Source organism: Bradyrhizobium sp. CFUWI, assembly GCF_056429085.1.
The window spans coordinates 576,717-632,978 of the sequence record NZ_JBWJZE010000002.1; the positions used below are offsets into that span (position 1 = coordinate 576,717).

Consider the following 56,262-nt stretch of genomic DNA (forward strand, 5'->3'; position numbering starts at 1 on the left):
CTTCTTCGGCGCTTCGCCCCAGCTCTTGCCCTTGCCGTGCGACAGCAGCCAGTTCAGCCGGGCGCCGATGAGCATGACGACGTCGGAGTCCTTCAGCACGGTCGAGCGGGCCGCGCCTGCGCATTGCGGATGGGTGTCGGGAAGCAGGCCTTTGGCCATGCTCATCGGCAGGAAAGGAACGCCGCTCTTCTCGACGAAAGCCTTGATCTCCTCGTCGGCCTGGGCGTAGGCCGCGCCCTTGCCGAGGATGATGAGCGGACGCTTTGCGCTCTTGAGCACGTCGAGCGCGCGCTTAACCGAAGCGGGCGAGGGGATCTGCGCGGGCGCCGCGTCGATCACCTTGACCAGCGACTTCTGGCCGGCCTCGGCGTTCATGACCTGGCCGAACAGTTTTGCCGGCAGGTCGAGATAGACGCCGCCCGGACGGCCCGAGACCGCGGCGCGGATGGCGCGGGCGAAACCGATGCCGATGTCCTGGGCGTGCAGCACGCGATAGGCCGCCTTGCACAGCGGCTTTGCGATCGCGAGCTGGTCCATCTCCTCGTAGTCGCCCTGCTGGAGGTCGACGATCTCGCGCTCGGAGGAGCCTGAGACCAGGATCATCGGGTAGCAGTTGGTGGTGGCGTGCGCGAGCGCAGTGAGACCGTTGAGGAAGCCGGGCGCCGAGACCGTGAGACAGACGCCGGGCTTCTTGGTGAGATAGCCGGCGATGCCCGCGGCGTAGCCGGCGTTCTGCTCGTGGCGGAAGGAGATCACGCGAATACCGGCGGCTTGCGCCATGCGGCCCAAATCCGTGATCGGGATGCCCGGCACATTGTAGATTGTGTTGATGCCGTTCAGCTTGAGCGCGTCGATGACGAGATGGAAGCCATCCGTCAGCTCCTGCTCGGTGCCCGGTGCCTCGGACTTGGTCGCGGTGTTCAGCATGGGCCTTGTCTCCCTGGTCTCAAGTAGTGGGGCGAGTTGTTCGCCCTTCTGGTGAATGGTCTAAGTGAAAAGTTCCTGGCCGTGCGCTTCGACGTAAGCGGCGAGGCCGAGAGTGTGATCGCGGGCGCGCTTCTCGGCGAGCTCGGTGTCGCGCGCTTCCAGCGCTTCGATGATGCCGAGATGTTCGGGCAGCGAGGTCGCGGTACGATCCTTGCGTCCGATGGTCAGCTGGCGATAGCCGCGCACGTGCAGCAAGAGGTCGTTGGTGAGATCGACCAGCACGGGGGACTCCGACAGCGAGATCAGCGCCTGGTGGAAGGCGATGTTGGCCCGGGAATATTCCTCGACATGATCTTCGGGCAGACGGTCCTTGCCGAAATCCTTGAAGTAGTCGCGCAGCGCCGTGATGTCCTTCTTGCGCGCGGTGGTGGTGATGAGGCGTGCCGCCATGCTCTCCAGCGCCGCCCAGGCGCGGATCATGTCGACGATCTCGCTCTTGGTCCGGCGCACCACCATGATGCCGCGGCGCGGCACCGTCTTCACGAAACCGTCCTGCTCGAGCATGGCGATGGCTTCGCGGATCGGCGTGCGGCTGACGCCCAGGCGTTCGGACAGCGCGCGCTCGTCGAGCATCACCGGCTCGGGCGTCGAATAGATGTCCATCTTGAGGATGGCTTCCTTCAAGGCGTCATACGCCTTGTTCTTGAAGCTGCTCTCCGGGGCAATACGAACGATTGCGATGTCTGCCTCGGCCATGTTCGGCAACGCCTTGGTTGGTTTCCGCAGTGACACGACGAATCTCCTCCAGTGGGGAGTCGTCTTTTACAGGAATATTCACGGGAAAGTTTTTGGCATACCACATGCCAGAATGTCAAGGCGGCGATTTTTTGCGGCGTTCTAAGCCATGCTACAGCTTGACAAGTTGGCTTCTGGCATACCAAATGCCATAGCCAGCCATTTTTGATCCATGGCGGCGGAGTAATCTCAGGCTTTATGCCGCTCCGGCCCGCGACATGGAACAGAGCGCGGCGAATGGCAAGCATCACGGGCAGCCGCAAACACGCGCGCGCTTTGAAAAGAACGAACTGAGGTCAAGGGAGAAGCCACATGTCCAATTCCAAAGATGCCGTCCGCAAGGTGCTTGACCAGGTCAAGGCGGACAACCGCACCAGCCTGACGGCCCCGGAAGGTAAGCTGGTCTGCGACGCCTACGGCATTCCGGTGCCGAAGGAGGGCGTGGCGAAGTCGGCGGGCGAAGCCGGCAAGATGGCCTCTTCGATGGGCTTTCCGGTCGTGATGAAGATCGTCTCGCCGGACATTCTCCACAAGACCGAAGCCGGCGGCGTTATCGTCGGCCTCAAGACGGCGGATGAGGCCGAGAAGGCCTACGAGACCATCCTGTCCAACGCCAAGAAGTACAAGGCCGATGCCAAGATCGAGGGCGTCCAGGTGCAGCAGATGCTGGCCGGCGGCACCGAGGTGATCGTCGGCTCGATCACCGACGGCTCGTTCGGCAAGCTGGTGGCCTTCGGCCTCGGCGGCGTGCTGGTCGAGGTGCTCAAGGACATCACCTTCCGCCTCGCGCCGGCGACCAAGGAAGACGCGCTGTCGATGCTCGACGGCATCCAGGCGCATGAGATCCTGAAGGGCGTGCGCGGCGGGGAGCCCGTGAACCGCTCGGCGCTCGCCGAAATCATCGTCAAGGTCTCGCAGCTCGTCACCGATTTCCCTGAAATCGTCGAGCTCGACCTCAATCCGGTGTTCGCGACGCCGAAGGGCGCGACCGCCGCCGACGTCCGCATCGTCGTCGACTTCGCCTATGTGCCGAAGCCGAAGCCCCGCCCGACCGAGGAGATCGTCGCGGCGATGAACCGTATCATGCAGCCCAAGGCGGTCGCCGTGGTCGGCGCCTCCGCCGAGGACGGCAAGATCGGCAACTCCGTGATGAAGAACCTCATCAACGGCGGCTACAAGGGCGACATCTACCCGATCCATCCCAACGCCGCCGAGATCCTGGGCTACAAGGCGTATAAGAGCGTCAAGGACGTGCCTGGCGTGATCGACGTGGCGGTGTTCGCGATCCCCGCCAAGTTCGTGGCGGCGGCGCTGACCGAATGCGGCGAGAAGAAAATCCCCGGCGCGGTTCTGATTCCGTCGGGCTTTGCCGAAGCCGGCGCGCCGGAGCTGCAGGCGGAGATCGTCGAGGTCGGCAAGAAGTACGACATCCGCTTGATGGGGCCGAACATCTACGGCTTCTACTATACGCCGGCCAATCTCTGCGCGACCTTCTGCACGGCCTACGACGTCAAGGGACATGCCGCGCTGTCGTCGCAGTCGGGCGGCATTGGCATGGCCATCATCGGCTTCTCGCGTTCGGCGAAAATGGGCGTTTCGGCCATCGTCGGCCTCGGCAACAAGTCCGATATCGACGAGGACGATCTGCTCGCCTTCTTCGAGCAGGATCCGAACACGAACCTGATCGCGCAGCACTGCGAAGACCTCAAGGACGGCCGCGCCTTTGCGGAGGCCGCAAAGCGCGTCTCCAAGAAGAAGCCGGTCGTCGTGCTCAAGGCCGGCCGCACCTCGGCGGGCGCGAAGGCGGCGTCCTCGCACACCGGCGCGCTCGCCGGTAATGACCGCATCTACGAGGACGTTTTCAAGCAGTCCGGCGTGATCCGGGCCCGCTCGCTGCGCCAGCTGCTCGAATTCGCCCGCGGCGTACCGGTGCTGCCGACGCCGAAGGGCGAGAACGTCCTGATCATCACCGGTGCCGGCGGCTCGGGCGTGCTGCTGTCGGATTCCTGCGTCGACAACGGCCTGTCGTTGATGTCGATGCCGCCGGATCTCGACGCGGCCTTCCGCAAGTTCATCCCGCCGTTCGGCGCGGCCGGAAATCCTGTGGATATCACCGGCGGCGAGCCGCCGATCACCTACGTCAACACCGTGAAGCTCGGCCTGTCGGACGAGCGCATCCACGCGCTGATCCTCGGCTACTGGCACACCATCGTCACCCCGCCGATGGTGTTCGCCCGCAACATGGTCGAGGTGAAGAAGGAGATGGAGGCCAAGGGCTTCGTGAAGCCGATGGTCGCCTCGCTCGCCGGCGACGTCGAGGTCGAGGAAGCCGCCGAATATCTCTACCAGAACGGCATCCCGGCCTATGCCTATTCGACCGAACTGCCGGTCGAGGTGTTGGGAGCCAAGTACAGATGGGCGCGCGGGGCAGGGCTGCTCTGAGCCTAACTCTCCTGTCATCCCGGGGCGATGCGGAGCATCGAACTATGGTGCGCAATTGCGCACCTGAGGATCTCGAGATTCCGGGTCTGGTACGCCAGGCCCGCGCTGCGCGCAGTCCCGGCGGACCATCCCGGAATGACGGATGCACAAGCGGCAGGTCGCGATGAACAAGAACGTGATCCGGCGCAAATCGATCGAGCCCAAATCGGCTGCGGAGGCCGACCACGAGACCCGCGACGGCGGCGTGCAGTCCGTCGACCGCGCGCTCTCCATCCTGGAAACGCTGGCCGAGGACGACGAGGGCTACCGCCTCAGCGATCTGGCGATCCGCACGGGATTGTCGACCTCGACCGTGCATCGCCTGCTCGCGACGCTGGAGAGCCGTCGCTTCGTGCAGTTCGACCGCGCCGAATCCAAATGGCACGTCGGCTCGCGCGCCTTCACGGTCGGCGCGAGCTTTGCGCGGCGGCGCAACTTCTCGACGCAGGCGATTCCATATTTGCGCAAGCTGCGCGATCTGACCCGCGAGACGGCCAATCTCGCCGTCGTCGACGACGAATTCATCATCGTTCTGACCCGCATGGAGAGCCGCGAGATCATGCGCTCGCTGACCCAAGTCGGCGGCCGTGTCCCCATGGTGACGTCAGGCGTCGGCAAGGCGGTGCTCGCGACCTATTCGGATGAGGACGTCGGCGCCGTCATCCGCCATCACGGCATGCCGCGCCTGACCGGGAAGTCGATCGTGCGGCCGAGCGATCTGTTCAAGGAACTCGAAAAGATCCGCCGGCAGGGTTTTGCGCTCGACGATGAGGAGGCCTGCATAGGCCTGCGCTGCATTGCCGCGGTGGTATACAACGACTGCGCCGAGCCGCTCGCGGCGATTTCCGTCTCCGGCATGACCAGCCGCCTGACCGACGACAGATTGCCGGACGTCGGCCAAATCGTGCGCGACGTCGCCGGCGAGCTGACTGTCGCGCTGGGTGGGGTGATGCCGACGCCCCGCTAACACGAAGGAATCTGGGCGCTGTCGCTGGACAGCATCGGCCGTTTTGGTTGATATGCGACGAAACGACACAATGCGGCAAACGTCCGCATGAGCCTGGAGAGCGTCCTCATGTTCCAATTTTCCGCGCGCCTTGCCGGCGCAGCCATCGCGCTGACCCTTGCGACAGCGACGCCATCCCTTGCCCAGCAGCTCGAGCTCAAGCTGATGGCGCCGGCGGCCCCGGGCGGCGGCTGGGACCAGACCGCGCGCTCGATGCAGCAGGCTCTGGTGGCCTCTGGTGTGGCGCGCAGCGTGCAGGTCACCAACGTTCCCGGGGCCGGCGGCAGCGTCGGCATCGCCCAGTTCGTCAATGGCGCCAAGGGCGACGGCAACCAGATGATGGTCAACGGCTTCGTCATGGTGGGTGCCCTCGCCATGAACAAGTCGCCGGTGACGCTGGAACAGGTGACGCCGATCGCGCGCCTCACCGAAGAAATTCAGGTGATCGTGGTGCCCGCGAACTCGCCGATCAAGACGGCGCAGGATCTCGCCGCCGCGGTGAAGGCCGACATCGCCAAGGTGACCTTTGCCGGCGGCTCGGCCGGCGGCGTCGACCATGTGATGGCGGCGTTGTTTGCCGGTGCCGTCGGCGCGGACGCGAAGAAGATCAACTACATCCCGTTCTCCGGCGGCGGCGAGTCGCTCGCCGCGATCCTCGGCGGCAAGGTCACCGCGGGTATTTCGGGCCTCAGCGAATATGAAGGACAGATCAAGTCCGGCAAGCTGCGCGCGATCGGCGTGACCTCGGAGAAGCGCATCGCCGGCAGCGATATCCCGACCTTCAAGGAGCAGGGCATCGACCTCGTGATCGCCAATTGGCGTTCGGTCGTCGCGCCTCCCGGCATCACGCCGGAGCAGCGCAAGACCCTGACCGATGCGGTCGAGAAGATGGTGAAGTCGGATGCCTGGAAGGAAATCCTCAAGCAGAAGGGCTGGGAGGATGCCTATCTCGGGGGCGATGCCTTCGCCGACTTCCTGAAGAAGGAAACCGTGCGCGTCACCGACGTGCTGAAGTCGGTCGGCCTGGTTAAGTCATGACCTCGGGTGATCCCGCCCAGCCGCCGCGGCGCGTCGATCGCGCCGGCGTCGTCATCGCTGCGCTGCTCGCAGGTCTCGCCGCCGTACTGGTGTTTGACGCGCGCGGCCTGTCATCCACCGCGATGTACGGCATGGGGCCGGAGGCGATGCCGGTCGTGGTCGCCAGCGGCCTTGGGCTGCTCGCGATCGGCAATTTGATCGACGCGCTGCGCGGGAATCTGCCCGCGCGCGAAAGCGCCGACCCCGTTCCGGTGTTTCTGATCCTGGTCGGCCTGGCCTTGCTGATCGCGATCATCGGCCTTGGCGGCGGCTTCATCCTGGCAACCTCGGCGCTGTTCGTGACGACGTCGGCGGCGTTCGGGCGCCGCGCCATCCTCGTCGACAGCATCATCGCGCTGGTGATGTCGACCCTCATCTATCTCGCGTTCGACCGGCTGTTGACGCTGAGCCTTCCGACCGGCCCGCTGGAGCGACTGCTGTGATGGACACTTTTGCGGCGCTGGCCCACGGCATGGCGGTTGCGGTCCAGCCGATGAACCTGCTCTATGCGCTGATCGGCGTGTTCCTCGGCACCGCCGTCGGCGTGCTGCCCGGCATCGGCCCGGCGCTGACGGTCGCGCTGCTGCTGCCTGTCACCTACAAGCTCGACCCCGGCGGCTCGCTGATCATGTTCGCCGGCATCTATTACGGCGGCATGTATGGCGGCTCGACCACCGCGATCCTGATCAACACGCCCGGCGAGAGCGCCTCGATGGCGACCGCGCTCGAAGGCAACAAGATGGCCAAGGCCGGCCGCGGCGGGCCGGCGCTTGCGACCTCTGCGATTGGCTCTTTTGTGGCCGGAACCATCGCCACCATCGGTCTTGCCTTCCTCGCGCCCTGGCTGGTCGATTTCGCCGTCCGCTTCGGCCCCGAGGACTATTTCGCGCTGATGTGCGTCGCCTTCGTCACGGTGTCGGCAACCTTCGGCGATTCCCCGATCCGCGGCCTGACCAGTCTGTTCATCGGCCTGACGCTCGGCCTCGTCGGCATCGACAAGCTGACGGGCCAGGCGCGGCTCGCGTTCGGCGTCCCTGAGCTGCTCGACGGCGTCGAGGTGACGACGCTTGCGGTCGGCCTGTTCGCGCTCGGCGAGGCGCTCTACGTCGCTTCGCGCCGCCACCACAGCGAGGAGAAGCTCGAGCCGGTGCGCGGCTCGCTCTGGATGACGAAGGAAGACTGGAAGCGCTCATGGAAGCCGTGGTTGCGCGGCACCATGTTCGGCTTCCCGATCGGCGCGCTGCCCGCGGGCGGCGCGGAGATCCCGACCTTTCTGTCCTATTCGACCGAGAAACGATTGACGAAGCACCCCGAAGAATTCGGCAAGGGGGCGATCGAAGGCGTCGCGGGGCCGGAAGCCGCCAACAACGCCTCCGCCGCCGGAACGCTGGTGCCGCTGCTCACGCTCGGGCTGCCGACCTCGGCAACGGCCGCGATGATGCTGGCGGGCTTCCAGCAATATGGCCTCAACCCGGGACCGCTGCTGTTTGCCGAACGGCCGGACCTGGTATGGGGCCTGATCGCCAGCCTGTTCATCGCCAATTGCATGCTGCTGGTGCTCAATTTGCCGCTGGTCGGCCTGTGGGTGCGGCTGCTCGCGATCCCGCAGCCCTGGCTCTATGCCGGCATCCTCGTGTTCGCGACCATGGGCACCATCGCCGCAAAGCCGTCGGTGGTGGAATTGTCGATGCTGGCCGCCTTCGGTGTGCTCGGCTTTCTGATGCGCCGGTTCGATTTTCCGATCGCGCCGGTCGTGGTCGGCCTGATCCTCGGCCCGATCGCCGAAAGCCAGCTGCGCCGCGCGCTCGCGATCAGTCTCGGCGATCCCATGACGCTGCTGCAGAGCCCGATCTCGGCGACGCTGCTCGGCATCGCACTGCTTGCGCTATTGGCTCCGTTTGTGCTGAAGGGGCTGGGGCGGTTCAAGGCGAACGAGGACTAAAGCGCGATGCGATTAGGATGAATCGTCATCGCGCTTTAGGTTGTTGTTTAAGCATGATCTTTTCGGAAAACCGCTGCGCACTTTTCCGGATCATGCTTTAGCCGTCCCGACGCACTTGTCGTCTTGTGTCGCGTCCATTCGTGGGGAACTGTCATGCCTTCCGAGCTCCGCTCGCCGCGTCTGGCGGTTCTGATCGACGCCGACAATGCCTCCGCCAAGATCGCGGACGGACTATTCGAGGAGATTGCCAAGATCGGCGAGGCCAGCGTTCGCCGTATCTATGGCGATTTCTCCAACGCACGGTCCAGGGGCTGGGCCGATATCCTGTCGAAGCACGCCATCATCCCACAGCAGCAGTTCGCCTATACGACGGGAAAGAACGCCTCCGACATCACGCTGGTCATCGACGCCATGGACCTGCTCCACAGCGGCCGGTTCGACGGCTTTTGCCTGGTGTCGTCGGATAGCGACTTTACCCGCCTGGCCGCTCGCATCCGGGAGCAGGGCATCGACGTCTTCGGGTTCGGCGAGCAGAAGACGCCGGAAAGCTTCAGGCAGGCCTGTCGGAGGTTCGTTTATACGGAGAACCTCCTTGCCGGACCGGCGAATACGCAGGACGCCACTTCAAGGTCGGCATCGCTTCAGCCACCCGAAGCGGCCACGCCGATCATCAAGAAGGTGATCACCCAGATGGAGAGCGAGGACGGCTGGGTTACGTTAGGCGAGGTCGGTCGGCAGCTTGCCAATCTCGCGTCCGATTTCGATCCGAGGACGTTCGGCTTCCGCAAGCTGAGCGATCTCGTGCGAAAGACAAATTCCTTCGAGATCGACGAGTCGAAGGGCCGGTCGATGCGAATTCGGGTCAAGGCCACCGCAGCCGCCGCACCGCCGAGAAGGCGGAACCCGCGCAGGTCTTCGAGAGCGGGGACGGCAGGAGGTTCGGCGCCTAAAGCGTAAGCACGGGTGCCGTTTTATTTGAATTGCCGAACCGGCCTGCGGGCGCAACCATTGCTGGGCTGTTTCCGTCACGCGAGAGCCCCATGACAAAACTCACCCGCTTTGCCGTCGCGCCGCTGCACGGCATGACGCGCCGCCTTGCCGACGTCGCTTCCGCGCGCCTTGCGCCCGATCTCGTCATCACTGGCGCTCGGGTGCTTTCGACCTATTCGGAGCGCATCCACGCGAACCGCGAGGTCTGGATCACCGGCGGCCGCATCGCCGCCGTGAAGCCGGCCGGAACAGCGAAGAAGACTTGGAACGGTGTGCCGCTCTACGACGCCGCCGGCGGCATCGTCGCGCCGGGCCTGGTCGATCCGCACATCCACATCGAATCCTCGATGGTGACGGCCTGCGCCTATGCCGAGGCCGCGCTGCTCAACGGCACCACCACGATCTTCTGCGACAGCCACGAGATCGGCAACGTCATGGATGTCGCTGGCGTCGAGGCGATGCTGGAGGACGCACGGGAGGCGCCGCTCTCGATTTTCTTGACGGTGCCTTCGACCGTCCCTGCGACATCGGCTGAGCTCGAGACGGCTGGCGGCGATCTCACGCCCGACAAGATCGCGGGTCTGTTCGATCGCTGGCCCGAAGCCGTGGCACTCGGCGAGAAGATGGACTTTGTGCCGGTGACGATGGGCGACGAGCGCAGCCACGCCATCCTCGCGGCCGCGTTGAAGCGGGGACGGCCGGTGTCCGGCCACGTCTACGGCCGCGAGTTCGTCGCGGCCTATGCGGCGTCCGGCGTCACCGACACCCACGAAGCGATCGATCGCGACATCGCCGACGATCTGCTCGACGCCGGCGTCTGGGTGTTCCTGCGCGGCGGACCGCCGACGACGCCCTGGCATTCGCTGCCGCAGGCGATCCGCACCATCACCGAGCTTGGGGCCTCGCACAAGCGCACGGCGGTGTGCACCGATGACCGCGATGCCGACGATCTCCTGCTGTTCGGCCTCGACTGGGTGGTGCGCGAAGCCGTGAAGGCGGGGATGTCGCCGGAGCAGGCCTGGTCGATGGGTTCGCTGCATGGCGCGACGCGCTTCGGCATGGATGGCGATATCGGCGGGCTCGGTGGCGGCCGCCGCGCCGATCTCGTGCTGATGGATGATCAACTCAAGCCGCAATGCACCTGGTATGGCGGCGAGCTCGTGGTCGAGCATGGCAGGATCACGCCACGTCTCGATCAGGTACTGTCACAGCGCTATCAATATCCGAAGGCGGCCTATGCGACTGTGAAGCTGCCGGAGAAGGTCAAGCTGACGCCGGAGCTTCCAGCAAAAGCGTGTACGGTCAACGCGATCAAGACCGCGCTGCCTGGCATCACGCTGATCCACGAGAAGGTTAAGATCGAGCCCGCAAAGGACTGGCCGTCGCTGTTCGCGCGCTACGGCCTGTGCTTCGTCACAGTGGTCGAGCGCCATGGCAAATCGGCCGGCAATGTCGCCTACGGCCTCTTGAAGGATTTCGGCCTCAAGCGCGGCGCGGTCGCCTCCAGCGTCGGGCACGATAGCCACAACATCATCGTCGCCGGCACCAACGAGCCCGACATGCAGGTCGCCATCGCCGCCATCAAGGCGCGGCAGGGCGGCGTTTGCGTCGTTGCCGACGGCGAGGTGAGGGCGCTGGTCCCGCTGCCGATCGCGGGCCTGCTGTCCGACAAGCGAGTCACAGAGGTGGCCGACGAGGTCAAGGCCTTGAAGAAGGAATGGGCGGAGGCCGGCTGCACCATTCCCTACATGGGCTTCAATTTGATTCCCTTATCGGTCATTCCGGAAATTCGCATCACCGACAAGGGTCTCGTGCTGGTGCCGCAGATGGAGCTGGCGCCGCTGTTCGAGTGAGCCGCTTTCACGCGTTCCTGCATCTAACCGATTGACGTTGCCGCAATTTCTCTGCGGCTGCCGCATCGTGGAAAATAAAATCGATCTCGTTGAGATCGCACCTTGTGCAACCGATGATCTCGCTCGCTGACTTAAACCAAGCGAGGTCCGATATGGCGAAGATGCGAGCCGTCGATGCAGCCGTCCGTATTCTGGAGAGAGAGGGCATCTCGACCGCCTTCGGGGTTCCCGGGGCCGCGATCAATCCCCTGTACTCGGCGCTGAAAAAGCGCGGCTCGATCCACCATATCCTAGCACGACACGTCGAGGGCGCTTCGCACATGGCGGAGGGCTATACCCGCGCCAAGTCCGGCAATATCGGCGTCTGCATCGGAACCTCGGGGCCGGCGGGCACCGACATGATCACCGGGCTTTATTCCGCGATCGCCGATTCCGTCCCGATCCTCTGCATCACCGGACAGGCGCCGCGGGCGCGGCTCTACAAGGAGGATTTCCAGGCCGTCGACATCGAGTCGATCGCAAAGCCCGTCACGAAATGGGCGGTGACCGTGCGCGAGCCGGCGCTGGTGCCGCGCGTGTTCAGCCAGGCGTTTCATGTGATGCGCTCAGGGAGGCCGGGGCCGGTCCTGATCGACATGCCGCTCGACGTGCAGCTCGCCGAGATCGAGTTCGACGACGAGACCTATGAGCCGCTGCCGGTCTACAAGCCCACCGCCACGCGCAAGCAGGTCGAGAAGGCGCTGGAGATGCTCAACGCCGCCGAGCGGCCGCTGATCGTCGCAGGCGGCGGCATCATCAACGCCGATGCTTCGGACCTGCTGGTGGAGTTCGCCGAGATCGCCAATGTGCCCGTGGTGCCGACCCTGATGGGATGGGGGGCGATCCCCGACGATCACGTGCTGATGGCCGGCATGGTCGGGCTTCAGACCAGCCACCGCTACGGCAACGCCACCATGCTGGAATCCGACTTCGTGCTCGGCATCGGCAATCGCTGGGCCAATCGCCACACCGGCTCGGTCGAGACCTACACCAAGGGCCGCACCTTCGTGCATGTCGATATCGAGCCGACCCAGATCGGGCGGGTGTTCAATCCCGATCTCGGCATCGTCTCGGACGCGAAGGCCGCGCTCGAGCTGTTCGTCACCGTCGCCAGGGAGTGGCGGCGGGCAGGCAGGCTCCGCGAGCGCCAGGCGTGGCCCGCTTCCTGCCGCGATCGCAAGAGAACGATGCTGCGCAAGAGTCATTTCGACAATGTCCCGATCAAGCCGCAGCGCGTCTATGAGGAGATGACCAAGGCCTTCGGTCGCGACACCTGCTACGTCACCGTGATCGGCCTGTCGCAGATCGCCGGCGCGCAATTCCTCGGCGTCTACAAGCCGCGCAACTGGATCAATGCGGGACAGGCGGGGCCGCTCGGCTGGACCTTGCCCGCCGCGCTCGGCGTGCGCGCGGCCTGTCCGGAGCGCGACATCGTCGCGCTGTCCGGCGATTACGACTTCCAGTTCCTGATCGAGGAGCTCGCGGTCGGCGCGCAGTTCAATCTGCCCTACATCCACGTCGTCGTGAACAATTCCTATCTCGGCCTGATCCGCCAGGCCCAGCGCGGGTTCGAGATGGACTATCACGTCCAGCTCTCCTTCGAGAACATCAACGCGCCCGAGATCGGCGTCTACGGCGTCGACCATGTCGCGGTCGCCGAAGGCCTCGGCTGCAAGGCGATCCGCGTCACCGATCCGAAGGACGCACAGGCTGCGTTCGCGACGGCGCGCGAATTGATGGCGAAGCACCGCGTGCCCGTGGTGGTCGAGTTCATCCTCGAACGCGTGACCAACATCGCGATGGGCACGGAGATCGACAACATCGTCGAGTTCGAGGAGGTGCTGGACCTGCCGCTCGATGAAGTCGGGACCAAACGGCCCGGCGTGCTGCAGCCGGCGGAATAGGGGAGAGTATCATGCCGAAATTCGCCGCCAACCTCACCATGCTGTTCAATGAGATGCCATTCCTCGATCGCTTCGCAGCGGCGAAGGCGGCGGGATTCTCCGGGGTCGAATATCTCTTTCCCTATGATTTCGACAAGGCGCAGCTGCGCGAGCAGCTCGATGCCCATGGCCTGACGCAGGTGCTGCATAATCTGCCGGCCGGAAACTGGGCAGGCGGCGAGCGCGGCATCGCGATCCTGCCGGATCGCACCGCCGAATTCCGTGACGGCGTGTTCCGCGCCATCGACTATGCCAAGGCGCTCGATTGCGATCAGCTCAATTGTCTCGTGGGTATTGCGCCTGCCGATGCCGATCCGCGCGAGCTGAACGAGACGCTGGTCGGAAATTTGCGCTTTGCCGCCTCGACGCTGGCACGCGAGAACATCAAGCTGCTGGTCGAGCCGATCAACACGCTCGACATTCCCGGCTTCTTCCTCAACGGCACCGAGCAGGCGGTGCAGCTGATCTCCGAAGCGCGGTCGAACAACCTCTTCATCCAGTACGACATCTACCACATGCAGATCATGGAGGGCGATCTCGCCCGCACCATGCAGGAATATCTGCCTGAGATCGCCCACATCCAGCTTGCCGACAATCCTGGCCGGCACGAGCCGGGCACCGGAGAGATCAACTATCCCTTCCTGTTCCGCCATCTCGACGCGATCGGCTATCGCGGCTGGATCGGCTGCGAATACAAGCCGCGCACCACGACGCTGGAAGGGCTTTCGTGGCACGCCGCGCAGACGTTTGAGACCTGAATGCAGCCATGACGACGGTGCGCTCCCTCTCCCGCGTGCGGGAGAGGGCGGGGGAGAGGGTGTCACCGCGACGGGAATTTCTGAGGTGCGCCGAGAAAATCCCCCAGCGGAGAAAGCCCTCACCCGGCGCTTCGCGCCGACCTCTCCCGCACGCGGGAGAGGTGCACCGAACCCGCGGATCGATTTCGCTGTAATGATAGAGGATTTGTTATGATCGACATCGGCTTCATCGGACTTGGCACCATGGGACGGCCGATGGCCGGCCACCTCCTGGCCGCAGGCCATCGCGTTCTCTTGCATGACGTCGCGCCCGTTGCGCCGGAGCTGATCGCGGCCGGCGGCATTCCCTGCAAGTCCGGCAAAGAGGTCGCGGAGGAGGCGGATGCGGTCATCATCATGGTGCCTGATACTCCGCATGTCGAGGCCGTGCTGTTCGGCAAGGACGGGGTCGCGAGCGGTGTTTCCAAGGGCAAGATGGTCGTCGACATGAGCTCGATCTCGCCGCTGGCGACGAAGGAGTTCGCGAAGAGGATCGAGGCGCTGGGTGCGGACTATCTCGACGCGCCGGTGTCGGGCGGCGAGGTCGGGGCCAAGGCAGCGAGCCTCACCATCATGGTCGGCGGCCCGGAGCGGGCCTTCGGCACCATGAAGCCGGTCTTCGACAAGATGGGCAAGAACGTCACCCGCGTCGGCGCCAATGGCGACGGGCAGACGACCAAGGTCGCCAACCAGATCATCGTCGCACTGACGATCGAGGCGGTGAGCGAGGCGCTGTTGTTTGCGTCGAAGGCCGGCGCCGATCCGGCGCTGGTGCGGCAGGCGCTGATGGGCGGCTTTGCCTCCTCACGCATTCTCGAGGTACACGGCGAACGGATGGTGAAGCGCAATTTCGATCCCGGCTTCCGCATCGAGCTGCACCAGAAGGATCTCAATCTCGCGCTCGAAGGTGCGCGCTCGCTTGGGCTGTCGCTGCCGAGCACGGCGGTGGCGCAGCAATTGTTCTCGGCCTGCACCGCCCATGGCGGCAAGGGCTGGGATCATTCGGCGATGGTGCGGGCGCTGGAACTGATGGCGGGCCACGAGATCACTGCCGCCTGATCTGTTACGCCGTAACAGATCTCCAGGGCGTGTGTTTCGCCGCGGGGAACCGGAACAACGGTCCGGCCCCGCGGTTGAAGGCGCATGGCAATCACTGGAGGCTAAAGAACATGAAGACCCGTCTTGCGATTACGTTGGCTGCCGCTTCGTTGCTGGCGTCGAGCGCGGCCTTTGCCCAGTCGACGACCGAACAGGGCGCCAGGGACGGCGCGCGTGCAGGTGGCGACATCGGCGGACCAATCGGCGCAATGGTTGGCGGCACCGTCGGTGCAGCTGTCGGCGCCGGTCTCGAAATTCCGAATGCGGTGCTGGGCGGAATCCCGCGCAGCGATTCCGTGGTGATCCAGGGGCGCGTCGTGGTCGGGGAGCCGCTGCCGCCGAGCGTGGTGCTCCGCCCCGTGCCGAACTACACCGAGTATCGCTATGCGGTCGTGAATGACCGCCGCGTGATCGTCGAGCCGCGCACGCGCCGCGTCGTCAAGATCATCGACTGACCGGCGGCAATCCTTATGCGTTGAGAGGATGGGCCCTGCGGAGTGTCACTCCGCGGGGCCTTCGCTTGTCGCGACAGGCCCGGCGCGAAAGCGCGTGAGCAGCCAATCGATCGCGGCCGCAAGCGCGAAGCCGATGCAGGCGGTGAGCGCGTCGACCAGAAAATCCTCCAGCCGGGCGTGGCGCCCGGGTGCCCAAAATTGCATCAGCTCGAGCGCGCCGATCAGGACCACAGCGGCCGCCGCGATCAGCAGGCGCCGGCGCGGATAGGCGAAGCCGAAGGCCAGCCCCACCAGCATGAATGCGAGCGCATGTTCGCCGTCTTGGCCGAGGTCGGAATGAGGCCGCAGTCCGGGGGGACCGAGTGTGGCGAGAGTCACGGCCGCCGCGAGCAGCCAGGCAAATGAACGAACCAAAATGGACATCTGCTCCGCTTAGCACACATTGCCGGGGGCCTGTACAGTCCCTCCATCAGATCGCCGTATAGTTAATGACGAAACCTCAAAGTGGCTCGCGCACGCCGAGCCCGTGCATGAAGCGCTCCCGTATCTGCACGGGGTCACGCCTCGTGGTGCCGACCCCGGGCTTGTCGTCGATCCGGACGGCGATCAGGTGCGGCTCGGCTGCGGACAGGGCCGCGTCGACCAGTCGTTCGAAATCCTCCTCGTCCGCGGCCCAGGCGCTGTTGGAAAGGCCGCAGCCGGTGGCGATGGCCACGATGTCGGCGACGCTTGCCGCAGGTGTCGGCTGGGCGCCCGTAATTTGGTAGATGCCATTGTCCATCACGATCATGATGAGGTTCTTCGGCCTCAGGCTCGCAATCGTCGAGAGCGCGCCGAGCTGCATCAACAGCGAGCCGTCGCCTTCGAGCGCGAAGACGCGCCGATCCGGTTGCGCCAGCGCCACGCCCAGCGCGATCGGGAAGGCGAGCCCCATGCTGCCCAGCATGTAGAAATTCTGCGGGCGGTGCCCGGCGGCCCAGAGGTCGAAATTGGTGTTGCCGATGCCGCCGATCACGGCTTCCTCGTGCTTGAGCTTTGCGATCAGCCGCGAGGTCACGTCGAAGCGGTTCATGACCTTGGTGTTGCGCGTATTCATGACGGCGCTCACTTGTCGAAAACCTTGCCGCCGGTGAGCAGCGGGTTGAGGATCAGCGCCACCGGCGCCTGCGTGGTGACGGCCTGCTTGATCGAGCGGTCGGCGATGAATTCGAGCTCGTCGAGCCGGGTGATGGTGTGATGCTCGAGCGCCAATGAGTCCAGCACCGGGCGCATGGTGCGGCAGACCAGCGATTGCCCGTAATTGAACTCGCCGAGCGTGCCGCGCTCGGACACGAACATGATCAGGGGGATCTGGTAGGGCACCGCGAGCGAGGCCAGCACGTTGGCGAGCGTCGCAAAGCCGGAGGTCTGCATCAGCACCGCGCCGCGCCGGCCGCCCATCCAGGCGCCCGAAACGATCCCGACCGCCTCTTCTTCGCGCGCGGTGGCAAAGGTGGTGAAGAACGGATCGGCGTGCAGATTCCTGATCAGCGGGGTCAGCACGCGGTCGGGCACGTAGGGGATGAGGCTGATCTCGTTTCGTTTCAGGGTTTGCAGGACGATGCCGTGCCAGCTCCCGTCGCTGGACCCCTGTGCCGCCTGGGGCGAAGTCCGCTGTTCCGCAATCGCCATTGCGTTCTCCCTCGCGCCGCGCATGCTTCTTGGTCTTCGCCATTGCCATTGCGTTGGCCGTCGCGGCAGTCTGCCGAACTTGACGGAGCGGGCGGGATTGTCAACATGTCCGGGCCGGCACCGTGATCTGCGCCAGACCGTCTGCCGTGGCCGGCACCGCCGTGTCATAAGAGGCGACAATTTGAAAACTGGAGGGAGGCAGTGACGGGCGCGCATCGCCCTGGCCTTGCGGAGCCCTTCAAGAGAGCCGGAAGGGTCCTGATGTCCGTCAACAATAAGCGCGTCTTCTACGTCAAATACCTGGCCAATCCGATCTATGTCGACATCCTTAATGCGCGGCCCGACGTCCGGCTCGACCGTATCGAGAACGAGAGTCCCGAAGACTTCTACGCGCCGATCCTGCGCGCTGCCCATGCCTACCAGGTCGGCGCCGCCCGCGACGAACTCGCCCCGCATTTTCATGTCGATGCCGCCTTCCTGAAGCGCACCCCGAACCTGCTGCTTGTCTCCAGCAACGGCGCGGGCTTCGATCCGGTCGACGTCGGGGCCTGCACCGATGCGGGGGTGCTGGTCGTCAATCAGTCGGGCGGCAATGCCCATTCGGTTGCCGAGCACGCGCTGGCGATGATGCTGACGCTGTCCAAACGCATCATCCAGTCGGATCGCCGCCTGCGCCGCGAGCGCGACGTCAACCGTAACGAGCTCATCGGCAACGAGGTCGAGCACAAGACCGTCGGCATCATCGGCCTCGGCAATGTCGGCCGCCGCATCGCCGCACTGTGCAAGGGCCTGCTCGGCATGAAGGTGCTGGCCTACGACCCGTATCTCTCGACCGAGGTGATGGCAGAACGGGGCGGAGAGAAAGTCGAGCTCGACGAACTGCTGCGCCGCTCGGATTTTGTCTCGATTTCCTGTCCGCTCGACAAGGGCAGTCGCAACATGATCAGCACGCGCGAGTTTGCGCTGATGCAGCCGCATGCCTACTTCATCACCACGGCGCGCGGCTTCATCCACGACGAGGATGCTCTGCTCCAGGCGCTGCGCGACAAGCGCATCGCCGGTGCCGGTCTCGACGTCTGGTCCAAGGAGCCCCCGCCGCCGGAGCATCCGCTGCTCCAGTTCGACAACGTGCTCGCAAGCCCCCATACCGCGGGGGTGACGATCGAGGCGCGCCGGAACATGGGCCGGATCGCGGCCGAGCAGGTGCTCGACACGCTCGACGGCAAGCGCCCGCCGCGCATCATCAATCCAGAGGTCTGGCCGGTCTATGCGGAGCGCTTCAAGCTGGCTTTCGGCATGACGCCGGGATAGAGGCAGCCGCATTGCCGTTCCGGGACGGAGACGCGGCGAGGAACGCCCTCCCGACCTTGATCCGCGTCAAAATCTCATTTCCCGGCCCGGCCTAAATGGGATTAGAGTGCTGTCGGGGCAGCAGGGAGGTCCCATGTCAACCTATGTCGTCAAGTTCATGAAGAACGTGCTCGGTGAGTACGGCCGGCAGAGCGAGATTTGCCAGGGCACGCTGGAAATCGACGCCGCCGACGAGAACGAGGCCAGGGAGCAGGCGAAAGCGAGATTCTGCAAGGATCAGGCACTGCATCACTGGTCGCTGCATGCCGACCGCATCCATGTGAAGCCGGCCGACTTTCCGTCGTGAGGCCCATTGGTTAAGCGTGATCTCCGCGCAAACGCGTTCCGCGTTTGGCGCGAGGAAAGCCGCTACATACTCTGTGCTAACGCGCCCTCGGGGTTCGGATCACACTCTATCTATCGGCCCGGCGCGTGACCGGCGGTGGCGTCGTCGTCCCGGCGCCGAGCGAGCGTTGCACCATGACGGTGTCGGACCAGCGGCCGTGGCGATAGGCGACGCCGCAGAGCAGGCCGGCGCGTGCGAAGCCAAACTTCTCGTGCAGCGCCAGCGAGGGCTCGTTGTCGGCATCGATATAGCCGATCATCTGGCGGAAGCCCGCCGCCGCGCAGGCATCGATCAATTCCTGGAGCAATAGCCGTCCGACCCCGCGGCCGAGCTGCTCATGGTGGACGTAGATCGAATGCTTGGCTGTATAGCGATAGGCCGGCCGTTTGCGAAACAGCACGGCGTAGGCATAGCCGACCACTTCGCCGCGAAAGGTCGCGACCAGATGGGGAAGGCGGGTCTGCTTCAGGTTCTTGCGCCGGTCGCGCAGATCGTCCGGTTCCGGTGCGCCGGTTCCCTCGACATCGCGCGGCACGCCATTGCGGACATGATGGCGGTAGATCGCCAGCATCGCCTCGACGTCGCTCTCGCGTGACGGGCGGACCAGGACGGGTTCGTCACTCGCGCGTACAGCTGTTTCGATCATGGGCAGCTACTCGGCGACGACGTAAGTGTAGAGCCCGATCCGCCCCTGAGCATCGATCTCCTTGTAGACGCCCTGGATCTCGACGTCGAAGCCCGGGAACGTGTTGAAGCAGGTCTCGAACATCTTGAGATAATCCACCATGGGCTTGGCGCGTTCGGTCAGTCGTTCGCCGGGCACGATGGTGGCGATGCCGGGCGGGTAGACCACGAAGGGCGTGGTGGCGATGCGGCCCGCGATTGCCTCGATCGGGAGGTAGTCGACGTCGTTCTTGAACAGATAGCGCGCGGCATCGCGGGGCGACATCGCGATCTCAGGCATGTGCTCGGGCATGAACTGTCGCGCTTGGAGCGCGCTGACATCGCAGGCGCGGAAGAAGCCGTGCATCTGCCCACAGAGGTCGCGCAGCCGCACGCCGGCATAGCGCGCCTGCCGACGTTGATAGAACTCCGGGATAACCTCCGCCAGCAACGCATTGTCGTCGTGCAGCTTCTTGAAGGCAACGAGGCCGGAGATCAGCGTGCCGGCCTTGCTGGCCTCGACGCCGGGCGTGAGCAGGAAGAGCAGGGAGTTGAGGTCATTCTTCTCCGGCACGATGCGGTTTTCGCGCAAATATTGCGCGACCACGGGGGCGGGAATGCCGTGCTCGGCATAGGCGCCGGTGGCGCGGTCGAAGCCGGGCGTGAGCAGCGTCAGCTTGTTCGGGTCGGTCATGGCAAAGCCTTCGGTGACGCCGGGGAAGCCATGCCAATTGCTGTCGAGCGAGAGCTGCCATAGCGCAGGATTGGTGGCGAGCTCATCGGTGGAAAGCGTCTCCCAGGCGACATTATGCGTGGCGCCGGGGCGGCTGACGTCGGGAATGGCGACGCGGTCGGGCACGAAAGGCTCGAAGAACCAGCGGCGGTCCGGATTCTGTTCCTTCTCCTCGAACTCCCTGCGCATCGCGCGGATCTTCTTGCGCAGCTCGATGCCAAGCCGGATCGTGTCGTCCCACAGCACTTCACCGGAGCGGCCCTTCATCATCTGTGCGCCCACATCCAGCGATGCGAAGAGTGGGTAGAAGGGAGATGTTGAGGCGTGCTGCATGAAACTTTCGTTGAAGCGGCGGTGCTCGACGCGTCGCTTCTGGCCGCGGATGTGGCGGTCCTTGATGTGGATCTGCGAAGCCTGCGAGAAGCTGGCAAGCTGCTTGTGGGTTGACTGCGTCGCGATGATACCGGGCGCTTCCGGGGGAAGGTTCGAAAGGCCCATGGCGAAGCGGCCGGCATAGAGCGGGTGAAATTTCATGAAGCCGGCCCAGGCCTCGTCGAACAGGATGTAGTCGCAGAGATGGCCGATGCGCTTCAGGATCATTTCGGCGCTGTGGATCGAGCCGTCATAGGTGCACTGCTCGACGACGGCGACGCGAAATGGCCGCTCCTTGCGCCAGGCGTCGCGATCCCGGACCAGGGGATGGTTGCGGATCGCCTCGCGCAAGGTTTTCTCGTCGAGCGCGTCCCAGCGCATCGGACCGATCAGGCCCCAGGCGTTGCGGATGGTCGGGACATAGACCGGGATGCCGCCATTGATCATCAGCGCGCCGTGATGGGCGGCCTTGTGGTTGTTGCGGTCGAACAGCACGAGGTCGCCGTCGGTGACGAGGGCGCCGAGCGCGACCTTGTTCGAGGTCGAGGTGCCGTTGAGAACGAAATAGGTCTTTTCCGCGCCGAAGATCTGGGCTGCTTCCTTCTGCGCCTTTAGCGCCGGCCCCTCATGGGTGAGGAGATCGCCGAGATCGAGCACGGAATTATCGAGGTCGTCTCGGAATACGGATTCGCCGAGATGCTCGACGAAAACGCGGCCGATCGGGCTGCGATTGTAGAACACGCCGCCATTGTGGCCCGGGCAGGTCCAGAGCTGGTTTCCCTCCTCGGCATAGTCGACGAGGGCGCCGAAAAACGGCGTCTTCAGCGTCTCGGCGTATTGCTTGAGCCGGCTGATCAGATTCTTGGCAATGAAGGGCGGAGTTTCCTCGGACAGGAAGACATAACCGTCGATGAAGTCGAGCACCTCGACCGGCAGATCTTCGAAGCGCTTGCGCCGGATCAGGAGGATGATCGGAAAGTCGAGGCCACGGCGCCGCATCAGATTGATCAGGGCAGAGGTCTTGCCTTCGAGGCCCTTCTTGCCCCAGTCCACCACCATGCAGCCGATCGCGGCATCGGTTTGCACCGCCATCTCGGCATCCTCCAGCTTGCGAGCCCGGACCACCTCGAAGCCCGAGCGCTGGATTTCCTCGATGATCTGGTTGAAGCGAATGCCCTCAAGGTCGTCGGCGTCGAAGGCCGGTGCGGCGAATAGGAAGTTGAAGCGCTTGAAATAGTCCATGGTCTGTCCCGAATGTGCCAGGAGATACAGCTCTCTGCACATTCGATGACAGCTGGATGACAGAAGGCGGGGAGAGGGAGAAGCGCTACCGCTTCGCCTCGCCGAACACCACCGTCGGCACCGCGCGGTTGACGATTTCGCGCAAGGCAAAGCTCGATTGCACGCGCGCAACGCGCGGCAGCCGGGACAGCTCGGTCCGGTGAATGCGCTCGAAATCCTGGATGTCACGGGCCAGCACGATGAGGATGTAATCGTCGGTGCCCGACATCAGGAAGCAGCGCACGACGGAGGGGCATTTCACCACCGCCGCCTCGAAGGCCTTCAGCGCCTCGTCGCTCTGGCTCTCCAGCGCGATGCGAACCAGCACGGTGGTGGTGAGGCCGAACTGGGCGAGATCGAGCGTGGCCTGATAGGCCTGGATGTAGCCGTCATCTTCAAGCGTCTTCTGTCGCCGAGCCAGCGCCGTGCTCGACAGGCCGATCTTGCTCGCGAGCTCGGCATGACTGGCGCGCGCATTGGTCGTGAGTTCCGCGAGGATCGCGAGGTCTTTCCGGTCGAGGGCCAAGGTTTCGTTTCCAGCGTGAAAGAGCCTTTCGGCGCCGGAAACCGGCGCGAGCCCGTTCAAACTAGCGGATATTTGCACGAAACCAAACCGGCCCCGTCGCTACGATGAAGCGCGGAATCAATGCGTTGGCACAGGAGCTCAAGATGCGCGTCGGCGTTCCCAAGGAGATCAAGGTGCAGGAATATCGCGTCGGGCTCACCCCGGGCGCCGTCCGTGAATATGTCGCGGCCGGTCATCAGGTTGCGGTCGAGACCGGCGCCGGCGCCGGCATCGGCGCATCCGACGATGTGTATCGGCGGGCAGGGGCCACTATCGCCGACAGCGCCCACGACATCTTTGCCAGGTCGGACATGATCGTGAAGGTGAAGGAGCCGCAGAAGAGCGAGTGGGCCCAGCTCCGGGAAGGCCAGATTCTATTTACTTATCTTCATCTTGCGCCGGATCCGGAGCAGGCCATGGGCCTGCTCGCCTCCGGCTGCACCGCGATCGCCTATGAAACCGTCACGGACGCGCGCGGTCACCTCCCGCTGCTCGCGCCGATGAGCGAAGTCGCCGGCCGCCTCGCCATCGAGGCCGCCGGCGCCGCGCTCAAGCGATCGGCCGGCGGCCGCGGCCTGCTGCTGGGCGGCGTGCCCGGCGTGCAGCCGGCGCGCGTCGTCGTGCTCGGCGGCGGCGTGGTTGGCACCCAGGCGGCCCGCATGGCCGCGGGTCTCGGAGCCGAAGTCACCGTGATCGACCGCTCGATCCCGCGCCTGCGCGAACTCGACGATCTCTTTGCCGGACGTCTGCGCACCCGCTTCTCGACCATCGAGTCGGTCGAGGAGGAGGTGTTTGCCGCCGACGTCGTGATCGGCGCGGTGCTGGTGCCGGGCGCCAGCGCGCCGAAGCTGGTCACGCGCGCGATGCTGAAATCGATGCGGCCGGGCGCCGTCCTGGTCGACGTCGCGATCGACCAGGGTGGCTGCTTCGAGACTTCGCATCCGACCACCCATACCGATCCGACCTATGAGGTGGATGGCGTCGTGCACTATTGCGTCGCCAACATGCCGGGCGCGGTGCCGGTGACGTCGAGCCAGGCCCTGAACAACGCGACGTTGCCGTTCGGCCTGATGCTGGCGAACAAGGGTTTTGCGGCGGTGCTGGAAAATCCGCACCTACGCAACGGCCTCAACGTCCATCGGGGCCGCATCACCAACAAGGCCGTGGCGGAAAGCCTCGGGCTGGACTTTGCTCCGGTGGAGAGCGGGTTGGCGGCGTAGCTGCGCGCCCTCTCCCGCTTGCGGGAGAGGGTAGGGGAGAGGGTGTCTCCGCAGTGGGATTGTCGCCGCGATGCCGAGGAAGTCCCTAGAGGAGAAAGCCTCTCCCGGCGCTTCGCGCCGACCTCTCCCGCAAGCGGGAGAGGTTGCAGCGGTGCTGGGGCTTTGTATCACCCCAACTCTGACGCCTTCGTCACCTTGTACTGCCCCAAATCGGGGTCATGCGTCATGCGCCAGTAGTCGACGAAACGCCACGGCATCGCCGAGAACACGCGGCCACTGCTGTTGCGGTAATAGGTGCTCATGCCTGGATGGGTCCAGATCATCGCCTCGTGCTCGGCATCGACCTTGCGGACATAGTCGTCGAGCACGTCCTGGCGGACGTCGATCGCCGTGACGTCTTGCTCGATCATGTCGACCAGGCACGCCGCGATGTAGGGCTCTGGCATTCCGACTGGAAGATGACGCTGCCGCCATGGGCCGGGCCGGAGTTGGGACCGAGCATGCAGAAGAAGTTCGGAAAGCCGGGCACGGTGAGGCCGAGGAAGGCGGTCGGATTGTCGTTGGCCCAGGCCTGCCGCAAATCCTTGCCTTCGCGGCCGCTGATGTTGAGACGGGCCGCCATTTCCGTCACCTTGAAACCGGTCGCCACCACGATGATGTCGGCGGGACGGTGCTTGCCGTCTGCGGCGACGATGCCCGTCTCGTCGAAACGGTCGATCGCATCCGTGACCAGCTCGACATTGTCCCGCCGCAAGGTCTTGAACCAATTGTTGTCGAGCAGGATGCGCTTGCCGTAGGGCGGATAGGTCGGCACGCATTTCTCGATCAGATCGGGCCGGCCCTGTAGCTCCGACAAGATGAAGTCCGTCAGTTCCTGGCGGTGCCGGTCGTTGCCTTTGTTGACGGCGCGCTCGGGATGCGGCCACGCCGGATCCTTGCGCAGGAAAGGCAAGAGCCCGTCGCCATAGCGCCAGAACATGTTGAAGCGATACCACTGCACATAGAACGGCAGATGCGACAGCAGCCAGCGCGCGCCCTCGCTGATCGGATCGGCATAGCCCTTCACCGGCCGCGCCCATTGCGCGCTGCGCTGATAGACCGTGACCGAGGCGACGCGGCCGGCGATCGACGGCACCAGCTGCATCGAGGTCGCACCGGTGCCGATCACGGCGACATGCTTGCGATCGACGTTGATATCGTCTGACCACAGCGCCGAATGCAGGATCGTTCCCTTGAAGTCCTCCTCGCCTTTGAAGCGGGCGCGGGAGGGATCGTTGAGCTGGCCGATCGCGCTGACCAGCGCTGTGGATTCGAACGTCTCTTCGCCGTCCTTGGTTCTCAGCGTCGAGATCCAGCGCCGCCGGCTTTCGTCCCAGCGCGACGAGGTCAGCTCGGTGTTGACGCGCAGATGCTTGCGGATGCCGTACTCGTCCGCGACCTTCTGGAGATAGCCGAGCAATTCCTCGCGCTGGCAGAAGTAGCGGGTCCACGCATTGCCGGAGCCGAACGAATAGGAATAGGAATGGTTCGGCGTGTCGACGCCGCAGCCGGGGTAGCGGTTGATCCACCAGGTGCCGCCAAGCTCGGCGTTCTTCTCGACGATGGTATAGGGGATGCCGAGATGACCGAGTGCGACGCCAAGCGCGATGGCGCAGACGCCGGCACCGACGATCAGCACATGCTGGCCGGCGAGCTTGTCGTCCGGCGGCGGCCTGGTCCAGCGCGCCTCGCGTGAGACAAAGCCCATCTCCTCGCGCATCAGGGGCGCGTATTCCGGCGCGACGTTCTCGCCGAGACAGACGCGCATCATCCTCAGCAGCAGCGCCTCGCCGGGATCGGCGATGACGGGCTTGGGCGTGCCATTGGCGAACAGCTCGACCACCGTGGCACGGATCTCGTCCTGGATGTCCCGGGGCACGCCGGCCTCGGGATCGGGGATGAGGCGGATATCGCGCTTGGGCAGGTACGGCGGCGCGAGCCATTTCTCGTCGCCGGTCATGTGCACCAGCACCATCAGCAGGCACCGGATGTCGCCTTCTGCGATGGTCGAGGCAAGGTCGAGCCTGTGCGGAAGGTCGATGTTCATGGCGTGTCCTGGTCTCCGGACGGACTGCCGGATCTATGAGCCGAAGGGCAACGAGAGATTCGCCGGCGCAATCTGACCCTGTCGCTGGATTCCGGTGTCCAGATGGGCCCGGAGAAGAAAACTATCGCTGCGACTCGGCTGCAAGGAAGGAGTTTCCCCACCGGAACGCAAAAAAGCCAATCGCTTCCATTGCCGTTTGGGGCCGAAACGACGACATTTCCACCAGGAATTGATGGATCGGCAGCTATGGAACGCACCGGATTTGAGCCCTTCGGCGAGCAGCTGGTGTCCGCGACGGACACCCAGCCGCGGTCGCGTGCGTCAAAGCTGCTGTTGCGGGTTGGCACTGGTCTGTTCTGGTCGCTGGTCGCCGGCATCGTGCTGGCGCGCGCGGCCTTCTTCGAGCCGGGCATCTATGACGGCTTCAGCCGGGTCGCCACGCTCGCCAAGAATCTGATCTTCTAAGGCCGCCGGATCTTCCGACGGTCGAATATTCCGGTCCGAGGACAGAACTTCCCTCGGCCCTGATATGTCGAAAACTTATTCCCCATCGAGCTGACGCTGCGTATAAATATTTCTCCTCGGGGAGAGATTTGTGTCGCAGAATCAAGCATCCAGCCCGGCCGATGCCAAGCCGGCCAGCGCCGCAAGCCGCATCGCGGCGCTGATTCCGGGCATCCTCCTTTGCGTTGCCGTCGCTGGTGTCTCGGCCCTGCTGGAGCGGGCGGAATTGGGCGTTTTCGAGCATCCCTATGTCGAAGCGCTGGTGATGGCGATTCTGCTCGGCATGGCGCTTCGCAGCTTCTGGAAACCTGCGCCGCGCTGGCAGGCCGGCATCGCCTTCAGCGCCAAACAGCTGCTTGAAGTCGCGGTGATGTTGCTGGGCGCTTCCATCAGCTTCGCCGCCATCGCTGCCTCTGGCGTCGCGCTGCTGGCCTCGATCGCCGCGGTCGTCGTGGTCGCGCTCTGCGCCTCCTTCGGCCTTAGCCGGCTGCTCGGCCTGTCGACGCGGCTGTCGATCCTGATCGCCTGCGGCAACTCGATCTGCGGCAATTCCGCGATCGCGGCGGTGGCGCCGATCATCGGCGCCAGCAATGACGAGATCGCATCATCGATCTCCTTTACCGCCATCCTCGGCGTGATGATGGTGCTCGGCCTGCCGCTGCTGATCCCGCTGCTGCATTTGTCCGCCACGCAATACGGCATCCTCGCAGGCCTCACCGTCTATGCGGTGCCGCAAGTGCTGGCCGCGACGGTCCCGGCCGGCCTCGTCTCGACGCAGATCGGCACGCTCGTCAAGCTGATGCGCGTCCTGATGCTCGGACCGGTGGTCGTCGGCCTGTCGCTGGTCGCCTCGCGCTGGCAGGGCGACGCCAAGAAGACCAATGTCGGCTTCTTCCGCCTGGTGCCCTGGTTCATCCTCGGCTTCCTCGCGCTCGCGACCCTGCGCTCCCTCGAGATCGTTCCGCCCACGGTGGTCGGCCCGGTGACGAAGATCACGAGCTTTCTCACCGTGGTGTCGATGGCCGCGCTCGGGCTCGGCGTCGACGTCCGCGTGCTCGCCAATGTCGGGGGACGGGTGACCGCCGCGGTGACGCTGTCGCTGATGCTGCTGCTCGGCATCAGCATCGCGCTGGTGCACTGGTTCAAGTGATCAGGGCAAACCTGCCGTAGGGTGGGCAAAGGCGCGAAGCGCCGTGCCCACGATCTCTCCAGTATGGCGACAGGTGGTGGGCACGCTCCGCTTTGCCCACCCTACGAGACCGTCATCGCCGTGGCTAAGTCAGATCACATCCGCCAGCGAGTGCCCTTGCAGCTCGATGCTCAGCCCCTGCATGCCCATGTCGTTGATCTCGCCGCCCATCGCCTTCAGGCTTTCCTCGCGGATCAGCGACATCAGCCCGCGGCGTAGCGCCAGGAACTCCGACGACATCATCATCGATTGCTGCCGCGGCCGCTCCAGCGGGATCGGGATTTCCGCCTTGATCGAGCCGGGCCGCGCGGTCATGCAGTAGACGCGATCGGACAGGAAGATCGCCTCGTCGATGTCGTGGGTGACGAACAGCACCGAGATCTTGAGCCGCTGCCACATGTTGGTGAGGATCTGCTGCATGATGACGCGGGTCTGCGCGTCGAGTGCACCGAACGGCTCGTCCAGCAGCAGCACTTTCGGCCCTGTCGCCAGCGCGCGGACGATGCCGACGCGCTGCTTCATGCCGCCGGAGAGCTTTTCGGGATAGTGCTTCTCGAAGGCTTCAAGTCCGGCAAGGCCGAGCAGCGTACGTGCCGCGCGCTCGCGTTGCGATCGCGGCATGCCGCGCATCTTCAGGCCGAACTCGACGTTCTCACGCACCGTCTTCCAGGGAAACAGCGAATATTGCTGGAACACCATGCCGCGCTCGGCGCTGGGACCGTTCACGCGCTCGCCGTCAACGGTGACGATCCCGGTGGTCGGCTTGAGGAAGCCGGCGACCGCGTTGAGCAGCGTCGACTTCCCGCAGCCGGAGGGGCCGACGATCGAGACGAACTCGCCGGGCTTCACGTGGATCTGCGTGTCCGTGACGGCCTGCACCGCTCCCTCGATGGTCTCGTAGGCGAGGGAGAAGTTCTTGACCTCGATATGGCCCTTCGGTGTGCTCGCAATCGTCTCGCTCATGTCGACCTCCACGGCATCACCAATCGTCCGGCGCCTCTGATCAGGACGCTCGATCCGAGCCCGAGCACGCCGATCGCGATCATGCCGAGCGCGATGTCGGCGTACTGGACCAGCGAATAGGCTTCCCAGGTGAAGTAGCCGATGCCGTATTGACCCGAGATCATCTCGGCGGCGATCAGCGACACCCATGCGACGCCCATGCCGACCGTGAGGCCGGTGAAGATGTGCGGCAGCGAGGCCGGAAAATACACCTCGCGGAAGATCGAGCGCTCGCGCGCGCCGAGACATTGCGCGGCGCGCACCAGCACGGGATCGACCAGCGACATGCCGTGCAGGGTGTTGACCAGGATCGGGAAGAACGAGCCGAGGAAGGTGATGAAGACGATGCTCTGCTCGTTGGTCGGCCATAGCATGATCGCCATCGGCACCCAGGCGATCGCCGGGATCGGCCGCAGCACTTCCGCGACCGGGAAGATGATCTCGTGCACCAACTTGAAGCGGCCCATGATCAGACCGAGCGGCACGCCGACGATGGCGGCGAGCGAGAAGCCGATGAAGATGCGCCGGCAGCTCAGCACGATGTGCATGAGGAATTTGGGATCGTGGATCGCCTTGGTGAAGCTTGCATAGACCGCAAGCGGGGAGGGCACGTTGGTGAATCGCACGAAGAACACGACGCGATAGGTCGTGAGCAGGTGCCAGACCAGCAGGAAGGCGAGCAGCGAAATCACGCCGATCGCGGTCGCGCGCAGCCCGGCCCGATTGAGCCGGTACCAGCGCAGCGCGAGTGTGCCAAAGGAAGGCGGCGTCGTAGGCTGGGCGATCACGGCGGGCAAAGGTCCGGCCTCTGCGACGGCTGTTGCCGGCATGCTGTCCTCGGGATGTCTGAGGAGGGCGGGACTGCTCACGTTTTGCCTCCGCCGACGGCGGCCTTCACCGCGTCGTCGAAGCCGAGCACCTTGCCGCCGACCTTGGCGGCGTAGGCTTCGGCGTCCTTCTTGAGAAGGAACGGGGCGACCTCGCCGTTGCCGACCGCGAAGAACGCCTGGTCGGCGAACAGCTTGATGCCGCGCGTCGTGTCGAAGACATAGGCGACGTTGATCTTCTTGCCCTTGGCCTTGTAGTCGGCGTAAGCCCCGAGGGTGCAGGCTGCGGACGAGAAGGGCATGATGCCCGCATCATCCACCCAGACCTCGCCGGCCTTGCGCGGATCGGCGATCGGCTTCTTGCAGAAGGCATCTTCGCCGGAGATCTCGTAATTGTTCGTGCTGGCAAGCTGTGCGTCGTAGTCGAGCTTCATCTCGGCATAGGCCTTGCGGATGTAGCTGTCGTCGACCCATTTCTTCGGATCGAACTCCTTCATGCGGCCGAGATTCTGCAGCACCTTGACGTCGGTCGTGGCCGCATCGATCAGCGCCGGCTTGATCGTGGGATCGGTGGTCATGTTGCCGCTCGGCCCCAGGAAGATGTAGACGACCTCCTTGTTGATGCCGGTCCATTCCTGGATTTTTTCGGCGGCCAGCTTGGGATTGTTGCGCAACCACTGATTGGCGGCGATCAGCGCCTTGAAATAAGCGACGACGACCTCCGGGTATTTTTCCGCGAAGTCGGTGCGGACCACGATGCCGTGGAAGGTCGGCAAGTTCGTCTCGACGCCGTCGAAGATCTTTCGCGCGAAGCCGCGGAACGGCAGCAGCTCGGCGAAGGGGACGAAGTCGGCATGCGCGTCGATCTTCTTCTCCTGGAGATTGGTCGAGCCGACCTCGGGGCTCTGGCTGACGAGCTGGAAGAAGTCCGATGCGTAGCCGCGATCCTGCATCGCCTTCAGCACCATGCCGTGCGCGGCGGAGCCGAAGGGAACGCTGACAAGCTTGCCCTTGAGATCAGCGAGGTCGTAGTAGGGCGAATCCTTGTGGACCACCATGCCATTGCCCGAGCCGGACAGGCTGTAGGCGGCGATGCCCATCAGCCGGCTCTTGCTCTCGGGGTTGCTCTCAAAGGTGAAGCCGTTCACGATCAGGGGATAGTCGCCCATCATGCCGATCTGCAGCTTGTTCGCCATCATCGCATTGGTGACAGGCGGACCTGAAGTGAAGTTCTGCCACTCCAGCGCGAACTTGATGTTGGCGTATTTCCCGTCCTTGGGCAGATATTTTTCCAGAAGATGGAGCTGGCGGATGACGACGCCGGCAGTCACCGTATTGGTCGTGGTGTCCTGCGTTCCGATACCGAGCGTGACGGTTTCCGCCGAGGCCGGCTGCGTGACCAGTAGCGCCAGCGACGTCACCGACATCGCGATCGAGAGCGTGGGAAGATGGCGGACCATTCTCATCCTCATTCGGTTGGATGTGCTGTGGTTGCCATGATTGGGTGAGGGCGGGGGCAGGGCAAATCCGGAATGATGACCGCAGTCGATTAGTTGCCGGGAATAAGGTGATTGCATACTCCTTGGGCAGTCCTGCACTATAAAGCCGCTTGCCTGTGCACCGGCCTTGGTCGCAAATTCGTCTAGTCGGATGCGAGACCGCGCATCTCCTCCAGCACGTCGGTCCGGCAGACCACGATCTGCGACCGCTTGGTCTGCACGATTCCCTTTTCCTGCATGCGCTTCAGGCTGATGGTGACCCACTGCCTGGTGGCGCCGACCATGTGGGCGATGTCGGCGTGGGTGAAAGCCGCCGCGATCACGGTGCCGTCGGCGTCGTCGACGCCGTAGAGCTCGACGAGATGCAAGAGCAGATGCGCAAGGCGCTGCGTGATCGAGCGCGTCCCCAGCATCTGCGCCAGGGCCGAATAGCATTTGCCCTTGAAGGTCAGGCCCTCGATCAGGCCGATGGCAAGGTTCGGGATCTCGGCGGCAAGGGACCGCAGTTCCTTGCCGGGCAGGTGCACGACGCTGCAATTGCTCGAGGCGACGCCCGACCATTGGTGCACGGTGCCTTCGAACACTTCGGGGCCGCCGACGAAATTGCCAACATGCCAATAGGCGAGCGTAATCTCGCGCCCCTGCGGCGAGGTGTAGAACACGCGGATGCGGCCGCTCTCGATCAGCCAGATGCCGTCATGCTTGCCGCCCTGGTTGAACAGGGTCTGGCCGCGGTTCAGCACTTTTCGCCGTCCCTGTTTCAGCACCAGTTCCCGCTCGCGCGGCGACAGCTTGTCCATCAGCGGCGGCGGTCCGCCGATCCATTGCTGGTTCTCGGTGAGCAGCAGCGAGGAGCTGCCCGCGGGCCGGACTGCCGGGGGAACGGCCCCGCGAACCGCATTCGCCGCCTGCAACATCACCTGCCTCCGGAACGTTCAAATCGTTCTAAAGAAGAGCAATGTCCGTGCCAGATTCACTCCGCCGTCGTCGCCCGGCTTGCCGCCTTCGCTGAAGCTTCGGCGTGCCGAGCACTCGTGTGGGCCTCGGCGTAGCCTTAGCGGAGCCGGGACCGGGCGACCCAGTATTCCAGAGACGTCAGTGGGATACGGAAGGGCCGCGGCGTACTGGATTCCCCGCTTTCGCGGGGAATGACAGCGGAGCAGGGAGGGGCGTTCGCGCCCCTTATCGCCCCGCCAGGCTCAGCAGATACGGCTTCGGATAGATTCCCCGGTTATGCCCGTCCGAGAACGAGATGTTCAGCCCGTAGCCGAGATCGCCGATCTCGGTGATTGCAATTCCTGGAAACGTTGCCGGGAAGCGGCCGTCGAACCGGGCGCGGGTGCAGTGGGCGCATTTGCAGGAGAGGCGGAGTGTTTCGGCGGACACGCTCAGCGCATCGTCCTGCGTGGTGCGGACGAGAAGCGCGGCCAGATCGGCGCTGGCTTCATAGTCGGCCACGGTCGGCGCCACCAATGCGGTCATGGTCATGACGAACCTCCGCCTTCTATCTATGTCGACGGGGGCGTGCACGAATAGCAACTAATTGCCGGCGCGGGCTCGGCCACCGCGCTCAGTTCGATCACCGCCCCGCGAAATGGGAAACTAATCGACCGGGAAACCCACTTCCGAATTGCCGGACTCTTCTCTTGCCCTGACCTTGGCGTCATCGAGAAGGAGAGATCATGAGTGCCTTTCAGAAGGAAATGGTTCTGTCGGTTCGACACTGGACCGATTCCCTGTTCAGCTTCACCGCGACGCGCGATCCCGGCTTCCGCTTCCAGAACGGCCAGTTCGCGATGATCGGGCTCGAGGTCGAGGGCAAGCCCCTTACGCGCGCCTACAGCATGGCCAGCGCCAACCACGAGGAGGCGCTCGAATTCTTCTCGATCAAGGTGCAGGACGGCCCGCTGACCTCGCGCCTGCAGAAGATCCGGGAAGGCGACATCATCCTGGTCGGCCGCAAGGCGACGGGCACGCTGATCACGGGCAATCTCATTCCGGGAAAGCGCCTGCTGCTGCTCTCGACAGGCACGGGCCTTGCGCCCTTCGCCAGCCTGATCAAGGACCCCGACGTCTACGAGAATTACGAGACGATCGTGCTCGCCCATGGTTGCCGCCAGGTCCCCGAGCTCGCCTATGGCGAAAATGTCGTCGAAAGCCTGCGCGACCACGAATTCTTCGGACCGCTGATCCGCGACAAGCTGGTCTACTACCCGACCGTGACGCGCGAGCCGTTCCGGAACCGCGGCCGCATCACCGATCTGATCGCCTCGAACCAGCTGTTCGAGGACGTCGGGCTATCAGGCCTCGATATCGAGACCGACCGCATCATGCTGTGCGGCAGCCCCGCGATGCTGGAAGAGCTTCACGCGATGTTCTCGGCGCGCGGCTTCGTCGAGGGCAATCACAGCCGGCCCGGCCATTTCGTGATCGAGAAGGCCTTTGTCGAGCGCTGAGGCGCAAATCGCGCTCCGGCGACAACTAATTGCTATCGCCGCGAAGCCCTCTGAACAACTCTGACGCAAAGGCGCCGGGATCGGCGAACCAGGAGCAAGTGATGGCACTAGATCAGATCGTCGACGGACTTTCGGAGGTTTCCTGCGATGTGCTGGTGATCGGCGGCGGCACGGCCGGCCCGATGGCGGCGCTGAAGGCGAAGCTGAAGAACCCGAAGGCCAACGTCGTCCTGCTCGAAAAGGCCAACGTCAAGCGCTCCGGCGCGATCTCGATGGGCATGGACGGGCTGAACAACGCCGTCATCCCCGGCTATGCGACGCCGGAGCAGTACACCAAGGAAATCACCATCGCCAATGACGGCATCGTCGACCAGAAGGCGGTCTATAAATACGCCCAGAATTGCTACAAGATCATCGAGGAGCTCGACAGCTTCGGCATCCGATTCCTGAAGAACGAGAACGGAGACTACGCCGTCAAGAAGGTGCACCACATCGGCACCTATGTGCTGCCGATGCCGAACGGTGAGACCGTGAAAAAGGCGCTCTATCGCCAGCTCCGCCGCGCCCGCATCCTGATCTCCAACCGCTACATGGCGACGCGGCTGCTGAAATCGTCGGACGGCCGCATCGCCGGCGCGGTGAGCGTCAACACCCGTACTGCCGAGATGCTGGTGATCAAGGCCAAGGCCGTAATCCTCTGCATGGGCGCCGCCGGCCGCCTCGGCCTGCCGACCTCGGGCTACATGTTCGGCACTTATGAGAACGCCGCCAATTCCGGCGACGGCTACGCCATGGCCTATCATGCCGGCGCCGCGCTCGCGAACCTCGAATGCTTCCAGATCAATCCGCTGATCAAGGACTATAACGGCCCGGCCTGCGCCTATGTCGCCGGTCCCTTCGGCGCGTATACGGCGAATAACGAGGGATCGCGCTTCATCGAATGCGACTACTGGTCGGGCCAGATGATGCTGGAGTTCTACAACGAGCTCTTGTCCGGCAAGGGCCCGGTGTTCCTTCAGCTCAAGCATCTGCATCCGGACACCATCTCGGAGATCGAATCCACGCTGCACAAGGTGGAGCGGCCGACGCGCGGGCTGTTCCAGCAAGGACGGGGCGTCGACTACCGCAGCGAGTCGATCGAGATGCACATTTCCGAGATCGGCTTCTGCTCGGGCCATAGTGCCTCCGGCGTGTTCGTCGATGACAATGCGCGCACCACCGTGCCCGGTCTCTACGCCGCCGGCGACATGGCGAGCGTGCCGCACAATTACATGCTCGGCGCTTTCACCAACGGCTCGGTCGCGGGCATCGACGCGATGGATTTCGCCGACAGCCATGATTTCGCGGAGTTTGATGCGGCCGATGTCGCGATGGAGCGCGACCGCGTGATGGCGCCGACGAAGCGCGAGGACGGCATTCCGCCCAACCAGGTCGAATACAAGACCCGTCGTCTGGTCAATGATTATCTCCAGCCGCCGAAAGTCACGCGCAAATACGAGCTCGGCATGCGCCGCCTCGCCGAGGCGCGGGAGGACATGCAGGAGCGCATGATCGCGCGCAACGCGCACGAGCTGCTCCGCGCGCTCGAAGTGCAGTCGATCATGGACTGCGCCGACATGGCCGCGCACGCCTCGCTCTACCGCGAGGAAAGCCGCTGGGGCCTCTATCACTGGCGCACCGACTTTCCGGAGAAGGACAACCAGAACTGGTTCTGCCACACCCTTCTGAGCAAGCAGGACGGCAAGATGACCAGCGCGAAGCGCGCGGTCGAGCCCTATGTCGTGCCGATCGCCGACGACGAGAAAGATCTCTACGACAAGCAGCGCATCCGCGCCTCCGCCTGATCCACCGCGCATAAGCAACAGGAGACATCAAATGCCTCTCGCGTCCTATCAGACATCGGTTCCGGTGGTCGTCGACGACGCCAAATGCATTGCGGACAAGGGCTGCACCGTCTGCGTCGACGTCTGCCCGCTCGACGTTTTGCGCATCAGCGACATGACCAACAAGGCCTACATGGCCTATGATGAGTGCTGGTACTGCATGCCCTGCGAGGCAGATTGCCCGACCGGCGCCGTCACCGTCAACATTCCCTATTTGTTGAGGTGATCATGTCGAGCCCGTTCGAATCCTACGACGATTTGGAGGACGCCGACGAGCGCCTCCAGGCGGCCGATCCCGCCGAACGCCGCGTCGCCATCATCGCGCTCGGCCATTCCGGCGATCCCGCAGCCGTCGCGCATCTCGCCAACATGGTGGCCGATCCCGACGCCGGCGTGCGCCAGCAAGTGGCGATGGCGCTCGGCGAGTTCGACGGGCCCGAGGCCGCAAGCGCGCTGGTCAAGCTGCTTGTCGACCCTGAAAGGATCGTCGCGGCGGCCGCGGCCGACAGCATGGCCGAGTTCAAGGATCCTGCCTGCGCAGACGTGATCCTGCCCCTGGTCCGGCACGCCCACGCCTTCGTCCGCATGGGCGCGCTGCGTGCGCTCAAGGAATTGCGGTGCAAGGACACGCTGAAGCCGGCGCTGGAAGCGCTTCAGGACACTGACGCCGCCGTGCGCGTGCAGGCGATCGGCGTGATCGGCTTCCTCAAGCTGGAGGAATCCATCCCCGCGCTGACCGCGCTGATCAACGATCCCGACGCCCATGTCCGCCGTGCCGCCGTGAGCGCGCTGGCGTTCTCGCAGATGAAGCCGGCGGCCGAGACCATCACCCGTGCGCTGAAGGATTCGGACTGGATGGTGCGTGAGATGGCCGCGGAGACGCTGGGTCTAAACGTCAATGGCACGATCGCGGCGGATCAGCTCGTCGCTTGCCTCGCGGACGAGTTCTGGCAGGTGCGGCTGAAAGCGATCCGCAGTCTCGGGAGGATGAAGATCGAACGTGCGGTGCGGCCGATCGGCAACTGCGTCAATCACGACCAGGCCAACCTGCGCAAGGAAGCGGCCGCCGCGCTCGGCGAAATCGCCCATCCCGACGGCGAGGCGTTCCTCGCCGTGATCGCTGACGATCCCGATCCCGATGTCCGCAAGAATGCGCGTTGGGCGCTGCAGCAGATCGCGGCGCGAAAGGCGCGGGCGGGGACATAGCGGCTGTTCGCGGCCGCTCTGGACTTCCCCCGCCAGACGTTTATTGGTCTTCGCCAATGGGATCGGCGGCTGCAAAAGCAGCTGGTCCTTAGAAACAGCGAGGGCGCGGCCATGACGACATTGACGGTGAAGGATCTTCTCCCCGAGGATGGAACGAAAGGGACGCTGGTCGGCCGCGTCTGGCTGCCGCAGGTGAACGGTCCTGCCGTCGTTGCCGTGCGCGGTGATGGCGTGTTCGACGTCACGGCAAGATTTCCGACCGTCAGCGCACTGTGTGAGGAAGACGATCCGGCCAAGGCGCTCAGCTCGACGAAGGGCGAGCGCATCGGCGATCTCGACGCCATCGTGGCCAACACGGCACCCGATGGGCGTGATCCGAAGAAGCCTTGGTTGCTCGCCCCGGTCGATCTCCAGACCCTGAAGGCGGCCGGCGTCACCTTCGCCATCTCGATGCTGGAGCGTGTGATTGAGGAGCGCGCCAAGGGCAATCCGGCATCGGCCGAGGCGATCCGCAAGGAGGTGACGCGGCTGATCGGCGACGATCTGTCGAAGCTCAAGCCGGGCTCCGATCAGGCCATGCACCTGAAGCAGGTGCTGATCGATCAGAACGCCTGGAGCCAGTATCTCGAAGTCGGCATCGGCCCCGATGCCGAGGTCTTCACCAAAGCCCCGACCATGTCCTCCGTCGGCACCGGCATGGATGCGGGCCTGCACCCGAAATCAACCTGGAACAATCCCGAGCCTGAGCTCGTGCTGTTCGTCTCCAGCCGCGGCAAGATCGTCGGCGGTGCACTCGGCAACGATGTCAATCTGCGCGACTTCGAGGGCCGCTCGGCGCTGCTGCTGTCGAAGGCCAAGGACAACAACGCCTCCTGTTCGATCGGCCCTTTGCTGCGCCTGTTCGACGACACCTTCACGCTCGACGATGCGCGCAAGCTCGACATCAGCCTGAACGTGAAGGGCACGGACGGCTTCGTTCTCGACGGCCATTCCTCGATCAGCAAGATCAGCCGCGACCCGACCGACCTCGTCGCGCAGACCATCGGCAAGATCCATCAATACCCCGACGGCTTCGTGCTGTTCCTCGGGACGATGTTCGCGCCCGTGAAGGATCGCGATGCGCCGGGGCAGGGCTTCACCCACAAGCGCGACGACATCGTCACGATCGCCGCGCCCCAGCTCGGCAAGCTCGTCAACCGCATGCGCACCAGCGACGAGTGCGAGCCCTGGACCTTCGGCATCGGCGCGCTGATGAAGAACCTGGCGCAGCGCAAGCTGATCTAGCTCGCTCCAGTCCCAGCTCGCCTAGCGAATTTACGGAAGTCGTCATGCCCGGGCTCGTCCCGGGCATTCACGTTCTTCGTGCCGCGCGGCAAGACGTGGATGGCCGGGACAAGCCCGGCCATGACGGCGGCTGTCCCACCACCCCACACGACTGCGTTCATCTTCTCGTTGCATAACTGTAATAAAGTCGCGCTTGGCGTGTTATAGAGCCGCGCGCTGCCCCTGACGCGCTTTTCCACCAAATAGTCAAATAATATGACTAGTCGGAACCGATCTTCCATGAAATAGTGCCTTCCGCCGCCTCAAAGGGACGGCCTGCGGGTGCCATGCTACCAATTGGCGCCCCGGATAACATCTTTTGGGAGACACGCCTGATGATCCTCAAAGCCCTCTTTGCGGCCAGCGCCACCGCCGCGCTGCTGCTCGCGTTGCCCGCCAATGCCGGCCAGCTCACCATCGGTTTCTCGCAGATCGGATCGGAATCCGGCTGGCGCGCAGCCGAAACTTCGGTTTCCAAGCAGGAGGCCGCCAAGCGCCAGGTCAATCTCAAGATCGCCGACGCGCAGCAGAAGCAGGAGAACCAGATCAAGGCGATCCGCTCCTTCATCGCGCAGAACGTCGATGCGATCTTCCTCGCGCCGGTCGTCTCGACGGGGTGGGATTCGGTGCTGAAGGAAGCCAAGGAGGCCAAGATCCCGGTCGTGCTGCTCGACCGCGACATCGATCCCTCCGGCAAGGAGCTCTATCTCACCGCCGTCACCTCGGACAGCGTGCATGAAGGCGAAGTGGCAGGCGACTGGCTCGCCAAGACCGTCGGCAGCAAGCCCTGCAACATCGTCGAATTGCAAGGCACCGTCGGTGCCAGTGTCGCGACCAACCGCAAGAAGGGGTTCGATACCGCCATCGCCAAGCACGCGAACCTGAAGGTGGTGCGCAGCCAGACCGGCGACTTCACCCGCGCCAAGGGCAAGGAGGTGATGGAGAGCTTCATCAAGGCCGAAGGCGGCGGCAAGTCGATCTGCGCGGTCTATGCGCACAACGACGACATGATGGTCGGCGCGATCCAGGCGATGAAAGAGGCCGGCCTCAAGCCCGGCAAGGACATCCTCACCGTCTCGATCGACGCGGTGCCCGACATCTTCAAGGCGATGGTCGCCGGCGAAGCCAACGCCACGGTCGAGCTGACGCCGAACATGGCGGGGCCGGCGCTCGATGTCGTCGCGGCCTTCAAGGACAAGGGCACGGTTCCGCCGAAGTGGATCCAGACCGAATCCAAGCTCTATACAGCCGCCGATGATCCGCAGAAGATCTACGACAGCAAGAAGGGTCTGGGTTACTGAAGCGGGCTTCGCCGGACCGCGCCTTGCGGTCCGGCACCCCTCTTCGCAACCGCTGCGCGAACGAATAGGCTGGGTGTCCGCAAGGTCGGCGGGCGCCGGTGGGAGTGACGTCGCCATGGAGAACAGCCCCGATTCTGCTCCTCCTCTCCTGGAGGTGCGCGGGATCAGCAAGAGCTTCGGCGCCGTGCGCGCGCTGCAGGAGGTCGACTTCACGCTGCGCGCCGGCGAAATCCACGCGCTGCTCGGCGAGAACGGTGCCGGCAAGTCGACGCTGATCAAGGTCGTCACTGGCGTGTTCCCGCGCGATGCCGGCGTTGTCCGAATCGGTGGTGAAGACATCGCGCCGCGCTCGGCCAAGGCCGCGGTGGCCGCGGGAATCGCCACCGTCTACCAGGAAGTCAATTTGCTGCCGAACCTCTCCGTGGCGCAGAACCTGTTTCTTGACCGCCAGCCGATGCGCTTCGGCATCGTGCGCGAAGGCGAGATGCGGCGTCGCGCCAAGGCGCTGCTCGCGGATTTCGGTCTTGACATCGACGTCGCCGCACCGCTCGGCAGCTATTCGGTGGCCGTGCAGCACGTCACCGCGATCGCCCGCGCGGTGGATCTCTCCGCGCGGGTGCTGATTCTGGACGAGCCGACCGCGAGCCTCGACCGTCACGAGGTCGAGATCCTGTTCGGCATCATGCGGCAACTGACGAAGCGCGGCATCGGCATCGTCTTCGTCAGCCATTTTCTGGACCAGGTCTACGAGATCTCCGACCGCATCACCGTCTTGCGCAATGGCCGCCTGGTCGGCGAGCGCGAGACCGCCTCGCTGCCGCGGCTCGAGCTGATCCGAATGATGCTCGGCCGCGAGTTGGCGGAGACCACCAGCGAACGGGCGGCGGCGAGTGAACATCAAGCGCGCGAGGTCTGCGCGAGCTTCGAGGGTTACGGCAAGGTCGGTTATGTCGCGCCGTTCAATCTCGAGCTGCGCCATGGCGAGGTCGTTGGCCTTGCCGGCCTGCTCGGCTCGGGCCGCACCGAGACGGCGCGGCTCGTGTTCGGCGCCGAGCGCGCCGATCGCGGGCAGGTGAGGGTGGAGGGCGCACCGGTCCGGCTGCAGTCGCCCCGCGACGGCGTTCGTCATGGCTTCGGCTATTGCCCGGAGGAGCGCAAGACCGACGGCATCGTCGCCGAGCTCACCGTGCGCGAGAACATCGTGCTCGCGCTTCAGGCCAAGCGTGGCCTGCATCGGCCGCTGTCGCGCCGCGAGCAGGACGAGATCGCGCGCCGCTATGTCAAGATGCTCGACATCCGTCCGGCTGATCCCGAACGTCCCGTCGGCCTGTTGTCCGGGGGCAATCAGCAGAAAGTGCTGCTGGCGCGGTGGCTTGCGACCTCGCCGCGGCTCCTCGTGCTGGACGAGCCGACCCGCGGCATCGACGTCGGGGCGCATGCCGAGATCATCCGCCTGATCCGCGAGCTCTGCGACGACGGCTTGTCGCTGCTCGTGATCTCCTCCGAGCTCGACGAGATCGTGACCTATTCGGACCGCGTCGTCGTGTTGCGCGACCGCGCCCATGTCGAGGAGCTCGCGGGCGAGGCGATCGACGTCGGCAACATTCTCGCAGCCATTGCAGCCGATGGCGCTGCGGTTGCGCATGAGGCCCACGCATGACAGCGCTGCTGCCGCGCCGCGGCCTTGCCCAGATCCTGGCGCTGATCGTCATCCTCGCGGTCGACCGCATGGTGTCGCCGCAATTCTTCGACCTGCGCCTGCAGGACGGCCGTCTCTTCGGTAGCCTGATCGACGTGCTCAACCGCGGCACGCCGGTGGCGCTGCTCTCGCTGGGCATGGTGCTGGTGATCGCAACGCGCGGCATCGATCTGTCGGTCGGCGCGGTGATGGCGATCTCAGGCGCAATCGCGGCGAGCCTTGCCGACACACACGGCCTGCCGGTGGTGCTCGCGGCTGCCCTTGGTGCCGGGCTCGTCTGCGGATTGTGGAACGGATTTCTCGTCGCCGTGCTGGGCATGCAGCCGATCGTGGCGACGCTGATCCTGATGGTGGCAGGGCGCGGCATCGCCCAGCTCATCACCGAAGGGCGCATCGTCACCTTCAGTTCGCCAGACCTGGTCTGGCTCGGGAATGGCTCGGTGCTCGGCCTGCCGGTCCCGGTCGTGATCGCCCTGGGCATGCTAATCCTCACCGGCGCGGTGGTGCGCGGCTCGGCGCTCGGTCTTCTGATCGAGGCGACGGGCGGAAATGCGCGCGCGAGCGAGCTTGCCGGCGTTGGCACCCGTGCGATGATCCTGTCGGTCTATGTCTGGTGCGGCGTCTGCGCCGCCCTCGCGGGCGTGATCGCGGCCGCCGACATCATGGGAGCGGATGCCAACAATGCCGGCCTTTGGCTCGAGCTCGATGCGATCCTGGCCGTGGTGATCGGCGGCACCTCGCTGTTCGGCGGCCGTTTCAGCCTCGTGCTGGCCGTGCTCGGCGCGCTGATCATCCAGACCATGAACACCGGCATTTTGCTGTCCGGCTATCCGCCGGAGTTCAACCTGCTGGTCAAGGCGGTGGTGGTGCTCGCGGTGCTGCTGCTGCAATCGCCGAAGCTGCCCGGCATTGCCGGTGTGGTGACGCGGCTGCGGAGGACGAAAGCATGAGAGGCTTGCCGCCTGCCCTCATTACGGCGATCGTGCTGGTCGCGGGCTTCGCGGCCTGCGCGGTGCAGTTTCCCAACATCGCATCGACCCGCGTCGTCGGCAATCTCCTCACCGACAACGCCTTCCTCGGCATCGTCGCGACCGGCATGACCTTCGTCATCATCTCCGGCGGCATCGATCTGTCGGTCGGCTCGGTGATAGGCTTCACCACCGTGTTCGTCGCGCTCGCGATCGAGCGCTGGGGCATGCCGCCGCTGGTCGCCTTCGTCGCCATTCTCGTGCTCTCGGCGGCCTTCGGTGCGGCGATGGGCGCCGTGATCCACGTCTTCGATTTGCCACCGTTCATCGTGACGCTTGCCGGCATGTTCCTGGCGCGCGGCGCGAGCTTCCTGCTCTCCACTGAATCGGTGCCGATCACGGCGCCGGTCTATTCCACCGTGTCCGATTTCGCGCTGCGGATGCCCGGCGGGGGGCGATTGACGGCGATTGCGATCATCATGCTCGCGATCGTGATCGGCGGCGCCCTGCTGCTGCATCTCACCCGGTTCGGCGCCAACGTCTATGCGCTCGGCGGCAGCCGGGCGACCGCAAGCCTGATGGGCGTTGCCGTCGGCAAGATGACGGTGAAGATCTACATGCTGTCGAGCCTGCTGGCGGGCATCGCCGGCATCGTCTTCTCCTTCTACACCAGCGCCGGCTATTCGCTCTCGGCCGTCGGCGTCGAGCTCGACACCATCGCCGCCGTCGTGATCGGCGGCACCCTGCTCACGGGCGGGCAGGGCTCGGTGATCGGCACCTTCCTCGGCGTGCTGATCCAGGGGCTGATCCAGACCTACATCAATTTCGACGGCACGCTGTCGAGCTGGTGGACCAAGATCGCGACCGGAATCCTGCTGTTCGCCTTCATCGCCTTGCAGCAGGGGCTGGTCGCGCTCGCGCGCCGGCCGGCGACGAAGAGCGCAGGAGCCACCACATGACCTCGCGCATCGTCATCATCCCGACGCGGCGGGCCCACTCCAACCATGCGGAGGTCGCCCGCTCGATCGGCATCGACATCATCGCCGGACGTTACGCGGAGGGGACGCGCCTGCCGGGCGACGCCGAGATGATTGCGATGTTCGGCGTGTCGCGGCCGGTGCTGCGCGAGAGCGTGAAGACCCTCGTCGCCAAGGGGCTGCTCACCACCAAGGCGCGCGTCGGCACCGTCGTGCGCGAGCGTGGCGCCTGGAACATGTTCGACGCCGACGTGCTGGCCTGGCATCTGGACGCCGGCATCGACAAGCGTTTCCTGAACGATCTCGCCGAGATCCGACTTGCGGTCGAGCCGCGCGCGGCGATGCTGGCGGCAACGCGGCGGTCCGAGCGGGATCTTGCCGAACTCCGGCAAAGCATGGAGCTGATGCGACACGAAGCGTCCGACTCGGTCGGCTTTGCCGATGCCGACCTCGCGCTTCACGTCGGGGTGGCGCGCGCCTCCGGCAATCTGTTCATGCGCTCGATCGGCCATGTCATCGAAGCGGCGCTGAGGACGTCGTTCCTGCTCAGCGCCCCGGTCGAGCCGGAGGACCGCGACACGGTGCTGCTGTGGCACCAGAACATCGTCGATGCGATCGCGGCGGGCGATCCCGAGGCCGCCTCGGAGGCGATGGTCTTCGTCATTCACAACGGCATGCACCGCCATGAAGATACGGTCATCGAGACCGCAGCGGCCGAGACGGTGCCATCGGCCGAATCTGGAGAGGGATCGTGACGGAACTTCGCATCGCCATCGTCGGCTTCGGCAAGATCGCGCGTGACCAGCACGTCGGCGCAATTGCCGCGGTGCCGGGCGCGACGCTGTCGGCGATTGCCAGCCGCAATGCTTCGCTGCCGGGGCTGCCCCACTTCGCCACCATCGAGGAACTGCTGGAGAAAGGCCCGCCGATCGACGCCGTGTCGCTCTGCACGCCGCCGCAGGTGAGGCGCGCGCAGGCGGCCGCGGCGCTCGCTGCCGGCAAGCATGTCATGCTGGAGAAACCGCCGGGCGCCGGCGTGGTCGAGCTCGATCCGCTGATCGAATTGGCGGCGGAGGCAAAGCGAACGCTGTTTGCGACCTGGCATTCGCGCCATGCGCCGGCGGTCGAGCCCGCGCGACAATGGCTCGCCGAGCGACGCATCAAATCGGTGCACATCAGCTGGAAGGAGGATGTCCGCGTCTGGCATCCCGGTCAGAGCTGGATCTGGGAACCAGGCGGACTTGGCGTGTTCGATCCCGGCATCAACGCGTTGTCGATCCTGACCAAAATCCTGCCCAGGCCGGTGTTCGTCACCGCGGCCGAGCTTGCCTTTCCCGCCAACCGCCAGGCGCCGATCGCTGCGAACCTGACCCTGACCGACATTGGCGGCCTGCCTGTGACCGCCGAGTTCGACTTTCGCCAGACCGGGCCGCAAAGCTGGGATATCGTCGTCGATACTGATCGCGGCCGGATGACCTTGTCCAGCGGGGGTGCGCGCATGGCCATTGACGACAAGGTTCTTGCCGAAGCCCCCGATGAGGAATATCGCGGGCTCTACCGGCGCTTCGTCGAGCTCGCGGCGACCGGCGCAAGCGACGTCGATCTGACACCGCTACGTCTCGTCGCCGACGCCTTCCTGCTCGGCAAGCGCACAATTGTCGAACCGTTCGTGGATTAGACATGGCTGGCTCAACAATCGAAAAAGACGTCTTCGGAAGACTGCCGGACGGCCGCGATGTCGAGCGCATTGTGCTGCGAGGGGCAGGCGGGTTCGAAGCGCGAATCATCACCCATGGTGCGGTGCTTCAGGCGCTGATCGCGCCCGATGCGAAGGGCGGCCATGACGACGTCGTGCTCGGCCATGACGCGTTCACCGGCTATCTCGCGGAACGAAAGTTCTTCGGCGCCACCGTCGGCCGCTACGCCAACCGCATCGCCAAGGGACAGTTTTCGCTTGACGGCGAGACGGTGCAGCTTGCCGTCAACAACGGGCCGAATGCACTGCACGGCGGTCTCGATGGATTCGACCGCAAGCTCTGGGAGATCGTTGAGCTCGACGAGGGCGCCGCGCCCGCAGTGACGCTCGCCTATACGAGTCCGCACGGGGAGGAGCATTATCCCGGCCAGCTCGATGTCCGCCTGACCTATCGCGTCACCGGCCCCTCCGAGCTGTCGCTGAGTATGGAAGCGCGCACCGACCGGCCGACCATCGTCAACCTGACCAACCACAGCTTCTTCAATCTCGAAGGCGCAACGTCAGGTGCCTCCATCCTCGACCACCGCTTGACGGTTGCCGCCGAGCATTTCCTCGCGATCGATCCCACCGCCATTCCGTTGCCGGAGCCGCCGCGTCGCGTTGCCGGCACGCCGTTCGATTTCCGCGAGCCTCGGCCGGTCGGCGAGCGCATCCGGCAGGGCGACCAGCAATTGCAGAACGGCAGGGGCTACGATCACACCTATTGCCTCGGCCGCGACGGCAAGCTCGCGCTCGCCGCAAGGCTGGAGGCGCCACGCTCGGGGCGGATCATGGAGCTGTTCACCGACCAGCCCGGCCTTCAGGTCTATTCCGGCAATTATCTGGACGGCACGGTTTTGGGGAAGGGCGGCAAGCTCATCCGGCAGTCGGATGCCATGTGCCTGGAGCCGCACATTTGGCCTGATGCGCCGAACCGGCCGGATTTTCCGAGTCCGCGCCTCGATCCCGGCCAGGTCTATCGCCATCACACGGTCTATCGCTTTGCCGTGAGGACGCCATGATGGAGCAGGTGCCCACCTCCGTTCTCTCGGACGATCCTTGCCATCTCGGCGAGGGCCCGACCTATGACATGACCACCGATACCGCCTGGTGGTTCGACATCCGCGAGGGACGGCTGTTCGAGGCGCAACTTGGCCGTGGCAGCATCCGCGTCCATGCGCTCGGCCGGATGGCGAGCGCGCTCGGGCGCATCGATGCCGAACGGCAGTTGATCGTCGCCGAGGACGGGCTTTACATCCGCAAGCTCGCCGATGGCGCCATGACGCTGTTCCTTGCGCTCGAGGCGGACAATCCCGCCACGCGCTCCAATGATTGCCGTGTGCACCAGTCCGGCACGTTCTGGATCGGCACCATGGGCAAGAAGGCCGAGCCGAAGGCTGGGGCGATCTACGCGCTCCATCGCGGCAAGATCTCGACGCTGTTTCCCGGCATCAGCATCCCCAATTCGATCTGCTTCTCGCCGGATGGCGCCACCGGCTATTTCACCGACACTTCGCGCGCCGTGCTCTATGCCGTGCCGCTCAATCCCACGACTGGCCTGCCGCGCGGCGAGCCGGAGGTGCTGCTGCGCCATACCGGCATTGGCGGTCTCGACGGCTCGGTGTGCGACGCCGACGGGCAGATCTGGAACGCCTGCTGGGGCGCGAGCCGGATTGACGTCTATTCTCCGCAAGGTGAACGCCTGCGCTCGCTCAGCGTGCCGGCCCGGCAGGCGAGTTGCCCGGCCTTCGTCGGCCCCGGCCTGTCGCGTCTGCTCGTCACTTCCGCCTGGCAGGATATGGACACGGCCGCGCGCGCCGCCGATCCGCAAGCCGGTTACACTTTTCTATTGGAGGCCTCCGCGCGCGGTCGCGCGGAGCCCGACGTCAAGCTCGCATAGGAGACAAGAAAGCAGCCCACGACCACGTTCTCGACGACACGAACAAACAATCTGACACCCAAGGGAGTGAAACATGCTGAAACTGAAGACCGCATTCCTCGCACTGGCGCTGGCGGGCGCTGCGACGATGGCCACAAGCCTTCCCGCTGCCGCCCAGGACAAGGCGACCGTCGGCATCGCCATGCCGACAAAGTCGTCGGCGCGCTGGATCGACGACGGCAACAACATGGTCAAGGTGCTGAAGGAGCGCGGCTACAACACCGACCTGCAATACGCTGAGGACGACATTCCGAACCAGCTCTCGCAAGTCGAGAACATGGTGACCAAGGGCGCGAAGGCGCTCGTGATCGCCGCGATCGACGGCACGACGCTGTCCGACGTGCTCAAGCAGGCGAAAGCAAAAGGCATCACCGTGATTGCCTATGACCGCCTGATCCGCGGCACGCCGAACGTCGACTATTACGCGACCTTCGACAATTTCCAGGTTGGCGTCTTGCAGGCGCAATCGATCGAGCAGGGGCTTGGGCTGAAGGAAGGCAAGGGCCCGTTCAACATTGAGCTGTTCGGCGGCTCGCCGGACGACAACAATGCCTACTTCTTCTACAACGGCGCGATGAGCGTGCTGAAGCCCTACATCGACAGCGGCAAGCTCGTCGTCGCCTCGGGCCAGATGGGCATGGACAAGGTCGCGACCCTGCGTTGGGATGGCGCCACCGCCCAGGCCCGGATGGACAATCTGCTCAGCGCCTACTACGGCAACAAGAAGCTCAATGCCGTGCTGTCGCCCTATGACGGCATCTCGATCGGCATCATTTCGTCACTGAAGGGCGTCGGCTATGGCAGCGCCGGTCAGCCGATGCCGATCATTTCGGGGCAGGACGCCGAGGTGCCCTCGATCAAGGCGATGCTGCGCGGCGACCAATATTCGACCATCTTCAAGGACACCCGCGACCTCGCCAAGGTGACCGCCGACATGGTCGACGCCGCGCTCGCCGGCAAGCAGGTCACGGTCAACGACACCAAGACCTACGAGAACGGCGTCAAGACCGTGCCGTCCTACCTGCTCAAGCCGGTCGTGGTCTACAAGGACAATTGGGAGAAGGTCCTGGTCGACAGCGGCTACTACAAGAAGGCGCAGTTCCAGTAACTTTCTTCTCCCTCTCCCCGCGTGCGGGGAGAGGGGGACTCTCGATGAGGGACGAAAAGCGCGTCCACAAACTCGTCATGGCCGGGCTTGTCCCGGGCATCCACGCCTTCGTCGCAGGCGGCTGCACGTGGATGGCCGAGACAAGCCCGGCCATGACGACGCGGAGACGTTCAGGAGTATGATCACATGACCGCCATGCTGGAGATGCGCAACGTCAGCAAGAGCTTTGCCGGTGTGCAGGCGCTGCGCGACGTCAACTTCTCGGTTCACGCCGGGCAGATCCACGCGCTCGTCGGTGAGAACGGCGCCGGCAAGTCGACGCTGATGAAGGTGCTGAGCGGGGTCTACCCGCACGGCAGCTACGAGGGCACCATCGTCTTCGAAGGCGAGGAGCGGCGCTTCCGCGACATCAACGATTCCGAGGCGCTCGGCATCATCATTATCCACCAGGAGCTGGCGCTGATCCCGCTGATGTCGATCGCGGAAAACATCTTCCTGTCGCATCCGCCCTCGAAGCTCGGCGTGATCGACCGCGACGAGGTGTACCGGCGCACGCAGGAGTTGCTGGCGCAGGTCGGCCTGAAGGAATCTCCGGATACGCTGATCACCGATCTTGGCGTCGGCAAGCAGCAACTGGTCGAAATCGCGAAGGCGCTGTCCAAGCGGGTGCGGATGCTGATCCTGGACGAGCCGACCGCCAGCCTGAACGAGGCCGACAGCGCCGCGCTGCTTGAACGCCTGATGACCTTCCGCGAGCAGGGCATCGGCTCGATCCTGATCTCGCACAAGCTCAACGAGGTCGCCAAGGTTGCCGACCACATCACCGTGCTGCGCGACGGCCGTACCGTCGACAGCATCGATTGCCATGCCGAGCCGATCCAGGAAGACCGCATCATCCGCAGCATGGTCAATCGCGATATGGCGCACCGTTTCCCGGAGCGTAGCGCCAAGATCGGCGAGCCCGTGCTCGACGTCGCCAACTGGTCGGTCTATCACCCGATCCATCCCGAGCGGCAGGTGATCAAGAATGTCAATTTCGGCGTCAGGCGCGGCGAGGTCGTCGGCATTGCCGGATTGATGGGCGCCGGACGCACCGAATTTGCCATGAGCCTGTTCGGCCGCTCCTGGGGGACCAATATCAGCGGCACCATCCGGCTGGAGGGGCGGGAGATCGTGCTGCCGAGCGTCGCGGCGGCGATCGACGCCGGCCTTGCCTATGTCACCGAGGACCGCAAGCAGCTCGGCCTGATCCTGGCCGACGACGTCCGCAAGAACATCACGCTCGCCAGCCTCGACCAGGTCGCGCCCGGCCGGGTGATCGACGACATCGCCGAGCTGAAGGTCGCCAGCGACTATCGCACCCGCATGCGCATCCGCTGCTCCGACGTCTACCAGGAGACCGGTCAGCTCTCCGGCGGCAACCAGCAGAAGGTGGTGCTGTCGAAATGGCTGATGACCGACCCAAAAGTCCTGATCCTGGACGAGCCCACGCGGGGCATCGACGTCGGTGCCAAATACGAGATTTACTGTATCATCAACGAGCTGGCGGAAGCCGGCCGCGGCGTCGTGGTGATATCCTCGGAAATGCCCGAGCTGCTCGGCATCTGCGACCGCATCTGCGTCATGAATGAGGGCGCCTTCGTTGGCGAGTTCAAGGGCGCGGACGCGACGCAAGAGAAGATCATGCGCGCCATCATGCGCAACGAACGAAACATTGGGAACGCCGCACCTGCGGCCGCGGAAATGGGAGGAATGCAGCCATGACCGACAAGACGGTATCGCTGCCCGAGGAGCGCCGGCACGGCAGCTTCATCAAGAACAATCTGCGCAACTACGGCATGCTGATGTCGTTGATCGCGATCATGTTGTTTTTCCAGGTGATGACCGGCGGCACGCTGCTGCAGCCGCTCAACCTGACCAATCTGGTGCTTCAGAACAGCTACATCGTCATCATGGCGCTGGGCATGCTTCTGGTGATCGTCACCGGCCATATCGACCTCTCGGTCGGCTCGGTCGCCGGCTTCGTCGGCGCGGTCGCCGCTGTGCTGATGGTGACCTACAAGGTCGACTACACGCTCGCCTTCATCGCCTGCCTGCTGCTGGGGGCGGCGATCGGTGCGGCGCAGGGCTACTGGGTGGCCTATTTCGGCATTCCGTCCTTCATCGTCACGCTGGCGGGCATGCTGGTGTTCAAGGGGCTCGCGCTCGCGGTGCTGCAGGGCCAGTCACTCGGCCCGTTCCCGGCAACCTTCCAGAAGCTGTCGTCCGGCTTCATTCCGGAGCTTCTGCCCGAGGCCGGCACGCTGCATCCGACCTCCATGCTGATCGGCGCCGTGCTCGCGCTCGGCCTCGTCTATGCCAGCGCAAAGGGGCGGTCGCGCGAGCAGTTGCATGGCATCGAGGTCGAGCCTTATGCGTTCTTCCTGGGGAAGAGCGTCCTGCTGGCCTGCGCCGTGCTCTATTTCACCTATCTGATCGCTTCGCATCGCGGCCTGCCGAACGTGCTGGTGATCATGACCGCGTTGATCGCGCTCTACGGCTTCGTCACCCGTCGCACCGTGATCGGTCGGCAGGTCTATGCAGTCGGCGGCAATGCGAAGGCGGCGAAGCTGTCGGGCATCAAGACCGAGCGCCTGACCTTCTTCACCTTCGTCAACATGGGCGTGCTCGCCGCACTCGCGGGCCTTGTCTTCGCCGCGCGCCTCAACACCGCGACTCCGAAGGCCGGGCTCGGCTTCGAGCTCGACGTCATCGCTGCCTGCTTCATCGGCGGCGCTTCAGCTTATGGCGGCGTGGGTCGGGTCGGCGGCGCCGTGGTCGGCGCCATGATCATGGGCGTGATGAACAACGGCATGTCCATCCTCGGCATCGGCATCGACTATCAGCAGGTCATCAAGGGCCTGGTGCTGCTCGGGGCGGTGTGTATCGACGTGTATAACCAGCGGCGGTAGCCGCAACGGCGCTGTCGTAGGGTGGGTTAGCGGAGCAGATGCGCGAAGCGCGTTTGCTCTGCGTAACCCACCAACTTCGTCCCGCGTGCGCGGAAATAAGGTGGGTTACGCCTTCGGCTAACCCACCCTACGGCCCTACCTTATTACGGCAGCGGTGATTGCGTCGTGAACAGCACCGCCGCGATCGCGACGGAAAGGCTCACCGCCGACACCGTTGCCACGGTCGACAAGACCCCCATTCGCCGGAGCGCGAGGGCGAACACGATGATGATGGGGGTCGCGGTCATCAGCCCGATTTGTGCATCGCTCATCTTTTCGCTCGCCGTTTCGCGGAACCGCCGGATGATATCCACCCTATGACGGCAGGGCGGGCGGAACGTTGCGGCAGCGCAAACGCGCCTCTGGCCGGTCGCACTCTTTGTCCGGCGACAAAGTCGGAATCGCGCAGGTGAGATATCTGTCCGACGACTTGATGCGGAAGGCAGATGTCGGCTACGGACTTCGAACAACAAGGCACCGGCTGGGGAATCCTGGAAGATCTTCCCGGCGATCCCATGATGTGGGTGCTCATCTTCAGCGAACTCGCCGCCTTCGGCCTGTTCCTCGGTGCGTTCGTCGTCGCTCGTGCGCTTCACCCGGCGGTCTTCGCGGCCGGTCAGGCCACGCTTGATGCGCATCTGGCGGGACTCAACACCATCGTGCTTGTGACCAGTGGCTGGACTGCCGCACGGGCGACGGCTGCAGCACGGGCGGGCGCAAGGGGATGTGCGCGCGGCTGGCTGTTCGGCGCCATGGCGCTCGGCGCGCTCTTCATCGCGATCAAGCTGCTCGAATATGCCGGCGAGATCGCGTCAGGAAACGGCCTGGAGACCAGCCCGTTCTTCACGTTGTACTTCCTCCTCACCGGATTCCATCTTCTGCATGTCGGCCTCGGCATCGTGATCCTGGCCGTCGTTTCCCGGGGTGCCCGGCCGGCAAGCGTCGAGACCGGAACCGCGTTCTGGCACATGGTCGATCTGCTTTGGATCGTCATATTTCCGATTCTATATCTCGTGCGCTGATGATTCCGGATCGTCTCGACATCACCTGGATCGTGCTGATCGGCCTCGCGCTCGCAACCGTTCTGGTTCCATCAATTGTCACGCGACCGCTGCTCGGCAACGCCCTGCTGCTGGCCTTCGTCGCGCTCAAGGGCCGCCGGATCGTGCTCGATTTCCTCGATCTTCGCGCCGCGCCGGCGCTCTGGCGCGGCCTCGTGAGCGCCTGGCTCGTCATCGTCCTGCTGTTTGCCTGGTCCGTGTCGGCCGTGGTCGCCCTGATCTGACGCGCTCATTGCGCCCTGACAAAGAACCGGCCGGTCGGAGCGGCAATAAATCGCAGCATCGCACCTCGACTGGAATCAACCGGAAAGGATTGGCAATGGCTGAACGCCTGACCAAGTCGGCCGCTCGAAATGTCTTCTACGGCGGCTCGGCCTTTTTCTTCGCCATTTTCATCGGGCTGACGGCGCACAGCCACTATTACATGGTCACGACGTCCACGGACGCAACGACGCTGACGTCGTCGGTCGCCCGCGGCAAGCATGTCTGGGAGAAGAACTCCTGCATCAACTGCCACACGCTGCTCGGCGAGGGCGCCTATTTCGCGCCTGAGGTCGGCAACGTCTGGGATCGCTGGGGCGGCAACGAGGATCCGGCCGCAGCGCGCGAGACGCTGAAAGCCTGGATGCAGTCGCAGCCCTCCGGTGCGCCGGGCCGGCGGCAGATGCCGCAGTTCAACCTCACCAACCAGGAGCTCGATGATCTCGCCGACTTCCTGCAATGGACCGGCAAGATCAAGCGGCAGGAATGGCCGCCGAACAAGGCCGGCTGAGCGCATTCCTCTTTCAAGACAGAGAGAACCCGAGATGAAATATCAAACCCAGAAAGTCGCGATGCTGTATTTCTACGGCGCGCTGACCCTGTTCCTGGCCCAGGTCCTGTTCGGCCTGGTCGCAGGAACCATCTACGTCCTGCCCAACACGCTGTCGACGCTCCTGCCGTTCAACATCGTCAGGATGATCCACACCAACGCGCTGATCGTATGGTCGCTGATCGGCTTCATGGGCGCGACCTACTTCCTTCTCCCGGAAGAGACCGAGACCGAGCTCTATAGCCCGCTGCTGGCGAAGATCCAGTTCTGGATGTTCTTCGGTGCCGCCGGCGTCGCCGTGGTCGGCTATCTCTTCCACTATCACGAGGGCCGCGAGTTCCTCGAACAGCCCTTCATCATCAAGGTCGGCATCGTCGTCGTCTGCCTGATGTTCCTGTTCAACGTCACGATGACGGCGCTGAAGGGCCGCAAGACCACGATCACCAACATCCTGCTGTTTGGCCTGTGGGGCGTCGCGATCTTCTTCCTGTTCGCCTTCTACAACCCGGCGAACCTTGCCGTCGACAAGATGTACTGGTGGTACGTCGTCCATCTCTGGGTCGAAGGCGTCTGGGAGCTGATCATGGCCTCCGTGCTCGCTTATCTCATGATCAAGCTCAACGGCATCGATCGTGAGGTCGTCGAGAAATGGCTCTACGTGATTATCGGCCTTGCCCTGTTCTCGGGCATCCTCGGCACCGGCCACCACTTCTACTGGATCGGCGCGCCCGGCTACTGGCAGTGGATCGGTTCGCTGTTCTCCACGCTGGAGGTTGCGCCGTTCTTCACCATGGTGATCTTCACGGTGCAGATGACCTGGAAGGCCGGCCGCAAGCATCCGAACCGTGCCGCGTTGTTGTGGTCGGTCGGATGCTCGGTGATGGCGTTCCTCGGCGCCGGCGTGTGGGGCTTCCTGCACACGCTGTCCTCGGTGAACTACTACACCCACGGTACGCAGGTCACCGCCGCGCACGGCCATCTCGCCTTCTTCGGCGCCTATGTGATGCTGAACCTGTCGGTGATGGCCTATGCGATCCCGCAGCTGAAGGGACGTGCGCCCTATAACCAGTGGCTGTCCATGACGAGCTTCTGGATCATGTGCACGGCCATGATGGTGATGACCTTCGCGCTGACCTTCGCCGGCGTGGTCCAGGTCCATCTCCAGCGCGTGCTCGGCCAGGGCTACATGGACGTGCAGGATCAGCTCGCGATGTTCTACTGGGTCCGTCTCGGCTCCGGTGTGTTCGTTGCGATCTCCGCGCTGATGTTCGTCTGGGCCGTGCTGGTGCCGAGCCGCGAGAAGCAGGCGGTCATTCCCGCCGCGCTGCAGCCGGCTGAGTAAACGCAAAAGGCGGCCGCGGTTCTTCGCGGCCGCCGTCTCTTTGTGAATTCCGGAGGAAGATCATGAACGCAGCACTTCTCGCCGTGGCGGCACCTGGACCCGGGTTGCCGGCCTATGTCGCGAGCGGCAACGAATGCGCGCTGTTCGAACACGCCTGGCGCCATCAACTTCCTGTGCTGCTCAAGGGGCCGACCGGCTGCGGCAAGACCCGCTTCGTCGCGCACATGGCGGCGCGGCTGGGGCTGCCGCTTCACACCGTCGCCTGTCATGACGATCTGACCGCCGCCGATCTCACCGGCCGCCATTTGCTCAGGGGCGGCGACACCGTGTGGACCGATGGTCCACTGACGCGCGCCGTGCGCGAAGGCGGCATCTGCTATCTCGACGAGGTCGTGGAGGCCCGCAAGGACGTCACCGTCGTGCTGCACCCTCTGACCGACGATCGCCGCATCTTGCCGCTGGAACGTACCGGCGAGGAGCTGGTGGCGCCGCGCAGCTTCATGCTCGTCGTCTCCTATAATCCCGGCTACCAGACGCTGCTGAAGGCGCTGAAACCCTCGACGCGGCAGCGCTTCGTGGCCATCGAATTCGATTTCCTGCCGCCGGAGCAGGAGATCGGCGTCGTGTCCGCTGAAAGCGGGCTGTCGCCGGAGCGCGTGCGGCCGCTGGTGGGGCTGGCTGGTCGGCTGCGTGCGCTCAGGGGACACGATCTGGAGGAGGGCGTCTCGACCCGGCTCGTGGTCTATTGCGCGACCCTGATCGCCGCGGGCACCTCGATCGGCGATGCCGTGCTGGCCGGCATGATCGAGCCGCTCACCGACGACGCCGACGTCAAGGCGGCGCTGCTGGACGTCGCACGCGCCGTCATCGGGTGAGGCCGCACCGATGCTCGACTTCCTCGAACTGGAGGAGACGGTCGGCCGCGCCTGGCACAGGATGGTCGGCGGCACCGCAAGCTATCCGGCTCACGATGATCACGCCGTCGCACTGACCGAGGTGAGGGGGCGGCTGGCGGTGATGTTCCGGGCCCTCGGCGGTGAGACGGGGGTGCAGATTGCAAGCGCGGGCGCGCGAAAATCGGGGCACCGTCTCGGCTGGCGGCAGCGCATCGGCCTCGGAGACGAGCGGCTCGAGCAGCCGGGCCGCGACGCTGCGACCATCTTCCTTCCCGATCGCATCTCGATCTTTCCCGACCGCGCCTTGAACGCGGCGCTCTATCGCTGGCTTGCGGCGTGGTTTGCAGCCGCGCCGATCGACACGATCACGGAGGTCGATCCGCTGCGGCGGGATATACTGCTGTTGCGCCGGGCAAGCGAGACGGCGGTCTTTGTGCTCACGCAATTTCCCGGGCTTGCAGGCGATTACGCGACGCTCACCGCAGCAACTGCCGCGGCCCGGCCTCGTCGTCCCCTCCCGCGCATCGAGCAGGAGGTCGAGAAGATCGTGCTGGCCCTGCTCGGAGCCGGCAAGGCGCCTGCCGGCAAGCTGTGGCCGGCGATGATGGGCACCGGCCCGCTGCCGGACAAGGCGCCGCCGGGCTATCGTTCGATCCTGCCGTGCCCGCTCTGGGGGGATTGCTGGATGCGCGAGCTCTCGCCCGCACATGCCGGCGAGGACGAGTGCGCACCGGGCGCGGAAGCCGCCGCCGAGAACGATCGCAAACGCTTTGCCGTTCGCGAGCGCGAGGACAACGCCGACCGCCGCGATCCTTTCGTGCTCAACCGCTTCGAGAAGATCCTGGCGATGGCCGAGATGGTCAATGTCGACCGTCCCGCCGACGACAGCGAGGACGAGGATGCGCAGAAAGCCGCCGACGATCTCGAGGAGATCACGCTCAGCCGCCGCACCGGCAAGCCGGCGAGCCGGTTCAAGTTCGATCTCGACCTGCCGCCGGAAGCCCTCGATGCCTCGAAGCTGAATGCGGACCTCGCCTATCCCGAATGGGACTATCGCAGCGGCTCCTATCTGCCGGATCATTGCCGCGTGCTCGCAGGCGCAGCCTCCGAGCAAGGTGAGAGCTGGACGCCTGACGACGCCATGCGCCGGCACATCCGCCAGGTGCGGCGCCGCTTCGAGGTGCTGCGGCCGCGCCACGAATTGATGCGCGCCCAGGCCGACGGACACGACCTCGATCTCGACGCGCTGGTGCGGGCGCAATGCGACCTGCGCGCCGGCAGCGGCGGCAGCGGCCTCGATCGCATCCATGTCGCAATGCGCCAGCAAGGGCACGATCTCGCCGTCACGCTGCTCGTCGATGTCTCGCTCTCCACGGATGCCTGGGTCGACGGCTACCGCGTGCTCGACGTCGAGAAGGAGGCGCTGCTGGTACTTGCCCACGGGATTTCGGCCTGCGGCGATCACCACAACATCCTGACCTTCACGTCGCGCCGGCGCTCCTGGGTGCGGCTCGAGACGGTCAAGGCCTTCGGGGAGCCGATGAGCGCGGCGGTGGAGCGTCGGATCGGCGCGTTGAAACCAGGCTATTACACGCGGATCGGCACGGCGGTGCGCCACGCCGCGGCCGAGCTCGCCCGCCAGCCGCAGCGCAAGAAGCTGCTGATCGTCCTCACCGACGGCAAGCCGAACGACGTCGATCATTACGAAGGTCGCTTCGCGGTCGAGGACACCCGCAAGTCGGTGCAAGAGGCGCGCCGGCTTGGCATCGCCGCCTTTGGCGTCACGGTGGACGCGACCGCGCAATCCTACTTCCCGACGCTGTTCGGCCGCGGCGGCTACGCCATCGTCGGCAACA

General features: G+C 64.7%; 54 protein-coding genes (2 of these 54 running past the window's edge). 38 read left to right on the forward strand and 16 right to left on the reverse strand.

The annotated features are described in order from the left end of the window. Both oxc and AC066S_RS06425 read right to left on the reverse strand, forming a co-directional pair. Positions 1–927, reverse strand: partial view of an oxalyl-CoA decarboxylase gene (gene oxc / locus AC066S_RS06420; protein WP_478269215.1) — the 5' portion only. The gene continues 804 nt to the left of window position 1, outside the view; the window shows 927 of its 1,731 coding nt (coding positions 1–927); the start codon lies at positions 925–927; the stop codon falls past the left edge of the window. A 60-nt stretch (positions 928–987) separates the two neighbouring features. After that, complete coding sequence (locus AC066S_RS06425; protein ID WP_157282741.1) at positions 988–1,683, reverse strand: GntR family transcriptional regulator; 696 nt, start codon at positions 1,681–1,683, stop codon at positions 988–990. Positions 1,684–2,034: 351 nt separating this feature from the next. Between AC066S_RS06425 and AC066S_RS06430 the strand changes: the two genes are divergently transcribed. From AC066S_RS06430 to AC066S_RS06480, 11 genes are all read left to right on the forward strand, one after another. After that, positions 2,035–4,164, forward strand: a complete 2,130-nt coding sequence (locus tag AC066S_RS06430; protein ID WP_478269216.1) for an acetate--CoA ligase family protein — start codon at positions 2,035–2,037, stop codon at positions 4,162–4,164. A gap of 163 nt (positions 4,165–4,327) precedes the next feature. Then, positions 4,328–5,170 carry an IclR family transcriptional regulator gene (locus tag AC066S_RS06435; RefSeq protein ID WP_478269329.1) on the forward strand — a complete coding sequence of 281 codons (843 nt, stop codon included), beginning with the start codon at positions 4,328–4,330 and terminating at the stop codon, positions 5,168–5,170. 108 nt (positions 5,171–5,278) lie between these two features. Continuing rightward, positions 5,279–6,247, forward strand: a complete 969-nt coding sequence (locus tag AC066S_RS06440) for a Bug family tripartite tricarboxylate transporter substrate binding protein (RefSeq protein ID WP_478269217.1) — start codon at positions 5,279–5,281, stop codon at positions 6,245–6,247. Next, positions 6,244–6,729 carry a tripartite tricarboxylate transporter TctB family protein gene (locus tag AC066S_RS06445; RefSeq protein WP_126256059.1) on the forward strand — a complete coding sequence of 162 codons (486 nt, stop codon included), beginning with the start codon at positions 6,244–6,246 and terminating at the stop codon, positions 6,727–6,729. The genes AC066S_RS06440 and AC066S_RS06445 overlap by 4 nt, the downstream gene beginning before the upstream one ends. Next, complete coding sequence (locus AC066S_RS06450; RefSeq protein ID WP_126256738.1) at positions 6,729–8,228, forward strand: tripartite tricarboxylate transporter permease; 1,500 nt, start codon at positions 6,729–6,731, stop codon at positions 8,226–8,228. Before AC066S_RS06445 ends, AC066S_RS06450 begins: the two co-directional genes overlap by 1 nt. A gap of 153 nt (positions 8,229–8,381) precedes the next feature. After that, positions 8,382–9,185 (forward strand): NYN domain-containing protein, encoded by an 804-nt coding sequence (locus AC066S_RS06455; protein ID WP_135164110.1) that lies wholly within the window; start codon positions 8,382–8,384, stop codon positions 9,183–9,185. Between the two features lie 83 nt (positions 9,186–9,268). Then, positions 9,269–11,071, forward strand: a complete 1,803-nt coding sequence (locus AC066S_RS06460; protein WP_478269218.1) for an adenine deaminase C-terminal domain-containing protein — start codon at positions 9,269–9,271, stop codon at positions 11,069–11,071. Positions 11,072–11,223: 152 nt separating this feature from the next. Next, positions 11,224–13,014, forward strand: a complete 1,791-nt coding sequence (gcl, locus tag AC066S_RS06465) for a glyoxylate carboligase (RefSeq protein ID WP_478269219.1) — start codon at positions 11,224–11,226, stop codon at positions 13,012–13,014. 11 nt (positions 13,015–13,025) lie between these two features. Further along, positions 13,026–13,811, forward strand: a complete 786-nt coding sequence (gene hyi, locus AC066S_RS06470; RefSeq protein WP_135168216.1) for a hydroxypyruvate isomerase — start codon at positions 13,026–13,028, stop codon at positions 13,809–13,811. Positions 13,812–14,021: 210 nt separating this feature from the next. Then, positions 14,022–14,909, forward strand: coding sequence for a 2-hydroxy-3-oxopropionate reductase (locus AC066S_RS06475; RefSeq protein ID WP_478269220.1), 888 nt, complete (start codon positions 14,022–14,024; stop codon positions 14,907–14,909). A gap of 110 nt (positions 14,910–15,019) precedes the next feature. Continuing rightward, entirely contained in the window at positions 15,020–15,403 is a 384-nt protein-coding gene (locus tag AC066S_RS06480) for a DUF1236 domain-containing protein (protein ID WP_478269221.1), read from the forward strand. 45 nt (positions 15,404–15,448) lie between these two features. Here AC066S_RS06480 and AC066S_RS06485 read toward each other — a convergent pair whose 3' ends face one another. The 3 genes from AC066S_RS06485 to AC066S_RS06495 all read right to left on the reverse strand — a co-directional run bounded on the left by AC066S_RS06485 (position 15,449) and on the right by AC066S_RS06495 (position 17,074). After that, positions 15,449–15,826, reverse strand: a complete 378-nt coding sequence (locus AC066S_RS06485; protein WP_135168218.1) for a VanZ family protein — start codon at positions 15,824–15,826, stop codon at positions 15,449–15,451. A gap of 76 nt (positions 15,827–15,902) precedes the next feature. Next, positions 15,903–16,499 (reverse strand): thiamine pyrophosphate-dependent enzyme, encoded by a 597-nt coding sequence (locus AC066S_RS06490; RefSeq protein ID WP_478269222.1) that lies wholly within the window; start codon positions 16,497–16,499, stop codon positions 15,903–15,905. A gap of 8 nt (positions 16,500–16,507) precedes the next feature. Continuing rightward, positions 16,508–17,074, reverse strand: a complete 567-nt coding sequence (locus tag AC066S_RS06495; RefSeq protein ID WP_164718435.1) for a thiamine pyrophosphate-binding protein — start codon at positions 17,072–17,074, stop codon at positions 16,508–16,510. 261 nt (positions 17,075–17,335) lie between these two features. Between AC066S_RS06495 and AC066S_RS06500 the strand changes: the two genes are divergently transcribed. Together AC066S_RS06500 and AC066S_RS06505 are read left to right on the forward strand one after the other, a co-directional pair. Continuing rightward, positions 17,336–18,385 (forward strand): hydroxyacid dehydrogenase, encoded by a 1,050-nt coding sequence (locus tag AC066S_RS06500; protein WP_478269223.1) that lies wholly within the window; start codon positions 17,336–17,338, stop codon positions 18,383–18,385. Between the two features lie 133 nt (positions 18,386–18,518). Then, positions 18,519–18,731, forward strand: a complete 213-nt coding sequence (locus tag AC066S_RS06505; protein ID WP_126256049.1) for a hypothetical protein — start codon at positions 18,519–18,521, stop codon at positions 18,729–18,731. A 106-nt stretch (positions 18,732–18,837) separates the two neighbouring features. Here AC066S_RS06505 and AC066S_RS06510 read toward each other — a convergent pair whose 3' ends face one another. The 3 genes from AC066S_RS06510 to AC066S_RS06520 form a co-directional block, all read right to left on the reverse strand. Beyond that, positions 18,838–19,416 carry a GNAT family N-acetyltransferase gene (locus AC066S_RS06510; RefSeq protein WP_164718434.1) on the reverse strand — a complete coding sequence of 193 codons (579 nt, stop codon included), beginning with the start codon at positions 19,414–19,416 and terminating at the stop codon, positions 18,838–18,840. 6 nt (positions 19,417–19,422) lie between these two features. Further along, on the reverse strand, positions 19,423–21,780 hold the full coding sequence (locus tag AC066S_RS06515) for an Orn/Lys/Arg family decarboxylase (protein ID WP_126256047.1): 2,358 nt from the start codon (positions 21,778–21,780) through the stop codon (positions 19,423–19,425). 85 nt (positions 21,781–21,865) lie between these two features. Next, complete coding sequence (locus AC066S_RS06520) at positions 21,866–22,345, reverse strand: Lrp/AsnC family transcriptional regulator (RefSeq protein WP_478269224.1); 480 nt, start codon at positions 22,343–22,345, stop codon at positions 21,866–21,868. Positions 22,346–22,488: 143 nt separating this feature from the next. Here AC066S_RS06520 and ald point away from each other — a divergent pair, with 143 nt between their 5' ends. Next, positions 22,489–23,604: an alanine dehydrogenase gene (ald, locus tag AC066S_RS06525; RefSeq protein ID WP_126256045.1), complete on the forward strand. Its 1,116-nt coding sequence runs from the start codon at positions 22,489–22,491 to the stop codon at positions 23,602–23,604. A 167-nt stretch (positions 23,605–23,771) separates the two neighbouring features. Here ald and AC066S_RS06530 read toward each other — a convergent pair whose 3' ends face one another. After that, a complete protein-coding gene (locus AC066S_RS06530) occupies positions 23,772–24,050 on the reverse strand; it encodes a hypothetical protein (protein WP_478269225.1) in 279 nt (92 codons plus the stop codon). Continuing rightward, positions 24,011–25,690 (reverse strand): flavin-containing monooxygenase, encoded by a 1,680-nt coding sequence (locus tag AC066S_RS06535; RefSeq protein WP_478269226.1) that lies wholly within the window; start codon positions 25,688–25,690, stop codon positions 24,011–24,013. The genes AC066S_RS06530 and AC066S_RS06535 overlap by 40 nt, the downstream gene beginning before the upstream one ends. Positions 25,691–25,936: 246 nt before the next feature. On the opposite strand from AC066S_RS06535, the gene AC066S_RS06540 reads away from it, so the two are divergent. Further along, the gene (locus AC066S_RS06540) at positions 25,937–26,155 is read left to right on the forward strand and encodes a hypothetical protein (RefSeq protein ID WP_126256043.1); all 219 of its coding nucleotides are present in this window, start codon (positions 25,937–25,939) and stop codon (positions 26,153–26,155) included. 130 nt (positions 26,156–26,285) lie between these two features. Continuing rightward, positions 26,286–27,344 carry a YeiH family protein gene (locus AC066S_RS06545; RefSeq protein WP_478269227.1) on the forward strand — a complete coding sequence of 353 codons (1,059 nt, stop codon included), beginning with the start codon at positions 26,286–26,288 and terminating at the stop codon, positions 27,342–27,344. A gap of 129 nt (positions 27,345–27,473) precedes the next feature. On the opposite strand, the gene AC066S_RS06550 is transcribed toward AC066S_RS06545, so the two are convergent. The 5 genes from AC066S_RS06550 to AC066S_RS06570 form a co-directional block, all read right to left on the reverse strand. After that, the gene (locus AC066S_RS06550; protein WP_478269228.1) at positions 27,474–28,346 is read right to left on the reverse strand and encodes an ABC transporter ATP-binding protein; all 873 of its coding nucleotides are present in this window, start codon (positions 28,344–28,346) and stop codon (positions 27,474–27,476) included. Beyond that, on the reverse strand, positions 28,343–29,254 hold the full coding sequence (locus tag AC066S_RS06555) for an ABC transporter permease (protein WP_478269229.1): 912 nt from the start codon (positions 29,252–29,254) through the stop codon (positions 28,343–28,345). The genes AC066S_RS06550 and AC066S_RS06555 overlap by 4 nt, the downstream gene beginning before the upstream one ends. Further along, complete coding sequence (locus AC066S_RS06560) at positions 29,251–30,672, reverse strand: ABC transporter substrate-binding protein (protein ID WP_478269230.1); 1,422 nt, start codon at positions 30,670–30,672, stop codon at positions 29,251–29,253. Before AC066S_RS06560 ends, AC066S_RS06555 begins: the two co-directional genes overlap by 4 nt. Positions 30,673–30,854: 182 nt before the next feature. Beyond that, on the reverse strand, positions 30,855–31,628 hold the full coding sequence (locus tag AC066S_RS06565; protein WP_205680459.1) for a Crp/Fnr family transcriptional regulator: 774 nt from the start codon (positions 31,626–31,628) through the stop codon (positions 30,855–30,857). 265 nt (positions 31,629–31,893) lie between these two features. Next, on the reverse strand, positions 31,894–32,199 hold the full coding sequence (locus AC066S_RS06570) for a gamma-butyrobetaine hydroxylase-like domain-containing protein (RefSeq protein WP_126256037.1): 306 nt from the start codon (positions 32,197–32,199) through the stop codon (positions 31,894–31,896). Between the two features lie 194 nt (positions 32,200–32,393). Here AC066S_RS06570 and AC066S_RS06575 point away from each other — a divergent pair, with 194 nt between their 5' ends. From AC066S_RS06575 to mmsB, 16 genes are all read left to right on the forward strand, one after another. Next, entirely contained in the window at positions 32,394–33,167 is a 774-nt protein-coding gene (locus tag AC066S_RS06575; protein WP_478269231.1) for a ferredoxin--NADP reductase, read from the forward strand. Between the two features lie 101 nt (positions 33,168–33,268). Next, positions 33,269–35,011: a fumarate reductase/succinate dehydrogenase flavoprotein subunit gene (locus tag AC066S_RS06580; RefSeq protein WP_478269232.1), complete on the forward strand. Its 1,743-nt coding sequence runs from the start codon at positions 33,269–33,271 to the stop codon at positions 35,009–35,011. A 31-nt stretch (positions 35,012–35,042) separates the two neighbouring features. Beyond that, positions 35,043–35,276: a 4Fe-4S dicluster domain-containing protein gene (locus AC066S_RS06585; protein ID WP_007593252.1), complete on the forward strand. Its 234-nt coding sequence runs from the start codon at positions 35,043–35,045 to the stop codon at positions 35,274–35,276. A 2-nt stretch (positions 35,277–35,278) separates the two neighbouring features. Further along, complete coding sequence (locus tag AC066S_RS06590) at positions 35,279–36,256, forward strand: HEAT repeat domain-containing protein (protein WP_478269233.1); 978 nt, start codon at positions 35,279–35,281, stop codon at positions 36,254–36,256. 111 nt (positions 36,257–36,367) lie between these two features. After that, positions 36,368–37,540: a fumarylacetoacetate hydrolase family protein gene (locus AC066S_RS06595; RefSeq protein ID WP_478269234.1), complete on the forward strand. Its 1,173-nt coding sequence runs from the start codon at positions 36,368–36,370 to the stop codon at positions 37,538–37,540. A gap of 374 nt (positions 37,541–37,914) precedes the next feature. Beyond that, positions 37,915–38,880: a galactofuranose ABC transporter, galactofuranose-binding protein YtfQ gene (ytfQ, locus tag AC066S_RS06600; protein WP_126256032.1), complete on the forward strand. Its 966-nt coding sequence runs from the start codon at positions 37,915–37,917 to the stop codon at positions 38,878–38,880. A gap of 115 nt (positions 38,881–38,995) precedes the next feature. Further along, positions 38,996–40,540, forward strand: a complete 1,545-nt coding sequence (locus tag AC066S_RS06605; protein WP_164718429.1) for a sugar ABC transporter ATP-binding protein — start codon at positions 38,996–38,998, stop codon at positions 40,538–40,540. Next, entirely contained in the window at positions 40,537–41,529 is a 993-nt protein-coding gene (locus AC066S_RS06610; RefSeq protein WP_135168235.1) for an ABC transporter permease, read from the forward strand. Before AC066S_RS06605 ends, AC066S_RS06610 begins: the two co-directional genes overlap by 4 nt. After that, positions 41,526–42,506 carry a galactofuranose ABC transporter, permease protein YjfF gene (yjfF, locus tag AC066S_RS06615; protein WP_478269235.1) on the forward strand — a complete coding sequence of 327 codons (981 nt, stop codon included), beginning with the start codon at positions 41,526–41,528 and terminating at the stop codon, positions 42,504–42,506. Before AC066S_RS06610 ends, yjfF begins: the two co-directional genes overlap by 4 nt. Then, positions 42,503–43,279, forward strand: a complete 777-nt coding sequence (locus AC066S_RS06620) for a FadR/GntR family transcriptional regulator (protein ID WP_135168237.1) — start codon at positions 42,503–42,505, stop codon at positions 43,277–43,279. Before yjfF ends, AC066S_RS06620 begins: the two co-directional genes overlap by 4 nt. After that, positions 43,276–44,202 (forward strand): Gfo/Idh/MocA family protein, encoded by a 927-nt coding sequence (locus AC066S_RS06625; RefSeq protein ID WP_478269236.1) that lies wholly within the window; start codon positions 43,276–43,278, stop codon positions 44,200–44,202. Before AC066S_RS06620 ends, AC066S_RS06625 begins: the two co-directional genes overlap by 4 nt. A gap of 2 nt (positions 44,203–44,204) precedes the next feature. Continuing rightward, positions 44,205–45,281 carry an aldose epimerase family protein gene (locus tag AC066S_RS06630; RefSeq protein WP_478269237.1) on the forward strand — a complete coding sequence of 359 codons (1,077 nt, stop codon included), beginning with the start codon at positions 44,205–44,207 and terminating at the stop codon, positions 45,279–45,281. Further along, on the forward strand, positions 45,281–46,159 hold the full coding sequence (locus AC066S_RS06635; protein WP_478269330.1) for an SMP-30/gluconolactonase/LRE family protein: 879 nt from the start codon (positions 45,281–45,283) through the stop codon (positions 46,157–46,159). The genes AC066S_RS06630 and AC066S_RS06635 overlap by 1 nt, the downstream gene beginning before the upstream one ends. Positions 46,160–46,232: 73 nt before the next feature. Further along, positions 46,233–47,306, forward strand: coding sequence for a multiple monosaccharide ABC transporter substrate-binding protein (chvE, locus tag AC066S_RS06640; protein ID WP_126256024.1), 1,074 nt, complete (start codon positions 46,233–46,235; stop codon positions 47,304–47,306). A gap of 186 nt (positions 47,307–47,492) precedes the next feature. After that, positions 47,493–49,070, forward strand: a complete 1,578-nt coding sequence (gene mmsA, locus AC066S_RS06645; RefSeq protein ID WP_126256023.1) for a multiple monosaccharide ABC transporter ATP-binding protein — start codon at positions 47,493–47,495, stop codon at positions 49,068–49,070. Further along, positions 49,067–50,257 carry a multiple monosaccharide ABC transporter permease gene (mmsB, locus tag AC066S_RS06650; protein WP_126256022.1) on the forward strand — a complete coding sequence of 397 codons (1,191 nt, stop codon included), beginning with the start codon at positions 49,067–49,069 and terminating at the stop codon, positions 50,255–50,257. Before mmsA ends, mmsB begins: the two co-directional genes overlap by 4 nt. Before the next feature lie 143 nt (positions 50,258–50,400). Here mmsB and AC066S_RS06655 read toward each other — a convergent pair whose 3' ends face one another. After that, the gene (locus tag AC066S_RS06655; RefSeq protein WP_167767349.1) at positions 50,401–50,568 is read right to left on the reverse strand and encodes a hypothetical protein; all 168 of its coding nucleotides are present in this window, start codon (positions 50,566–50,568) and stop codon (positions 50,401–50,403) included. Positions 50,569–50,742: 174 nt separating this feature from the next. Here AC066S_RS06655 and AC066S_RS06660 point away from each other — a divergent pair, with 174 nt between their 5' ends. The 6 genes from AC066S_RS06660 to AC066S_RS06685 form a co-directional block, all read left to right on the forward strand. Next, positions 50,743–51,318, forward strand: coding sequence for a cytochrome c oxidase subunit 3 (locus AC066S_RS06660; RefSeq protein WP_478269238.1), 576 nt, complete (start codon positions 50,743–50,745; stop codon positions 51,316–51,318). Then, positions 51,318–51,581: a cytochrome C oxidase subunit IV family protein gene (locus AC066S_RS06665; RefSeq protein ID WP_478269239.1), complete on the forward strand. Its 264-nt coding sequence runs from the start codon at positions 51,318–51,320 to the stop codon at positions 51,579–51,581. Before AC066S_RS06660 ends, AC066S_RS06665 begins: the two co-directional genes overlap by 1 nt. A gap of 95 nt (positions 51,582–51,676) precedes the next feature. Continuing rightward, positions 51,677–52,129, forward strand: coding sequence for a c-type cytochrome (locus AC066S_RS06670; RefSeq protein WP_126256018.1), 453 nt, complete (start codon positions 51,677–51,679; stop codon positions 52,127–52,129). A 34-nt stretch (positions 52,130–52,163) separates the two neighbouring features. Next, positions 52,164–53,510, forward strand: a complete 1,347-nt coding sequence (locus tag AC066S_RS06675; RefSeq protein WP_126256017.1) for a cbb3-type cytochrome c oxidase subunit I — start codon at positions 52,164–52,166, stop codon at positions 53,508–53,510. Positions 53,511–53,572: 62 nt separating this feature from the next. After that, positions 53,573–54,385: a CbbQ/NirQ/NorQ/GpvN family protein gene (locus tag AC066S_RS06680; protein ID WP_126256016.1), complete on the forward strand. Its 813-nt coding sequence runs from the start codon at positions 53,573–53,575 to the stop codon at positions 54,383–54,385. Positions 54,386–54,395: 10 nt separating this feature from the next. After that, positions 54,396–56,262, forward strand: the 5' portion of a protein-coding gene (locus tag AC066S_RS06685) for a nitric oxide reductase activation protein NorD (RefSeq protein WP_478269240.1). 53 nt of this gene lie beyond the right edge of the window; 1,867 of the gene's 1,920 nt are visible here — the first part of the coding sequence; its start codon is at positions 54,396–54,398; the stop codon falls past the right edge of the window.

What these genes read in the sequence shown, in the direction of transcription:
- AC066S_RS06660 (WP_478269238.1), top strand. Translation starts at nt 50,743, where the DNA reads ATGTCGGCTACGGACTTCGAACAACAAGGCACCGGCTGGGGAATCCTG.
- AC066S_RS06440 (WP_478269217.1), top strand. Translation starts at nt 5,279, where the DNA reads ATGTTCCAATTTTCCGCGCGCCTTGCCGGCGCAGCCATCGCGCTGACC.
- AC066S_RS06495 (WP_164718435.1), bottom strand. Translation starts at nt 17,074, where the DNA reads ATGGCGATTGCGGAACAGCGGACTTCGCCCCAGGCGGCACAGGGGTCC.
- AC066S_RS06635 (WP_478269330.1), top strand. Translation starts at nt 45,281, where the DNA reads ATGGAGCAGGTGCCCACCTCCGTTCTCTCGGACGATCCTTGCCATCTC.
- AC066S_RS06435 (WP_478269329.1), top strand. Translation starts at nt 4,328, where the DNA reads ATGAACAAGAACGTGATCCGGCGCAAATCGATCGAGCCCAAATCGGCT.
- AC066S_RS06630 (WP_478269237.1), top strand. Translation starts at nt 44,205, where the DNA reads ATGGCTGGCTCAACAATCGAAAAAGACGTCTTCGGAAGACTGCCGGAC.
- AC066S_RS06680 (WP_126256016.1), top strand. Translation starts at nt 53,573, where the DNA reads ATGAACGCAGCACTTCTCGCCGTGGCGGCACCTGGACCCGGGTTGCCG.
- AC066S_RS06445 (WP_126256059.1), top strand. Translation starts at nt 6,244, where the DNA reads ATGACCTCGGGTGATCCCGCCCAGCCGCCGCGGCGCGTCGATCGCGCC.
- AC066S_RS06450 (WP_126256738.1), top strand. Translation starts at nt 6,729, where the DNA reads ATGGACACTTTTGCGGCGCTGGCCCACGGCATGGCGGTTGCGGTCCAG.
- gcl (WP_478269219.1), top strand. Translation starts at nt 11,224, where the DNA reads ATGGCGAAGATGCGAGCCGTCGATGCAGCCGTCCGTATTCTGGAGAGA.
- AC066S_RS06575 (WP_478269231.1), top strand. Translation starts at nt 32,394, where the DNA reads ATGAGTGCCTTTCAGAAGGAAATGGTTCTGTCGGTTCGACACTGGACC.
- AC066S_RS06530 (WP_478269225.1), bottom strand. Translation starts at nt 24,050, where the DNA reads ATGCCAGAGCCCTACATCGCGGCGTGCCTGGTCGACATGATCGAGCAA.
- ytfQ (WP_126256032.1), top strand. Translation starts at nt 37,915, where the DNA reads ATGATCCTCAAAGCCCTCTTTGCGGCCAGCGCCACCGCCGCGCTGCTG.
- AC066S_RS06570 (WP_126256037.1), bottom strand. Translation starts at nt 32,199, where the DNA reads ATGACCATGACCGCATTGGTGGCGCCGACCGTGGCCGACTATGAAGCC.
- AC066S_RS06480 (WP_478269221.1), top strand. Translation starts at nt 15,020, where the DNA reads ATGAAGACCCGTCTTGCGATTACGTTGGCTGCCGCTTCGTTGCTGGCG.
- AC066S_RS06535 (WP_478269226.1), bottom strand. Translation starts at nt 25,690, where the DNA reads ATGAACATCGACCTTCCGCACAGGCTCGACCTTGCCTCGACCATCGCA.
- AC066S_RS06515 (WP_126256047.1), bottom strand. Translation starts at nt 21,780, where the DNA reads ATGGACTATTTCAAGCGCTTCAACTTCCTATTCGCCGCACCGGCCTTC.
- ald (WP_126256045.1), top strand. Translation starts at nt 22,489, where the DNA reads ATGCGCGTCGGCGTTCCCAAGGAGATCAAGGTGCAGGAATATCGCGTC.
- AC066S_RS06665 (WP_478269239.1), top strand. Translation starts at nt 51,318, where the DNA reads ATGATTCCGGATCGTCTCGACATCACCTGGATCGTGCTGATCGGCCTC.
- mmsB (WP_126256022.1), top strand. Translation starts at nt 49,067, where the DNA reads ATGACCGACAAGACGGTATCGCTGCCCGAGGAGCGCCGGCACGGCAGC.
- AC066S_RS06500 (WP_478269223.1), top strand. Translation starts at nt 17,336, where the DNA reads ATGTCCGTCAACAATAAGCGCGTCTTCTACGTCAAATACCTGGCCAAT.
- AC066S_RS06585 (WP_007593252.1), top strand. Translation starts at nt 35,043, where the DNA reads ATGCCTCTCGCGTCCTATCAGACATCGGTTCCGGTGGTCGTCGACGAC.
- AC066S_RS06430 (WP_478269216.1), top strand. Translation starts at nt 2,035, where the DNA reads ATGTCCAATTCCAAAGATGCCGTCCGCAAGGTGCTTGACCAGGTCAAG.
- hyi (WP_135168216.1), top strand. Translation starts at nt 13,026, where the DNA reads ATGCCGAAATTCGCCGCCAACCTCACCATGCTGTTCAATGAGATGCCA.
- AC066S_RS06605 (WP_164718429.1), top strand. Translation starts at nt 38,996, where the DNA reads ATGGAGAACAGCCCCGATTCTGCTCCTCCTCTCCTGGAGGTGCGCGGG.
- AC066S_RS06550 (WP_478269228.1), bottom strand. Translation starts at nt 28,346, where the DNA reads ATGAGCGAGACGATTGCGAGCACACCGAAGGGCCATATCGAGGTCAAG.
- AC066S_RS06425 (WP_157282741.1), bottom strand. Translation starts at nt 1,683, where the DNA reads ATGGCCGAGGCAGACATCGCAATCGTTCGTATTGCCCCGGAGAGCAGC.
- mmsA (WP_126256023.1), top strand. Translation starts at nt 47,493, where the DNA reads ATGACCGCCATGCTGGAGATGCGCAACGTCAGCAAGAGCTTTGCCGGT.
- AC066S_RS06485 (WP_135168218.1), bottom strand. Translation starts at nt 15,826, where the DNA reads ATGTCCATTTTGGTTCGTTCATTTGCCTGGCTGCTCGCGGCGGCCGTG.
- AC066S_RS06675 (WP_126256017.1), top strand. Translation starts at nt 52,164, where the DNA reads ATGAAATATCAAACCCAGAAAGTCGCGATGCTGTATTTCTACGGCGCG.
- yjfF (WP_478269235.1), top strand. Translation starts at nt 41,526, where the DNA reads ATGAGAGGCTTGCCGCCTGCCCTCATTACGGCGATCGTGCTGGTCGCG.
- chvE (WP_126256024.1), top strand. Translation starts at nt 46,233, where the DNA reads ATGCTGAAACTGAAGACCGCATTCCTCGCACTGGCGCTGGCGGGCGCT.
- AC066S_RS06610 (WP_135168235.1), top strand. Translation starts at nt 40,537, where the DNA reads ATGACAGCGCTGCTGCCGCGCCGCGGCCTTGCCCAGATCCTGGCGCTG.
- AC066S_RS06455 (WP_135164110.1), top strand. Translation starts at nt 8,382, where the DNA reads ATGCCTTCCGAGCTCCGCTCGCCGCGTCTGGCGGTTCTGATCGACGCC.
- AC066S_RS06565 (WP_205680459.1), bottom strand. Translation starts at nt 31,628, where the DNA reads ATGTTGCAGGCGGCGAATGCGGTTCGCGGGGCCGTTCCCCCGGCAGTC.
- AC066S_RS06590 (WP_478269233.1), top strand. Translation starts at nt 35,279, where the DNA reads ATGTCGAGCCCGTTCGAATCCTACGACGATTTGGAGGACGCCGACGAG.
- AC066S_RS06490 (WP_478269222.1), bottom strand. Translation starts at nt 16,499, where the DNA reads ATGAATACGCGCAACACCAAGGTCATGAACCGCTTCGACGTGACCTCG.
- AC066S_RS06560 (WP_478269230.1), bottom strand. Translation starts at nt 30,672, where the DNA reads ATGGTCCGCCATCTTCCCACGCTCTCGATCGCGATGTCGGTGACGTCG.
- AC066S_RS06475 (WP_478269220.1), top strand. Translation starts at nt 14,022, where the DNA reads ATGATCGACATCGGCTTCATCGGACTTGGCACCATGGGACGGCCGATG.
- AC066S_RS06510 (WP_164718434.1), bottom strand. Translation starts at nt 19,416, where the DNA reads ATGATCGAAACAGCTGTACGCGCGAGTGACGAACCCGTCCTGGTCCGC.
- AC066S_RS06580 (WP_478269232.1), top strand. Translation starts at nt 33,269, where the DNA reads ATGGCACTAGATCAGATCGTCGACGGACTTTCGGAGGTTTCCTGCGAT.
- AC066S_RS06505 (WP_126256049.1), top strand. Translation starts at nt 18,519, where the DNA reads ATGTCAACCTATGTCGTCAAGTTCATGAAGAACGTGCTCGGTGAGTAC.
- AC066S_RS06620 (WP_135168237.1), top strand. Translation starts at nt 42,503, where the DNA reads ATGACCTCGCGCATCGTCATCATCCCGACGCGGCGGGCCCACTCCAAC.
- AC066S_RS06595 (WP_478269234.1), top strand. Translation starts at nt 36,368, where the DNA reads ATGACGACATTGACGGTGAAGGATCTTCTCCCCGAGGATGGAACGAAA.
- AC066S_RS06540 (WP_126256043.1), top strand. Translation starts at nt 25,937, where the DNA reads ATGGAACGCACCGGATTTGAGCCCTTCGGCGAGCAGCTGGTGTCCGCG.
- AC066S_RS06460 (WP_478269218.1), top strand. Translation starts at nt 9,269, where the DNA reads ATGACAAAACTCACCCGCTTTGCCGTCGCGCCGCTGCACGGCATGACG.
- AC066S_RS06655 (WP_167767349.1), bottom strand. Translation starts at nt 50,568, where the DNA reads ATGAGCGATGCACAAATCGGGCTGATGACCGCGACCCCCATCATCATC.
- AC066S_RS06670 (WP_126256018.1), top strand. Translation starts at nt 51,677, where the DNA reads ATGGCTGAACGCCTGACCAAGTCGGCCGCTCGAAATGTCTTCTACGGC.